Genomic DNA, 57,132 nt, shown 5'->3' with positions numbered 1-57,132 from the left:
GTTGCAGAGGACTACAGAGGGAAAAACATCGGTAACCAATTGATGCAAGTGAGTTTCGATGCCACAAGAAAGATCTACCCGACCGACAGTATTTTTATATCCGCACAAGCACACTTGAAAGACTACTACGGCAAGTTCGGCTTCGATGTTGTCACCGATAGCTACTTGGAAGATGGGTGCTCTATGTTGGGTCTTAGATACATTCCGAAAGTTGTCTGCTCAGCCTAAAAAACCATTCATCACCCTATACGTTCACTTAGAACGCTATTAGGCGTTTTATCTCAAAGCCAAAACCGTCATCACTTTGCTCTGTATCGTGTATTGAAACAAAGCAAAGGAGAAAGGCAATGAGCGGACAGTTAGTAAGATTGGTTTTAAGATGGATGCATATATTGTGTGCGCTGTTGGTGGGTGCAGCGCTTTATTCACCGCTGAAGGCAAATGAAATGTTCATGACGTTAACGTTATTTGTACTTGTTCCCGTCGTTGCTATCACAGGCGTTATGATGTGGAAGCAAGGGAAAGTCATGAAGTACCTTCACCGCAAACCCAGTTAAACCATCTCAACGGCGATAGAGATCATCTATACCAATGTCTCAACCATGCCTTCACAGCGGGCATGGTTCTACTTCTTAGCGTTTTTTAAGCGAAACCATACATTTCTTAAAGTCATCATTACACTTCCATACGCTCTGCTGATAGAGGGTTACAATTTTATTTTGTACAGTGTTCAAAACCAAACAACTGGGACAGAACAATGAACAAAACAATTATTGCATTATTAACGTTGACGGCTGCAGGCACGGCAACAGCGGGTGATACTTACATTCGTAACGGTAACATCTACAACAACGAAGGTGGCTGGATGGTCGAAGCTGGCGTAGTACAAGCGAGCGATCTTTTCAAAGACCAAAAACACAACACTGCGCCAGTTCTAAACGGTGGCTACCATGGTGAAGACTTCAACGCTGATTTAGGCGGTATTAACTACCGTTTCCTAGGTGACAACGATGAACTACTTAACATGAGTGCTTACGTGGTAGGTAGCGGTGTACCTCGTGATAGCGATGTAGCGAAAAGCCTAAAAGGTACGAAACGACGTGATATCGCGATCGATCTAGGTTTGAACGCAGATTTCAGACTTGATCCAAACAACGTGATCTCAACTTACCTACAACATGATGTATCAGGTGCTTACAAAGGCTTCCAAGGTGGTGCTACTTACTTCCATATCATGAATATCGGTAATGTTGATTTCGTACCATTTGCGAGCGTGTCTTACCAAAGCAAAGATTACGTTGATTACTACTTCGGTGTAACAGACAAAGAAGCACGTGCAAACCGCAAAGCATACAAAGGCGATGCAACCGTAAACTACGGTTTAGGTTACAAACTGGTAGTGCCAATCACTGAGCACTGGCAAATCAGCCAAGTATCACAATACACTCGTCTAGGTAGTGGCATCAGCGATTCTTCTATCGTAGACAGTGCAAACCAATGGGCAGTAGGCGCGACAGTTTCTTACAACTTCTAAGCACTACCCCTATTTAGACACACACTCCATTTAATTAAAAAGCCATCATTACGATGGCTTTTTTTATTTGGTTTTGCTCATTTAGCTTTAGGCGCTTGGCGTTTCGGCCTGCCTTGAAACTGCTTAATGCTCTTTTTGGCATTGGTTCGGCGATTGGCTTTTTTATCACGTGGAGCACGCTTGCTTTCGCCTGTTGATGGCTTATCCGTTACAGGGAAACCTTCAAGGTCTTGCGTTGGCAATTCACGTTGCGTCAAGTTACGGATCGCTGTAAGCGCTTCGGTTTCTCCATGGCAGACCAGCGACATTGCAACACCTTGCTCGCCCGCACGGGCTGTGCGCCCAACTCGGTGAACGTAAGTCTCAGCGTGCATTGGCAACTCAAAGTTAATCACTACTGGTAGTTGCTCGATGTGAATACCGCGAGCTAATAGATCGGTAGCGATCAACACCTGTGTTTGCCCGGACTTAAACTGCGCCAGCGCTTCTTCTCGCTCTGCTTGGCTCTTATTGCCGTGCAGCGCATTGGTTGTGATTCCAGCTTTGTTCAATTTCTTCGCCAAACCATCAGCGTTCTCTTTCGCACCAATAAATACCAATACCTGCACCCATGCATTTTGCTTGATCAGTTCAATCAACGCTTTGGTTTTGCTGCCTTTGTTGACGAGATACAGCGTTTCGGCAATATCTCGATTGGTGCTGTTTTCTTGATGCGCTGCTACCTGTTTTGGTGCGTGCATGAGTTGCTTGGCTTTGCCCTTCAACTCATCAGAAAACGTTGCTGAGAACATCGCGGTTTGACGCTGGTTTGAAATCTGCCCTGCAATATTTTGCACGTCTGACCAAAAGCCCATATCCAGCAAACGATCCGCTTCATCCAACACTAGATAATGGATATTACTCAGAACCAAACCGTTGTTCACCAGATCAACTAAACGACCGGTTGTCGCCACAAGAATGTGGGGATTTGACGCAAGTGCTTGTAGTTGCTGCTCTTTATCAACACCACCACACAAACACACTGCGTTGAGACCAATAGATTGACCAACTTGGTTAATCGCCTCGCTCACTTGTATCGCCAGTTCACGTGTAGGTACTAGAATCAGCGCTTTTTGCTCTGGATTTACACTTAGCTTTTCCAACAAAGGCAAACCATACGCAAGGGTTTTACCACTGCCTGTATTTGCCAATGCCAACACATCTTTACCACTGAGTAGCTCAGGAATAGCCAAAGCCTGAATATCAGTTGGCTTCTTAAAGTCTTTTGGCAGTGCGTGAATCAGCTCAGAACTCAAAGAGAGAGTAGAAAATGGCATTAGCTTAACCTTGTGCTTTTGATTGAAGAGGCAGTAAAAGATGCGGTAAATCGCAGGCGCGGACTTTACCACAATCTAGGAGACGAACAATCCAATTTTAGAAGAGGAAGTCTGCGAACGTCGTTGGTTTTTAATGCCTCAAACCAAAACAGTGATTAGATTGCCGCTTGGTAGGTACCACGAATAGGGTAATCATTTTCTGGGTTACGGATAAACGCCAACCCTGAGAGCAAGACTTCTAGGTCAGGTCGAGCGAATGGACCGTTGGAAATATCGACTAACTGAACTTGTCCTTTACTGTTCACCACAAACAAACCTGGCTCTGCAAAGAGATGGTCTGTCTCTTTTTCTGAGCGAGGCTCCGAGATATACAAACCTAGCGTTTGCATCTGCTCTACTGTCAAACCATAAGCCACTGGGAACGTGACGATCAGTTGCTCCTTATGCTGCTCTAGCTGTGCTTGGCTATCTGCGGACACCGCTACGATATCCATCCCGAGTTGTAAGAATCGCGCTTTTAGTGTCTCTAGTTGGTTGAGATAGCGAGTACACAAAGGGCAATGTTTGCCACGGTAAACCACCACTAAACGCCAATCGACATTCTCTGAAGGCTTACCTAGCACGATTGTATCGCCATTTAACGTTGGTAGAGTGATAGAGGGAAACAAATCACCTGCGGTAAATTTCGTCGTTGTCATTATTCAGTCCTATTTACTTCACATTGTTCACGGTAAAGCGGGCGCGACACAGGTTGGAGTGGAGGGCATTGCTGCCCTCACATGTCGCGCCCTAATCAAGAGACCGGAGTTATCATCGAATGTATTCGTAACTTTCGTCAGATTTATTGCGTTTACCTACGTACTTATCTTCAAAGTTTGGGGACCACACTGCGCTCGCATCTTGGTTTTGGTTCCAATCAAAAGCGGTAAAGCGGTGCACCATTTTCCAAACACCATCACGACGTTCAAAACGGTACAGGTGGCGACCACCTAAAATGCCTTCTTTGTCCACGCCATCTTCTTCATGCACGTGGTACGCCCACACATAGCTCTCTGCAGTCGCTGTATCACCATCCACTTCGATGAGAACGTTACTGATGCGGTGCTGTGTAATTTTGATAGCTTCAAATCCTTTCATTGCTGGTTCAACAAAAGCGTGGGCATTGTCGTTATAGAAAAACAAATCTGGAAAGATTGGATCTTGATGGTCTTCAATGGCATCTTCCCAGTAAGTGGACTTCATCAGCTCTGCGTCCATACGATCTAAAGAGCGAGCATGGCGGAAAATCACTTCAGTAATATCTTGTTTATCAAGTAGTAGTTGCAGTTTTTGTTGCATGTCCATAAGCGCCTCCATTGGCGAATCAATCTTGGTTAATCTTTCTTACCGATTTGTCTTTCGGCTTGGGATGTATCTTAGAACCAACCAATACCGACTAAAACTGAGCTACAATGACTAGCATCTATGCTTATTTGGAATAATTGAGAACACTAATGGACCAACTAAGTGCAATGCGCGCATTTGTTCGAGTGGTACAAACGGGCAGCTTTTCTGCCACGGGCCGTGAGATGAATACCTCACAAACGACGATCAGTAAAAAAGTGGCAGCGTTAGAAAAGAAAATCGGCGTAAAACTCCTCGCTCGAAGCAGTCGCGATCATGCTTTAACGCCTGCGGGCGCGAAGTATTATCAAACTTGCGTGGATATTTTAGGTGAACTGGATGAAGCCGAAGCTGAGGCAAGATCGGAGGTGGCTTCTCCCCAAGGGACGATTCGTATCTCAGCACCAGTGGCGTTTGGTCGCATTCTACTTGCCCCTATCATGGCAGAGTTTTTCCAACGTTATCCTGATATCAACGTGGATTTACAGCTCAGTGACCAGCACACCGACTTGATCAGTGATGGGATAGATGTCGCAATTCGAGCTAAACAACTGGAAGACTCGACGTTGATTGCGCGCCATTTGTTTGATAACCCAATGCTCGTTTTAGCGGCGCCGAGTTATTTACAACAGCACGGTGCACCCAAAACTCTTGAAGACTTAAAACAACACAATTGTTTGGTTTATTCGCGGATGAAAGACATTAATGTATGGAGCTTTACCAAGCAAAATCAGAAACATGCCGTGGCGGTAAATGGTAATTTTCAAAGCGACAATGGGGATGTATTACTAGAGGTTGCATTAACTGGAATGGGGATAGTCACTCTTCCGATTTGGATGGTTGAACATCACTTAAAAGAAGGGCGACTTACGCAGTTGATGAACGACTACACAGGGCAAAATTTACCGTTCAATGCTGTGTACTTACAAAGCCGTTATACACCTCTTAAGGTTCGTTGCTTGATTGATTTTCTCAAAGAAAAGCTTCCCAACAGCGAGTAGAAACAAAAAAACGCAGAACCAAAACTCTGCGCTTTTACATTGTAAATCGAGCGGATATTTTAGCTTTATGCCACTTCAGCACTATACATTTGAGCCATGTGAAGGCACTGCGGTTCTGGTGAGAAATCAACGATACCTCCTCGCCCAGCTTCAACATTACAGTACTCAACTAACAAGGCTTTGAGCTTAACTCGACCGCGCTGAATTCGGCTTTTAGTCGCAGAAAGCGAAAGCCCCAACTGATCCGCTACCATTTGTTGAGGCAAACCATCGAGTTCAGACAAAGTCATGGCTTGGCGATATTTCTCTGGTAGGCACTCAAACATTGGACGCAAACAATGCCCCATGGTTTGTAGATTCTCCAGCTCTATCGGCATTTCCTCTTCAATCTGATTGTCTATCAGCTCTTCATAACTTTGCTGCGTACGATAGTGATCCATGATCGCGTTGTGCGTGATGCGATATAACCAACTTTTAATTTTGCTTCGCGCTTCTAACTGGTCGATCTTTTGACTCGCCTTGATATACACCTCTTGCAAAATGTCATCGGCTAAATCTGGATCACTGGTCTGTTTGACAATGTAGTTTTTGAGCTGCTCTTTGTGCGTCAACCACTCTGCTAACATACGACGGTCTCTATACATAAAAAGATAATTCGATATTAATCGAAATATAAACCGTATGGCAAGTATGACATAGACCGCTAAGACTCAGACTCAACCGCGCCATCTGCTAGCGCTTTGATACCTTTAGTGATGGTTTGTGTCATCGTTTTATTCTCCTACCACTTCACTTATTTACGTTTATCGACAGCGGCTTTAAGCAACTCAAACGAGGTTTGAATTTGCTCTAAAGAACAAGCGAAGTTCATGCGGTAGTAGTTTTCATTGGGTTCACCAAACCAAGTACCTGGCGTTAGCGCCATTTTGGCTTCTTCTGTCAGCAAGGTTTTTAACTGAGAAGATTCCAGTTCTAAACCAGAAAAATCCAACCAAATTTGGTTGGTTCCTTGTGGCAGGAACGCTTTCACCTGTGGCAAGTTGTGCTCAATAAACTCAATAATCCAGTTACGATTGTTTTGCGTGTAGGCATGAAAACCTTCAAACCACTCTTTACCTTGTTGGTAAGCCGCAATCGTCGCGTAAGTGGTAAACGCATTGCCATGATCGATAGACAGTGAAGCCGACGTCGCTTTGATTTTCTCGAAAAGTGCTTGGTTGTCGCTGTAAATATAACCGTTAGAGATGCTGTTCAAACCAAAATTTTTCGCCGGCGAGCCAATGATCGTCAGGCTGTTTTCATAACATAATGAAGTCATACTGGTAAAGTTGGAACCTTCAAACACAATGTCGGCATGCACTTCATCGCTGATGATCATCACCTTGTATTTCTCAGCTAACGCCACCATGCGCTCTAGTTCTGCTTTGGTCCAAACACGCCCCACTGGGTTATGAGGGTTGCACAGCAAAATCATTTGCACTTCACCACTTTTCAACTGATTTTCAAGCAGCTCAAAGTCCATCACGTAGTAGTCGTTTTCAATTTTCATTGTGTTGCCCACAACAGTACGACCCGCAGATTCAATTAAACGTCGGAATTGATGATAAACCGGTGTCTGGATCAGAACGCCCTCACCTTCTTTGGTGAACTCGCGAATCAGTAGCGCAATCGCACTCAGTACGCCCGGCACTTGAACAAAGTTATCAGTGCTAAGCTCAAGACCATGCAAATCCTTATTCCAATCAGCAATGGATTGAAAGACCATCTTACTATCAAACTCGTATGAGAAGGTTTCACGGCTGACAAGTTGCTGCATCGCTTGCGAAATAGGTGATGCAATAGGAAAGTCCATATCGGCAATCCAATACGGTACGACTTGGTCTGTTCCGTACACTTGGTTGAGCATTTGGCTATCGTGCTTGATGAATTTATCTTTAATGTCTGAACGCGTTGGTTGCGGCTTGAACATGGAATTCTCCGGTCAAAATAGTTGTGTCTAATAAGACGACATCGCAAAGAAAAAGACGCAGATTATTTGCAACTCTTCATTATAAAAGTGACTTTCGATCACTTTTTACGCCAAGAATCATAGTGTTAAAGAGCAAAAATTCACAATAAATAACTGTGGTTAATCAAAATCCCATGAGAAGCCAACACTAACATCGCCATCGTCGTTCGACTGCATGCGGGTTTTAATGTTGCTGTTTGGAAAATGCGTGATGTAGCACTCGACGTTTTTCTTTTTGTTCGCATCGGCAAGAGATGTGAATTGCTCTTCTGTCCCTCTCGTACATTTATCATCGGTAAACGCGTCATGTTTTGGCGTTGTATCCAGCGCGTATGGAGAACTCTCCCATGTATTGCTCTCTTCAAGATTGTAGTCTTTTGCCAAATCATCCAAAAAAATACCCTCAGCTAAGCTAGGAGCAGATACCGTTAGCAACGTCGTTGTAAAAAAAATCGCCTTATTCATTCCCCGTACCTTTATTCATCAATTTTATAAATCCACTTGGCAACATTAAATACTCGCATTAAGAAAAGCAATAAAAACTTATCGTAAAACGATAAGTTTTTATTGCGATATTATTTTTAACTGATTAGGATGAGCGAAAATTAAATCTGATATGAGGTTTGTCATGTCTCAACATTCCATAAGCAACTTTAGTCGTAAGCTACTTATCCTATTTTGGTTTTCTATGATCTTCACAGTTGTGCTCAATACCGTCTTTTGGTTTGGGGCAACTATGTTTGATGCGGAGTGGTTTCACGCCACCTTTCCTATTGAAGTGGCGCTCCCTCTTTCCGTTACGCGTTCTATAATTGGCTACTTCCCAAGCATGATCTCAACACTACTGACAGTGGCCTTACTGTGGCAGCTCATCGTCCTTTTCCGTTTGTATGAGAAAGGGCATATTTTTGAACGCCAAAATACGGAGTGTTTCAAGAAACTCAGCTACTTACTGATCGCAACACCGTTTATTGAAGTCACGATGGACGTGCTTCTTAGCTTGGCTTTGTCGTACAATGACGGGAATTGGAATGTGTCAGCGGAAGTAGACGACAGCGACATTACTATGATGGTCATCGGTTTTATTGTCCGAGTCATCGCTGTAGTGATGGATAGAGCAGTCGAGCTACAAGAAGAAAGTGAGCTGACAATTTAAGTGAATGGTATATGGCGATTGTAATCAACTTGGATGTAATGCTGGCAAAACGGAAGATGCGCTCTAATGAACTAGCGAAGCTCATTGGTATTACTGAACAAAACTTATCGGTACTCAAAAATGGTCGTGCTAAGGCGGTTAAGTTAGCCACTTTGGAAGCCATATGTACACATTTAAATTGCCAACCAGGTGATATTTTAGAGTTTGTGCCGGATGACGACGATTAACACCCTTCATCCCTAATCAGCTTAAATAAAAACCGAAGCATTACGCTTCGGTTTTTTGCTTTTATTAATATGGTTTGATGACACTCTCTGGTGTGCTTAATAAATTCAATTACTTAGTGTAGAAAGCGCGTTTTAGTGCCATCTCTAGACCACGCACTTCCGCAAGACCTTTCAAGCGACCGATGGCTGAGTAGCCTGGGTTGGTCTTCTTCTTCAAATCATCCAGCATTTGGTGACCATGGTCAGGACGCATAGGAATTAAACGGTGATCGCCCACTTCTGCGCGGCGTTGTTCTTCATCCAAAATTGCCATCACCACATTGTACATATCCACATCGCCATCAAGATGCGCCGCTTCGTGGAATGTCATCGGGTTGCTTTCTTCACGTTTGGTTGAACGCAAGTGAGTGAAGTAAACACGGTCACCGTGCTTTTTAATCATTTTCACTAGGTCGTTGTCACCACGAACACCGTAAGAACCGGTACACATGGTTAAACCATTCATTTTGCTTGGTACTTTTTCAGTCAACCAATCAATATCTTCGATGGTTGACACAATTCGTGGCAGGCCAAGAATTGGGCGCGGTGGATCGTCTGGGTGTACCGCCAATTTCAAACCATGCGCTTCACACACTGGCATGAGTTCTGCCAAGAAGTGCGCCATGTGCTCACGGAGTTTGTCTTTGCTGATGCCCGAGTAACGGTCCAATTGTGCTTGGAACTCTTCTAGCGTGTAACCTTCTTCTGCGCCCGGCAAACCAGCAATGATGTTGCTTGTCAGTTGTTGAATTTGATCCGCCGTCATGTTGTTGAAGTATTCAAGGGCTTGCGCTTGCTCAGCTTCGGTATAATCCGCTTCTGCGCCCGGACGCTTAAGAATATGCAGCTCAAATGCCGCAAATGCGATTTGGTCAAAGCGTAGCGCTTTAGAGCCATCCGGCATTTCAAATTCAAGGTCAGTACGTGTCCAGTCGAGTACTGGCATAAAGTTGTAGCAGACCGTATCTACGCCGCACTCAGCAAGATTACGCAGCGTTTGTTTGTAGTTGTCGATCCATTGTTGGAAGTTGCCCGTCTGAGTTTTGATTTCTTCGTGAACAGGAACACTTTCAACCACCGACCACGTTAAGCCTTTCTCTTCGATGATGGCTTTACGTTTTAAAATCTCTTCTTTAGACCACACTTCACCATTTGGAATGTGATGCAAGGCATTCACAATGCCTGTTGCGCCTGCTTGACGAATATCGTCTAGCGACACAGGGTCATTCGGACCGTACCAACGCCAAGTTTGTTCCATGACACTCACCTTTTTTAAGACGCACTCAGCCCGCTCGAATTTATCAAGCTAAGTGCACAACGACTTCTTAATATGCAGCCACGATAATGCAGCTGCGCTGACTAGAGCCGACCGAAGCCGGCAATGTGGTTAACCGTTTTCAGCGCCCTGCAGAACAACAGGGTTGGAACTGAATAAGTAACCATCAAAATTCGGGTCATCGATGTCAGACAGCTCCAACAGGCGCTGTTTAACGTTTTCAAGGTGTTGCCACATGGCATTTTTTGCAGCGATTGGATCTTTACGCTGCAATGCGGCAAGGATTTTGGCGTGATCGTCTAACCACTCTTCACGGTAGTCTTGACCAGCAATGTGAGAATGAAGTTTATTCCACATTGGGCTGCTCTCACGTCGCTCCCAAGATTGCTTCAGCATGTCCACCAGCACAGAGTTTTGAGTTGCCTCTGCAATGCACATATGAAACTTCTCATCACCGTTACAATCTGCGGTACCGCTGGCGAGTTCTTCTCGTTCTAACTCAAGGGCTGCACGCATTTTCACGATGTCGCCTGGCGTTACTTGCATCGCTGCAAATTCCGCAATGTTACTTTCAAGTAACTGGCGAGCTTGGAGCATTTCAAACGGACCGGCATCATCGCTGATCACGTTCTCACGGGAGTTCGGTTGAGATGGAATATTGATAACATACACCCCAGAACCTTTCTTCACTTCGACAAGGTTTTCCAGCTCCAGCATGATGATCGCTTCACGCACTACTGTGCGGCTAACGTCGAGACGTTCTGCGATATCGCGCTCAGGCGGCAGCCTATCTCCGACCACGTAACGGCCATTGATAAGTTCTTGTCTAAGGACTAAACCGATCTCTTGATACGGTCTTTTCGGTTCAAAAGGCATCATGATGATATTATCACTATATTCCATCTAACTTCTCACGCCATCATAACGACCAATAACAATTGGTCAACCTCTATGTACCAGAATGTGGTAACACCTTGTTTTCGATTGTTTATTACTAATTACTTTGTGAATTACTTAACTGCTTTGATCTTCTCAACCAGTTCATTTAATTCAGGATTTGTCTTTTCTAAGTCCGCGTACATTGGTTGAACCGCTTCAACGAATGCTGCTTTATTTGGTTCAACAAAAGTTACGCCCATCTTTTCAGCTTTTGTACGCTCTTTTGCTTCTGACTCAGCCCACAATTTCTTCATGTATTCAGAAGAGTCTGCTGCTGCTTTCATCAGTGCTTTTTGCTGCTCAGGTGTTAGCTTGTCGTACGTTTTAGTCGAAATAACCAATACGTCTGGCACCATTGTGTGCTCGTCTAGGCTGAAGTATTTCGATACCTCACTGTGACGGCTCAAGCTAAATGATGGGATGTTGTTTTCCGCAGCATCCACCACGCCTTGTTGTAATGCTGTGTATAGCTCACCGTATGCCAATGGTGTTGGGTTACCACCTAACGCTTTTACCATCGCAATCGCAGATGGGCTCGGCTGTACACGCACTTTCAGACCTTTTAGATCTTCAGGCGTATTGATTGGCTTGTTGGTGTAAAAGCTACGAGCACCAGCATCGTAGTAAGTCACACCAATAAAGCCGCTGTCTGCTGAAGAATTCAGGATTTCACGACCTACTTCACCGTCGGTCACTTTGTAGTAGTGGTCTTTATCGCGGAACAAGTAAGGCATGTTGAATGCCGCATAAGCTGGGGAGAAAGCTTCCAATTCTGCCGCGTTACTCTTCACCATATCCAGAGCACCGTTTTGCATTAGCTCCATCGATTCACGCTGAGTGCCTAGCTGCGCATCAGGGTAGATACGGATACGAACTTCACCGTCTGTCATTTCACGAACTTCTTTTGCCATAAAGTCCATTGCTTTATGTACTGCATGGTCACGAGGGTGGTTGTGACTTAGCTTCAAAGTGGTCGCAGCATGAGCAGAAGCAGTGGCGCCGAAGGTCATTGCAGCACCTACTACAGCGCTTAAAAGAGTCTTACGCGTCATCATTGTTCTATTCTCCTTGGATTGGTTGTCCAATATGTAGGGTAGTTTTAATTTTTCACGGTATTTCTTGTTTCGAGGTCATTATTGGCGATCGAAAAACCTATCGTCAAAACAAAAAAGCAAATTGATTGACCAAAATCACAATAAGAACCCTTAAATTGGTCAACCAATCCATTTGTGAACCTGCTCACGTGACAACCAAATCGGCTAACTTATAATCCGACCAGAAAGATTAGCGTATGTTACTGCCCTACACAGAAACACATTCTTACATTGGTAAACCAATTGTTATGAGATACGCGTATTTACTGAAAGGAAACTAAAATGAATAAATTGGTCAAATACATAAATAGAGGGTTGGCCGCCTTTACCATCTCTCTGTCGACCTTCCTCGTTTTTTGCGTGGTCTGGCAAGTGCTATCTCGTTACGTTATTGGTAGACCAAGTACCGTGACCGATGAACTTGCTCGTTATCTCTTTATGTGGGTAGCCCTTATTGGTGCCGCATACACCACTGGTCTGAAACGTCACCTTGCTATCGACTTGCTGACAATGAAGCTGCAAGGCAAACGCAAACTCATCAATGAAATCGTCATCCAAATTGCCATTGCCCTGTTCTCTTACGTGGTATTGGTTCACGGCGGTACTCAACTGGCGATGAAAACACTGGCTACGGGTCAGTTAACGCCAGCACTAGGCTTGGAAATGGGCTACATCTACTTCTGCCTTCCAATTAGTGGCGCACTGATGATCTTCTACTCGGCGGTATTTGCTTTTGACCGCATCAAACAATTGACGTCTGGTGAAGCCCTACTCACCGACACCCAACTTGATCAATAGAGGGTTCCACAATGGAATGGCAATTAATTCTTACCCTATTCGGTAGCTTCGCAGTCCTGCTTGCGATTGGTGTACCGGTCTCTTTTGCTATCGGCTTGTCGTCGTTAGCGACCATTTTAATGAGCTTACCGTTAGAGCCTGCTATCGCCGTTGTGGCGCAGCGTATGGCGGCGGGTCTTGATAACTTCGCCCTATTGGCAATCCCGTTCTTTATCTTGGCGGGCAACATCATGAACCAAGGCGGTATCGCACTTCGCCTGATTAACTTTGCTAAAGTTTTAGGTGGCCGTCTTCCTGGTTCTCTAGCACACGTAAACGTGATGGCGAACATGATGTTTGGCTCTATTTCTGGCTCAGCGGTTGCGTCTGCTGCAGCGGTTGGCGGTACTATGTCTCCACTGCAAAAGAAAGACGGTTACGATGAAAACTTCTCTGCCGCAGTAAACATTACGTCTTGTCCTTCTGGTTTGTTGATCCCACCAAGTAACACACTGATCGTGTTCTCATTAGTGTCTGGTGGTACGTCTATCGCAGCATTGTTCCTAGCGGGTTACATTCCTGGCATCTTGATGGGTCTGAGCATCATGGTAGTGGCAGGCATTATTGCGAAACGTCGTGGTTACCCAATCGCAGCACGCCCTTCTCTTGCAATGGTTTGGGATACGTTCTTAAAAGCAGCGCCATCTCTGGCACTGATTGTGATCATCATGGGTGGCATTATCGGCGGTATCTTCACCGCAACAGAAGCCTCAGCTATCGCGGTGGTGTACACCTTCGCCCTTGCAGTACTGATTTACCGTGAAGTGAAATGGCGAGACCTTCCTAAGATCATCCTAGAATCTGCAGTCACCACCTCTATCGTATTGCTGTTGGTTGGCGCATCTATGGGTATGTCTTGGGCAATGGCAAACGCTGATATTCCTTACATGATCGCAGACGCTCTACTGGCTATTTCAGATAACCCACTGATGATTCTTCTGATCATCAACATCATTCTGCTGATTGTTGGTATCTTCATGGATATGACACCAGCGGTACTGATCTTTACGCCAATTTTCCTACCAATCGCGCTGGATATGGGCATCGACCCAGTGCACTTCGGCATCATGATGACGTTCAACTTGGCTATCGGTATCTGTACCCCACCAGTAGGTAGCGCGTTGTTCATCGGTTGTTCTGTGGCGAACGTTGCCATCGACAAAGTGATTAAGCCTCTACTTCCATTCTACGTTGCACTGATTGCGGCACTAATGGCAGTGACCTTTATTCCTGAACTAAGCCTGTTCTTGCCTAACCTTGTTCTTGGCTACTAAGCGCTTAGTGACAAGCTCTAGAGTTACGATCTCTAGATTCGAATGATTAAAATAAACCATCCCGCAGGTTCGCCTGCGGGAAAAGGGATACCAAAATGAAGACTATTTCGAATTCCACTCTGAATGACCACGTTCTGCTTCCGGACTACGACCGCTCAACGCTTAAAAGCCGTATTGTTCACCTTGGTTTTGGTGCATTCCACCGAGCGCACCAAGCTCTATTCACCAATGAAATGCTAAGCAAAACAGGCTCGGATTGGGGCATTTGCGAAATCAACCTATTTGGTGGTGAAGAGTTAATTCAATCGCTGCGCGCACAAGACCACCTCTATACAGTGGCAGAGAAAGGCGCAGGATCGACAGAGGTAAAAGTGATTGGATCAGTGACCGAATCACTCCACCCAAGCCTCGACAGCATTCAAGCGGTGTTAGAAAAAATGACAGAGCCACAAGTGGCGATCGTTTCAATGACGATTACCGAGAAAGGCTACTGCGCTGACCCAGCGACGGGCACGCTTGATAAAAACAATCCGCTAGTCATTGCTGACCTTGCCAACCCAACTGAGCCAAAATCAGCATTGGGTTACATCGTGCAAGCACTGAAGATGCGCCGTGAACGCGGTCTGACGCCATTTACCGTGATGTCTTGCGATAACGTGCAAGAGAACGGTCACGTAGCAAAAGCAGCGGTACTTGAGTTCGCTCAACTGCTCGACCCAGAATTGTGTGACTGGATTGAAACCAACGTTACCTTCCCTTGCACCATGGTTGACCGCATTGTGCCAGCAGCAACCGAAGAGACACTGACCGAAATCGCTGAGCTACTTGGCTGTGAAGACCCGTGTGGCATCGCTTGTGAACCATTCCGCCAATGGGTTATCGAGGATAACTTCGTGGCAGGTCGCCCGGATTGGAACGTGGCTGGCGCAGAATTTGTTGCCGACGTTGTGCCTTACGAAGAAATGAAGCTGCGCATGCTAAATGGTAGCCACTCGTTCCTAGCCTACCTAGGTTACCTTGGCGGTTACGCGCACATCTCTGACACCATGACAGATGAAGGCTACCGCAAAGCGGCATTCGACATGATGATGCAAGCGCAAGCCCCTTCGCTGACCATGCCAGAAGGCACCGATTTAGAAGGCTACGCCAAGCTGCTTATCGAGCGCTTCACTAACCCAAGCTTGAAACACAAAACATGGCAAATCGCGATGGATGGCAGCCAGAAGATCCCACAACGTATGGGCGGCAGCTTACGATTCCATCTTGCTCAAGGTTCTAACTTCTCTTGGTTGGCAACAGCAATTGCAGGTTGGATGCGCTACGTATCCGGCGTGGATGAGCAAGGCAACGACATTGATGTTCGCGATCCAATGGCAGAGACACTACGTCAGATCTGCGACCAACACAGCTTGAACGTTTCTGTTGTGCCTGCGTTGCTCGCTGTTGAAGCCATCTTCCCTGCAGAGCTTGGTCAAAACCCACAAGTGATTGATGCGGTGAGCAGTGCTTACCAATCTCTAATCGATAACGGTGCTCGTGCCACTGTCGCTGCGTTGTAATAGGAGTTAACGATGAAGAATTTCTTGTGTGAAGACTTTTTACTCTCAAACGAAACTGCACGCCGCTTGTACCATGAGCATGCGTTCCACCAGCCAATTTATGATTACCACTGCCACCTAAACCCAGCGGAAGTGGCGCAAAATCGTCAGTTCGATAACTTGGGTCAAATCTGGCTTGAAGGCGATCACTACAAATGGCGTGGTATGCGCTCGGCAGGCATTGAAGAGCGTTTGATTACGGGTGATGCGAGCGATTACGACAAATACATGGCGTGGGCGAAGACGGTTCCTCAAACCTTGGGCAACCCGCTTTACCACTGGACGCACTTAGAACTGCGTCGCCCATTCGGCATTACCAATACGCTGTTTAGCCCAGACACCGCTGACCAAATTTGGCATCAATGTAATGAGCTGCTTGCGACACCTGAGTTCACAGCTCGCGGCATCATGCAGCAAATGAACGTCGTAATGGCGGGCACAACCGATGATCCTATTGATTCACTAGAACACCACAAAGCGATCGCAGAAGACGGCACCTTTAACGTCAAAGTGCTGCCGAGTTGGCGTCCAGATAAAGCGTTCAAGATTGAATTGGACATGTTTGCGGATTACATGCACAAACTGGGCGAAGTAGCAGACATTGAAATTCGCCGCTTTGATGATTTATTGAGTGCGCTTGATAAACGTTTGGCACACTTCGATGCACATGGCTGTCGTGCGGCAGACCACGGCATTGAGATCGTCCGTTACGCGCCAATTCCAAGCGAAGCTGATTTAGATGCGTTGCTTGTCCGTCGTTTGAGTGGCGAAGTATTGTCAGAGCTTGAATGTGCGCAATTCTCTACCGCAGTTCAAGTTTGGCTCGGCAAACGCTACGCACAATTGGGTTGGGTAATGCAGCTTCATATTGGCGCGCAGCGCAACAACAGCACACGCATGTTCCAACTGTTAGGTGCCGACGCTGGATTTGACTCGATTGGCGATCGCCCATTTGCTTTTGAACTGGCACATCTACTGGATGAAATGGACCAAACCAACGAACTGCCTCGTACCATTCTTTACTGTTTGAACCCTCGTGATAACGAAATGATGGCGACCATGATTGGTAACTTCCAAGGTGGCGGCATCTCGGGCAAAGTGCAGTTTGGCTCAGGTTGGTGGTTCAACGATCAGAAAGACGGCATGCAACGCCAAATGGAACAGCTTTCTCAACTTGGTTTGCTCAGCCAATTCGTCGGCATGTTAACGGACTCGCGCAGCTTCTTGTCTTACACTCGTCACGAATACTTCCGTCGCATCTTGTGTGACATGGTCGGTCGTTGGGCAGAGAACGGCGAAGTTCCAAATGACCTATCGTTGCTTGGTCCTATGGTCGAAGACATCTGTTTTGGTAACGCAAAACGCTACTTTGAAGAGAGGGCGTAACCAATGAAGCACATCGCCATTATTGGTGAATGTATGATTGAGCTGAATGGCAAACCGTTCGGCTCAATGCATCAAACATTTGGTGGGGATACGCTCAACGCTGCGGTTTATTTGAGCCGCGGCTGCGAAGCCAATAGCAAACCTGATGAAGTTAAAATCTCTTACGTTACGGCGCTTGGCAATGATCCGATCAGTACAGGCATGCTGACTCGCTGGGAAGACGAAGGCATCTCAACAGACTTAGTGCTGCGCGATGAGATTCGCACGCCGGGTTTGTATTTGATTCAGCTTGATGACCAAGGCGAGCGTACGTTTCTATATTGGCGCAATCAATCAGCAGCACGTTACTTACTTCAACATCCTAACTTTGGCCTGGTTAAGCAAGCATTAACTCAAGTGGATGCGGTGTTTCTCAGCGGTATCTCTTTAGCCATCTTGCCAGAAGAAGACCGAATTTCACTGCTCAACTTATTGGTCGAACTTAAAGCCCAAGGTGTTGAAATCGCGTTTGATAGTAACTTCCGCTCAGCACTATGGCCTCAAGACAATAATCAAACCGTCAAAAACGTTTACCAAGCCATGTATCAACTGACGGACGTTGCCTTGGTGACTTTTGATGATGAGCAATTGATCTGGGGTGACGAAACACCAGAGCAAACCATTGAACGCCTTACCTCTCTTGGCGTGGGCAAATGCATCGTCAAGCTCGGCGCAGATGGCTGCTTAGTTCAAGACTCAACAAATCAGGGTTCGAGCGCGGCTTTGGCTCCACAAGCCGTGCCAACCCAACCTGTCGCTCAAGTGGTGGACACCACATCGGCGGGCGACTCATTCAATGGTGGCTTTTTATCAGCATACCTTGCTGGCGCCGATCTCGCGACCTCATGTCAAAGAGGTAACGCACTGGCAGGTGCTGTGATTCAACATCGCGGTGCCATCATTCCCAAAGCATTCACACAACCGGCGCTTGGCGTCGTTTAAGGAACACTCATGTCTAGTATTAAAGAACAATTGAAAGCTCTGAAAGTCATCCCTGTTATCGCCATAGATAAAGCAGAAGACATTATCCCACTGGGTAAAGTACTGGCAGAAAACGGACTACCAGCTGCTGAAATCACCTTCCGTTCAGCAGCGGCTGCAGAAGCGATTCGCCTATTGCGTGAAACCCAGCCAGACATGCTGATTGGTGCAGGTACGGTGCTGAACCGCGAGCAAGCAATTGCAGCAAAAGAAGCAGGCGCAACCTTTATCGTATCGCCTGGCTTTAACCCAAATACCGTTAAAGCGTGCCAAGAAATCGGGATTGATATCGTACCGGGTGTGAACAACCCAAGCACAGTTGAAGCCGCACTGGAAATGGGATTAACCACCTTGAAGTTCTTCCCTGCCGAAGCCTCTGGCGGTATCAACATGGTGAAATCACTGCTTGCGCCATACACCGACATCGAACTGATGCCTACTGGTGGCATTAACCCTGCGAACATCAAAGATTACTTAGCTATCCCACGCGTATTAGCATGTGGCGGTACGTGGATGGTAGATAAGAAACTGATCGAAGCGGGCAACTGGGAAGAGCTTGCTCGCCTAACTCGCGAAGCAGTAGCGCTTGTGAATGAGTAATGATTGGTAAGTAATCTCAAGGCTCTTGGGTAACCCCTTAGCGATTTAGATAAAGTGCCCAGCCCTCCCTTTGTGGAGGGCTGATTCATTCAAAGCATGGCTCAATTGATTGGGTTATCGCGATAAGTAGATTCCTGATCTCGCCTAGGCTCGTCGGAATGACGATATGACAAATATCTCCCTATTCGTCATCCTGAAAAGCGAGGCACGAGCGTGATTCAGGATCGACTCACAGAGTGAATCAAACTCTATAAGGGCGGCAACTTTGAAGGATGCTCATTCGTTTACTCACTTAATGGAAGTAACTCAAAGAACAACACTCTAGGGAAATAAATGGAAAACTGGTTAGCACAAGGCATTGGTGGCATCGCGTTTATGGTTGGCGTGATGGCATTCTGGCAGAAAGACGACATGCGCTTTCGCTATCAGATGATGGCGTTTTGTTTCATCATGGGTATTCACTTTACCCTAATGGGCGCAACCGTCGCTGCCATTGGCGTGATCATTAATGGCATTCGCAGTTTCGCCTCAATCAAAACCCAATCACGCAAAGTGATGTGGTTCTTCATTGCTCTTATGTGGCTGATGACCCTACCAAACATCACCCACTTTTTTGAGCTACTTACAGTAATAGGGTCGTCCGTCGCCACTTGGGCACTCTTTTCCAAACAAGGCATCACTCTACGTAGCTTAATTTTGTTTAATTCCTTCTGCTGGGTAAGCCACAATATTTGGCTTGGCTCTATCGGTGGTTCATTGGTCGAGAGTACATTTATCATCACCAACTTACTGACCATATATCGCTTGTATCAAACTAAGACGAATCAGAATGAAACTTGTTAAATATGCTAATTCACAAGAGCTAACCAACTTACGCCGAATGAAAATTGACCTTCTGACAAATTGGGGGGATGTAGAGTTGAAGATAGGACTCAGACAGGCGAAGGGCTTCTTTTGCCAGTTCTGGGGTGATGTAGCCATATTTGCGGTAAGAGAGAGAATAGATTTTGTCGGCAACTTGCAGGGATATAGCAAAAATATTAATCGGTTGAGGTAGCTGAGGAATATCGAAGAACTGGCGATAAATCATCTCAACTTGATGTCCTAACTCAAGATCATGCTCTGTATCTGCATGACCTAACTCTGCAAACGTGTGGCGTCCCAATATCAACTTTTTGGCAATTGGATTGTTATTGTAATAATTCACATAAGCGGTTTCTATCATTCGATTAATATCGGTCCAATGTAGAACTTGTTCTTCATCAATACATTGCTTTAATAGTAAGTCAAAATCGACAAAAACATTCTCCAATAAGCTATGAAATAAGTTTTCTATATTCGGATAATGATGATAAACCGTTGAAGTTGCCATTCCGCACTCTTTAGCAACGTCGTACATCGAAATATCTGTCGCTTCTCGCCTTTCCATCAAGCGGACAACTGCTTTGTTAATTTTCAACAATTTTGTTTCCGTACTAACTTTTCGCATCGTGATGTTGTCCTTCCAAATTTTAATTGAAACCTAATATATAAGGTCACACTATCAATGTCCGCCAAAAGCGACCGTAACTTTGACATGCGACCTTATTGATTTGTGAATTAACGTATTTGCATATTATGGCTGTATATGTGTACCAGACTTCCCTTCAATGATTTCTAACGCAAAAGATAAATCGCCAATATGACCACTTTGTCCTGTTTTTTCAACAAACTGGCAGCATGCATCGACTTTCGGTCCCATCGATCCTGCTGGGAAAGAATATTGCTTCATTTGCTCAATAGTCACATTCTCTAGCTTTTGCTCTTGTGGTGTTCCCCAGTTAAGACAAACGTGGGTGCCATCAGTCAGAATCAGTAAATGCTCCGCCCCAATTTGTTCTGCAATTAATGCGGCTGTCATGTCCTTATCAATAACCGCTTCAAAACCGACATATGCCCCGTCTTTTTCGATCACTGGAGCACCCCCACCGCCACCACAAATAATCAGGTGTTCTTTCTCAAGTAAGTCTTTGATTGCTTTGATTTCTAAAATCTCTTGTGGTTTAGGAGAAGGGACGACACGGCGCCAATGCGAGCCATCAGGTTTCACAACCCAATGATTTGCCTCAGCAAGTTGTTTCGCTTGCTCCTCGGTATAAACTGGACCAATGAACTTAGAAGGGTCAGCAACGGCAGGATCGTTTTCATCGACGACAATTCGCGTCAGTATTGTCGTGGTATAGCGGTCTTCAATCGCAGCATTAAGACCTTGTTGAATCAAATACCCAATCATGCCTTGCGTCTCTGCTCCAAGAACATCGAAAGGATAAGGAGGACAATCTTTGTAAGCGTTATTTTGCAAAGAAAGCAGACCGACTTGAGGGCCATTGCCATGCACAATGACTAAACGGTAGTTTTTACTCAGCTCAGCCAATGAGGTCGCGGTTTGCGCGATACTTTTCTGTTGGTTTTCACAACTCATCACCTCTCCACGTTGCAATAGAGCATTACCCCCAACAGCTACAACAATAATAGGTTTTGACATATCTAAATCTCCAAATAAGTGACGTCAGAATAGACTCAATTCACTGTATTGAATTCACAGCAAAGGATTGGAGATAAAAATCACAATTCGATTCCTATCCAAATTTTGGCTTAGAAAACCTTATTGATATCACGAACTCATTATTACTAGCGCACTGAAACTCGATATGTGATCTCGTATATATTTTTGTGCTTAGCTAAGTAAGAAAAATCTGAATTTCATAAATTGATCAAGAACAAGTATTTCGATAATTACGTTTTTTTTCCCTAAAAATGCCTAACTTCTTTTAATTTACAACGCAATTAACCTCTCCAAAGCCGATATTAAATTCACATCAAGGTTCGTTACATAAATTTCACTTTTAATAATTGCCATATTCGGTAGTTAAGGAGCGAAACAATGAGCAACGAAACTCAAGGAAAAATGGGGGTCATGAGTATTGCACTATTTACTTTATGTGCAGTACTTGTGGTCGACACACTCACGGCATCCGCCAGTATAGGGGTCAGCTCAATCGGGTGGTGGGTTGTAATGCTGATCTTTTTTGTCATTCCCTATGGATTCATCACCTCGGAACTAAGCACTACCTACCCTGGTGACGGCGGTATTTATGACTGGGTAAAAGAGGCGTTCAATTTTAAATGGGCAGTTCGTACCACTTGGTTCTATTGGATCAACGTCGGTCTCTGGATGCCAGCGGTATACATCATGTTCGCAGGTATGTTCGCCGAGCTGTTTATGCCCGGCCTTTCATTGTGGGGACAAATTGCGATTTGTATTGCGCTCACATGGCTTACCGTTTGGATCTGTAACGTCTCAGCAGACATTGGGGTTTGGGTCACCAACATCGGTGCAATTCTAAAAATCTTGGTGATTGGCACATTGGGTGTAGGCGGTTTTATCTATGCGATGAAACACGGCGTGGCGAATGAATTCACGCTTGCAGCAATGGTTCCTACGCTTGATTCAGCAGTGGCATTTCTTCCTGCCATTGTATTCAACCTAATGGGATTCGAATTGGTTGCAACTATGACCAAAGAGATGAAAGACGTACGCGATATGCCAAAAGCCGTATTCCTTTCTATTGGTATCACTGCATTCCTCTACATCTTCGGCACCATTGGCATTCTGATGGCGTTACCTGTTGAGAGCATCGGCTTGGTTGCAGGCTTAATCGATACCTTCAAAACCCTGTTTGGTGATGGTTCGCTGGGCAATGCCATGGTGTATTTCTTTGGTGTCTGCGCTCTATTAACGCTCATCGGCAACATGGTGAGTTGGACAATGGGCGCAAGCCGTGCCGCCGCAGAAGCAGCGCAAGAAGGCGAACTACCGGCAGTTGTTGCAAAGGTATCGGATAAAGGCTCTCCAGTAGGTGCAAACAATATTACTGGCACGGTTTCTACCGTGGTGATCTTGTCTTACGCCCTATTTGCTCAAGGTAATGACGACTTGTTTTGGTCCATCTTTGCCTTTTCAAGCTGCATTTTCTTATTGCCTTATCTGTTTATGTTCCCTGCTTATCTGAAACTGCGCTTGGTAGATGGTGAACGCGAACGCCCATTTAAAGTCCCTGGCGGCATGGGGTTGCAGTTTGTGATGTCCATTGTGTGCTTCTTCGTGATTTTACAAGCGGTGGTGCTTTTCATCTTCCCAGAAGCACTTGACCTAACCGTTGCCGATTGGAACTACACAGCTCCGGTATTAATCGGCGTCATCACCACGATATTAATTGGCGAGTGGATCTTACTCGGTGCCTTGAAACGCAAAAATCAACAAGTGGAACAAAAAGCTGAGGCTTAGTTCAGGAGATAGACAATGAAAAAGCTATTAGAAACCACACCAAAACAAGACGGGTTCAGAATGCCTGGTGAGCACGAACCCCAAAGTGAAATTTGGATGGCTTGGCCAGAGCGCACGGATAACTGGCGTAACGGTGCGAAGCCCGCCCAAAAAGTGTTTGCCGAAGTAGCCAAGCAAATCAACAAAACCACACCTGTCACCATGTTGGTAAGCGCAGAGCAATATGATAATGCCGTATCACGCTTACCTGATGATATTCGCGTTTTGGAAGTGTCGACCGATGACTCTTGGATGCGGGATATCGGCGCAAGCTACGTCGTAAATGACAACGGTGAGCGTCGCGGTGTCGACTGGGAGTTTAATGCTTGGGGTGGGTTTGTTGATGGTCTGTATTGGCCATGGAAGCGCGATGATCAAGTGGCTCAGAAGATGTGTGAAATTACGGCTGATTCACGTTACAGAGCACCGATAATTCTTGAAGGCGGCTCAATTCACATCGATGGTGAAGGCACCTTGTACACCACAGAAGAATGCCTACTGGACGAGAGCCGTAACCCAGATCTAAGTAAGGAAGAACTGAGCAAAATTCTCCGTGAGCACCTTAATGTGGAGAAAATAGTTTGGTTGCCTCGTGGCTTATACAACGATGAAACCAATGGTCACGTCGATAACATTCTCCACATCGTCAAACCCGGAGAAGTGGTTTTGACTTGGTGTGATGACCCGAATGACCCTCAGTACGAAATCAGTCGCGAAGCCTACGACTGCCTAACAAATCAAAGGGATGCGAAAGACCGGAAAATCAAGGTCCATAAGCTACCAATGCCGGGACCTTTGTACATGGCAAAAGAGGAAGCGGCAGGGATTGATATTGCAGAAGGGATGGAGCGTGAAGCCGGTGAGCGTCTAGCCGCCTCGTACGCGAACTATCTCATCACGAACAACCAGATTGTTCTACCTCTACTCGATAAGCGATACGACGCAGAGGTGATTGCGCTCCTAGAGGAACTCTACCCAGGCTATGAAGTAAACGGTGTTCCTGCTCGTGAGATTTTGCTCGGTGGCGGCAATATCCACTGCATTACTCAACAAGTACCTCAAGTTTAAATCCATACGAATCCAACGACTCAAAATAAAAGGGGCGAGCTTAAGTAAGCCCCAAATGAAAATAGGAAAATGATTATGAAATTACCTTCTTCAAGTGCAACTGACCTACACAAAGCAAACATTGAGCATATGGTGTCTATGAAAGATTTCTCAGTCCGAGAAATGGACAACATGATGGAGTTGATGAGCTACCTAAAACAAGCGCGAAAAGACAATGCTGTCCCACAGCTGTTCAAAGGAAAGTCAGTAGGGATGATTTTCGAAGCCGGCTCGACTCGCACACGCGTTTCATTTGAAGTTGCCGCAACGCTACTTGGTGGTCACGCTTTGTTCCTATCGCCAAAAGACATCCATCTTGGCGGCAAAGAATCGATTGATGATACCTCACGTGTTTTGTCACGCATGTGTGATGTGATCATGGCTCGCACTAACAGCCCTGAAACGCTAGATGGTTTGTTAAACATGTCTACCGTACCGGTAATCAACGGCCTAGATACCCGTTTCCATCCAACGCAAATGCTGGCTGACTTATTTACCATTCGCGAGCACATCACTGATGGTCGTCAGCTTAATGAACTGACTTTGGCATTCATGGGTGACGCTACCGATGTATGCCGTTCATTGATGCTAACTTGTGCGAAATACGGCATGGGCTTTAAACAAATTGGGCCAGTTAAATACCACATGGAACCAGAATGGGTCGAGCTTGCAGAATCGTTCTGCAAAGAGTCTGGCGGTCATATTGAGATCACCGATGACGTAGAGCGAATCAGTGATTGTGATGTGGTCTACGGCGACAGCTTCTACTGGGTCACTCAAATGGATGAGAAAGAAGAGCGCTTAGCTGCCTTCATGCCTGATTACGTGATCACGGAAGAACTTATGGTAAAAGCGAAGCCAGGTGCAATGCTTCTGCACTGCTTACCAGCAAACGACAAAGAGGAAGTCACTCGCGGTGCGCTAGAAAGTGAATACTCTGTGGCATTCGACGAAGCAGAGAACCGTCTAACGGCGCAAATGGCCATCTTGGTTTACTTCACTCATAAAGATGCCATCACACCAAACGAAGAAACCATCAAGCGTCACGAAGACAAAATCCTGACCTTCCTCAGCACCCTATAACGATCTCATTCACTAACTAACGTTTTTATTCGGCACACATAGCCAGACTTGCCTCTGTTTTGAGCGGTTGGTCTGGCTATCTATTGCCAATAGGAATGCACCCATAGCGGTCCTATAGCAGCCAGAATTGGAGAACATTCGAAATGCACGGCGAAATCATCAAAGTATCTAGAAATACAGAAAAAGCACCAATCAACGACGGCTCAACTCAATCGGTGGCTTTCTCCCATTACAACAATATCTCAGCGCAACTGCCGATTGACCCAGAAAGCCAAAAGTTAGTGGAAGGGGGCATCAAAGAGCAAACTAAGCAATGCTTAAGCAATATTAGATCAATCGTGGATAGCATCGAGCACAGCTTAAATGACGTCGTTAAAATCACGATTTATCTTAAATCTATGACCGATCTAGATGCTGTCGATGAAGTTTATAAACAATACTTCATCAGCCACCTTCCAACTCGAACCGTAATTGCCGTTGCTGCACTGCCTTTGGAAGGCGCTTTAGTTCAAATCGACGCGCTCATTTCGAACGGTGAAGGAACACACCCTCAAGAACCTTGCGAGCTGATCAAGCTGGTAAGAAACACAGCAAAAGCCCCTGCCAGTTTGCTGTCGAGCCAAAGTGTTTCGTTCTCACATTACAACCACATTTCAGCCCAACTGCCGATTGAACCAGAAACAGGCAATATTGCTGAAGGCGGGATCAAAGCGCAAACTCGACAATGTTTAAAAAACATCAAGAGCATACTGAACAGTATTGATGTCCCTTTTGATGACATTGTTAAACTCAATATCCATCTGAGAAGTCTCGACGACGCCTTTGCTGTCAATCAAGTCTACAGCACATTTTTTCCAGACTCGGCGATAGCAAGAAGCGTAGCCTACGTGCCCGCTCGTACTATCATCAAAGCTGATGGGTTACCAATGGACGCCTTAGTGCAAATAGACGCGACGGTTTCTCATGGAGACGGAACGCCACCACAAGCCGTTGAAGATCGACATGGGATTGTGATTCGCGCCCACAACACAGAGGCGGCACCAATCAGCAAGTTCTCAACTCAAACTGTCGCTTTCTCGCATTACAATAACGTTTCTGCACAACTGCCAATCCATCCGTCGAGTGGCGAAGTCATTGCTAATGACGTAGGCGAGCAAACCATGCAATGCTTAGACAACATCAAAGCCATCATCAAAAGCGTACACCATATAATGGACGACATCGTGAAGCTGAATATTCAGCTAAAAGATATCAACGACTTGCAAGTCGTGGAGGATATTTTAGCAAGCTACTTTGATAAAGAGCTTCCAGCGTGCACTGTTATCGGTGTATCAGAAATCTTTATGGACGCTTCTATCCAAATAGACGCGATCGTTTCTAATGGTGAAGGCACATTTCCAAAAGAAGAGCTTAGCTACTGAGCCTCATAAAATTATCCAGAAAAAAGGTCAGCTCTACAGCTGACCTTAAGTTTATCAAAGCCTTATTTGGCTCTAATCAAAGATCGACTTACCCAAAGGAACAGGGTTTTGCTGCCCAAAATTGGTTCCGTTTTGTAATCCACGACAAAACGAGCAATGGATGGTGCTGTATTTGATGTCATTATCTTGGAGCAATTTGAGAGCTTCAAATAAGGTTGGTGGAGTGCCGCAGCTACGGTTACGAATGGTCAATACATCCATTTGAACGGTGCCTTTGTGCTGCATCAGAAATTGTTCAACGACCTCATCGTTCAGCTTTAACACGTCACGATAATACGATTCAAGGTCATGCATGCCTTGCGCAATGTAAGCGTAAGTTTCCGCCTCGTCCGCACTTTGATACTTGGTCAGGTCATAATCTTTATCCAGATCAGTGCTGGTAATAATTTGCCTTGGCTTCACATAACCCGAAGCGAGCCTGCGAATATCCATGCTGCCGCCTTGCGTGTATCCATGTTCACAGTAGAACTGGAGATTCTCATTGGCGGCTAATTTGATTGGGCTCTTACTAGAGGTGCGTCCATGGGCACTAATGATCAAATGTTCCGAGGTTGGCTTTCCCTTCTCTTTTGACCATAAGTAAAGGTGATTACCAATACCGTGTTTCTTAAATGTCGCGTTTTTAGGTACCTTCATTGGCATATTATTATCTCCATATTCACTAGTTCAACCAACGGATTGAAGCTTAAGTATAAGCAGCGAAAATAACCCAACTGGTTGGTTCAGAACGAGGATAATTATGTTTGTGATATGGCTTCTAAAAGTCACTGCAAAAATAGAGCGGCATACAGCCAAGCATCAAGTATATAAGCATAGTTCAAATTGCCTTTTCTCTTTTGAAATCAGAATCCTGGTCAAAAAATGAAAATTTACCTTACGCAGCACTCTGTCAGAGTGCTGTCAGGACAGCGAATACTCTCTCATCCGCACACAAAACCTTCACATCACGGTCATAATCTAGGGTCTAAAATTACTCTTGTACTCGTGTCTACGGACGAAATTTTCAATCGTTAGTTGTGGGAGGTTGCTATGGAAAAGTACTGTCCAATATGTCAAACAGAGCTCATTGGTCGAAGCCAATATTCTGTGTGTCCGAGAAACAATATCGGTGAATGCGCTTATGATGGTTATGATGGTTATGAGGAACACCACACCCATTGCTGTCATGATCAACGAAATAGTGCACATGATGCCGAGGCAGTCACACTGGAATAAGTACCTCAAGAATACCCGTTAAAGAGTGCCACTCAACATCGAGTGGCATTTTTGATTGTTTTCAACATCGAAAGGACAGCAAAGGTTAGATCAATTCAAGCAAATGGAGCCCATAGAAAAACGCCGATAAAACTAAAGAAGTGGCAATCACTTTATGCTTTCCCACTTTCCAAATAGTTCCTCTAGTCGCGACGCAAAGACCAGATGCATAGACATAACGGCAAGCTAAACAGGCACAAACCAAAGAAACTGCCAATAACCAAGAAATTGAGCCATGCAATATCTTAGCGATCGACAACACGATCAAAGCCGACACAAACAAAGTGCGCAGCCAAGATAAAACCGTTCTTTCAACTTGCAGGCCGGCATCGCTTTTTAATTGGGTCTCATCCAACAAAGACATCGTGATAGATACTGCTCAGCAAGAAGGTAATCACCACCACCATTAAGATCGGTATTACTTTAATGGCATGAGAATAAGACAGGTTATTATTTAGCCGCATGGCGATTTCATTCCCTCGCCAATTTGCGTAAGCGAAAATTGAGCAAAGAATAGAAATCGTCAATAAAGATAAGCAAATTAGTGGCTTATACAGGGTATCGTTAAGGCTTGTGGCTAGTTGGTCTACGGCAATAGCTGCGGTAAAAAAGCCAAGTGCGGTGCGTACCCAAGCCAAAAACGTTCGCTCATTGGCAAGTGTAAAACGATAGTCGGGGTCTTCCCCCTGTTTTTTCCAAGACATACTCAAAGCATCAGAGAGAGTGAGTACCTCCTCACTCTCTCACTCATTTAGTTATTTATTGTGGTTTCAGCATTTGCATATCGCCACCAGCTGATGGCAGGTAACGGGCGTTATGCAGACGATATGACGACCAGTAGCCAGACCAACGAGGGTCAGATTGCAACAACTGAGCCGCTTGCAACACAATCGCTTCTTTATGGATTTGATACTCATCCAAATCGAACAAGTTGGACTGATCATCTTTATCCAAATAATGCAATTCTTCAAAACCCGTGGTTGCGTTATAACCGTAGAAATAAGGTTTACCTTCTAGCATTACCTGAAAACCGAAGCCGTAATTACACCCGACATGTACACCCGTTTGGTAAACCTGCGTTAATGGACGGCGAGCCTTACCTTGCATCACGTTCAGCAAGTTATCTCCTTCCATTTGTGATGGAATTTCAATACCTGCAAATCCGAGGATAGTTGGCGCAACATCAATCGCAGAAACAGTCTCATCGGATTGCTTCAACATGGTTTGCTGAGATTTAGGTGGCTTAATCATCAATGGAATACGGAAGATATCTGGCTGAAAATACGAGCCTTTATCCGCCATCGCCATACGACCATTCATATCACCATGATCAGCAGAGAACACAATTGCAGTTTCATCCCATAGCCCTTCTTCTTTGAGGAAGCGTGTTAAGTGACCGATAGCGTGATCCACCACCTCAACTTGCAATAAATGACAAGCAATATAGTCCTTCGCCACTTCTGCATCATACATGCCCCAATATTGCTGGTAGAGTGCATAAATTGGGTTGCCCTCTTCTTGCATGGTAAAGCTGTCAGGCAAGGTAATGGCGGCTTTGATTTGCTCGTAACGTGCCTCTAAACCACTTGGCACAGAATAAGGCTGATGAGGGTCGAAGAATTCTAATTGAGTGAAAATTGGCTTAGCTGGCGCTTGGATTTTCGATGCTTTTATTTGCTCCACAGCCAACTTCGCCAAGAACACTGAGTAATGCGCATCTAACGGGAAATCGCTGCCATCTTGCTGTTCAATCCAACCGCCAAATGAATTTGCAGGAGACAACTTATCAATCTGTAAACCACGGAGTTCTTTGCGGTATCTTGGTAACTGTACGCCCATATTCGCGAGGTATGCTAGGTAGCGATCATCGTCTTCTACTGGTGGTCCCCAGCGATCCCAAGCATGCACGTTTTCACCAAAGGTGCGAACGAATTTCTCTACACCAACATGACATTTACCTGAGTGTTTGAGGGAGTAGCCGACACGTTTTAGGTAATCTTGGAAAATGATGTCATCGAGTTCGAGATCCACCTTCATTCCTACCGGCGTACGTTCACCGTTTGAAAGATAGGGAGGGTGCATGCCAGTAAAAATAGCGGCCCTTGCCGGGCCGCATAAAGGGCTGGGAGTAAATGCCGAACTAAATGAAGTACCTTCCGTGGCAATGGACTCGATGTTTGGCGTATTGATCACGCCAGAAAGCGGACGTTGGGGGTGATAACAATCCGCAGAAATCATATCGACAGTAATGAACACGATATTGGGCTGTTGTTGGTCGTTTCTATAGAAAGCGCCCTTTCTTTCTTTTGGGTTTAAGAAATCAGAAATCATCTAGGCCTCAAAAATATGCAAAGGTGATAGAGCTCTATTATTCAAGCCTTATCACGGACTACTGATTCCTAAAGTTAGTCGTGATTGGTACTATAAACCATAGTAAAAATCCCTGTTGAATGTAAAAAGCGAAACAATGAAAAATCAGCCGCTCCTTATCGAACAATCTGCAGATTCATGTGGCATTACGCTGCGCTCAATGTGGGATGTACATGCCGACATGAACTACCACATCAAATGGCCAAGAGACCGTATGTTGCCTATGCTTCCGAATGCTATTGTGGCGGTATACACCATCCAAGGCAGTGGATGCATCAAGATGAAGAGCGGAAAAATTCTCACGGTTTCTGCACCAAGTGTGACCTTCATCGACAGTAGAAACATCGATAGTTACTGGACAAATGGAATCGTTTGGAATCTAAACTGGTTCGAGTTTTTGATGCAGGGCGTAACCCCGATTCCTTTTGAAGAGCCTATCGCATTAAAGAACGACGATTACCCAAGCATTCTTTCGGAAGTGAAAGCGCTTATTGCCTCTAAGTCACCGATAAAACTCAATGCCGCAGTCGCAGGCTTTGGGTTTGTTTTCTATAAATGGCTCACCTTAATTGACCAATCGAAATCTATGACCAGTCAAGAAAAAACGGTCCATGAAATCGTGGCAAAAATGAGTGAAAATATCGGTGAGAATATTGCGATAAAGCAGTTTGCGCAGGAAGCAGGCTATACAGAACAGTACTTAAGAAAACTCTTCCTAAAATACCTCAACGTGACCCCAAAGCAGTACTACCTGAAGCTGAAACTCGACGCGAGCATGATGATGCTCAAACGCTCCGGAACCAATGTAAAACGCGTCGCTTTCGAGCTCGGCTTCAACGACAGTTTCCATTTCAGTCGCGCGTTTAAAAAACAGTTTGGAGTTTGCCCATCAAAAGCAAACGAAGTCTGATGGGCAAAGGTTTTGTGGAGTATTAAGCTCTTAACCGTGGATGACTAGGGGCTATTCGAAAGGTCAACAGACACTAATGGTTTAGTGGCCAGTTTGAGAAATAAATATGATCCGCTTGCCAATCAACGTCTTTGTTGTCTTGGAACAGCTTCGCAGCAACCGTAAAGGCAAACTCAAAGCTCACCCCTAACCCTTTCGCACTGATGAAAGGAGCGTCGACAACCACAGGCTGATCAACATACACGCCATCAGAAAAGTTCTTCTCTAGACCACCACCCGTTGTGTAATGGTGCTGCCCTAGAAGCTTGTTTGCTGCCAATACTTTGGCACCGGATGAACACAGTGCGCAGATCCACTTATCTTCTGCGATATGTATTTTTAGAAACTCAATCACTTTGCTGCTGCACGTTAAATTGTCCGTGCCCATTGGACCACCCGGCATCATCACCGCATCGTACAGCTCTGCACTTTTTTCTGACAGCAAGTAGTCTGCAGAAATCAACGTTTTGAAATAGGAGCTCAGTGGTTTGCGATCGTGTATCGATAATACGTCCACTTCAATTTTGAGTCGGCGCATAATATCAATAAAGACCACCGCTTCTGCCTCTTCAAAACCATCCGCTAATAAAACGGCAACACGTTTAGTCTCCGCCATTACTGCTTCTCCTGTTGATTAACCACCTTCACGGCTTCTCTCGTTAAGCGCCCTATTTCTTCCCAGTCTTGGTTTTCAATTAATGATTGGGGCACCATCCATGTACCACCACATGCCACCGTATTCGGTAACGCTAAGTACTGATTGATATTGCCTTCGTTCACCCCGCCAGTTGGCATGAACTGCACATCTTTATAAGGACCAGAAAGGGCTTTGAGCATGGCGACACCACCTGCAGCCTCTGCAGGAAAAAACTTCATTAAACGAACGCCTTGCTGTCGTGCTTGCTCCAACTCGCTCGGAGTACAAACGCCTGGAATAAATGGAATGCCTTTGGCAGCACACGCTTGCAAAGTATCTGGGTTAAAGCCCGGCGCTACAATAAATGACGCCCCAGCTAGAGTCGCTTGCTCGACTTGCTCTGCATCCAAAACCGTACCAGCACCAATATACATATCAGGCTGAGCAACGCTCAGTAGTGCGATAGCCTCCGCCGCAGCTGGGGTTCTAAACGTGATTTCAATGACGTTCAAGCCATTGTCAGATAAGGCTTTGCCTAACGAGAGCACATCTTCAGCGCGCTCAATCGCGACTACAGGAATTACTTTATAAGACGCAAGTTTTGCACCTAAATTATTCATACAATTTGTCTCTTAATAGATCAGTTATTGGTGACGGTACAATGGCACCTTTATATTGAATGACTTTGCTAGCCAATAAGTTGCCAATTTGACATGACGTGCCGAGCTCTAAACCTTCGCTTATTCCCCAAATAAAGCCTGCATTGAACGAGTCACCAGCTGAGGTGGTATCAATCACTTTTTCCACCGAGCTAGCAAGATGATGGGTCACAGAATTGTTCCAGTTTGCTAAAGATCCGACACTGCAACCGTCCGCTCCTTGCTTGATAACGACGACCGCTTTGCTTTGCTGATTGAGTCGTTGAATGGTGGTCTCAAGGCTTTTATCGCCCCACAGAGCCTGTTCATCATCGCTGGTTAGCAATAAGTAATCGCTGATGTTGACGATGGCTTGATACCAATGTTGAGCATCGAGCCTGCTGCTCCATAAACTCGGACGATAATTGCTATCGAAAATAACTCGAGCCCCTCGGTGACGAGCATCAGTCAAAATCGAGATAAGTTTGGCTCGGTCCTCGTCATCTAAAATGGCAAGAGAGATGCCCGATAGATAAAGAAAATCAAAGGACATAAGCGCTTGTTCAATCTTTGAAAATTGCTCATGCTTGAGTAATTGAGACGCCGCCGATTGATGTCGCCAATAAGCGAAACTGCGCTCTCCAGCATCATCTAATTGGATCATGTAAAGCCCGGTTGGATGTGCTGGGTCAATCAACACATATTGAGTATCAATCCCTTCTACTTGCCATTTTTCTGCCATGTATTGAGAAATCGAATCTTCACCTAGCGCCGTAATATAGGCTGGCTTTAAATCAGGATTTAGGCGACTGAGATAAACCGCAGTATTTAATGTGTCACCACCATAGCTCTGAGTCATTTGCCCAAAAGGCTGCCCACTGAGCTCGATCATACATTCGCCGATCAAGGCTATTTTTTTCATCGAAAACACCGAAAGTAACGTAACAATTCCGAAAGAAGCTCGGGAATAAAATCAGAAAGAAAATGCCTGCGAGTGCAGGCATTTGGGGAGTACGAGATTAGCGAGCGAGCCAGCCACCATCGACAGCTAACGTATAACCGTTCACGTAATCAGACGCTGGTGATGCTAGGAAAATCACAGGACCCGCCAAGTCTTCAGGCAAACCCCAACGTTGTGCAGGGATACGCTCTAAGATGGCTTGATTTCGATCCGCATCGGCGCGCAATGCAGCGGTATTATTGGTCGCCATGTAGCCTGGGGCAATCGCATTCACATTAATGTTGTGTGCTGCCCACTCGTTCGCCATTAAGCGGGTAATCCCCATAACGCCACTTTTCGATGCTGTATAAGAAGGTACTCGAATACCGCCTTGGAAAGAGAGCATAGACGCTACGTTGATGATCTTCCCACCGGTGCCTTGTGCGATAAATTGTTTCGCAACCGCTTGAGACAAGAAGAACACCGACTTAACGTTAATGTCCATTACGTCGTCCCAATCTTGCTCAGAGAATTCCAACGCGTCATTGCGACGAATAATGCCCGCATTGTTAACCAAGATATCGACACGACCAAACTCTGTCACAGCACGATCCACAATCGAGCTAATGTCATCCGTTTTCATCAAGTTCGCTCGGATATCGATGAATCGGCGACCTGTTGTTTGGATTTTTTCGATGGTTTCTGTCGGCTCAACAATATTCACACCAACAATGTCACACCCCGCTTGGGCTAGCCCTAAAGCCATGCCTTGCCCTAAGCCTGTATCGCAACCTGTAACAATCGCGACTTTATCTGTCAGTTTAAATTCCATGTTTTGCTCCTAGCGAAGATCCGTGGTTTTAATGTGGTCCATGTCGTCGAACGTTTGGTTCTCACCAACCATTCCCCAAATAAAGCTGTAGTTTTTGGTCCCCACGCCAGAGTGGATAGACCAACTCGGTGAGATAATCGCTTGCTCGTTGTGAACCAAAATATGGCGAGTCTCTGTTGGTTCACCCATCATATGGAACACAGCTTGCTCCGGCTGGATATCACAATACAAGTACACTTCCATACGGCGTTCATGTGTGTGACAAGGCATGGTGTTCCATAGGCTGCCAGCTTCCAGTTTGGTTAGCCCCATCACTAGCTGACAGGTCTCAACCACATCTGGCACAATGTATTTATAAATGGTTCGTTCGTTACAGCTTTCACTATCTCCTAGCGTTACTGGCATCGCATCTGCTTGAGTGATTTTACGTGTAGGGTACGCAACATGAGCAGGTGCACTGTTGTAGTAAAATTTCGCAGGCTGACTTTCGCTTTCACTGCCAAATGACACCGATTTTGCACCTTTACCAATGTATAACGCTTGTTGGTTTTCTAGCTCGTAAACCTCACCATCAACGTCAACGTAGCCCAAGCCACCGATGTTGATGATGCCCATCTCACGGCGCTCTAGTAAGTAATCCACACCGAAATCTTTACCAATACCATCGAAAGAAACTTTCTCTTGCTGCGGCATCACACCACCAAACAGAATGCGGTCGATATGACTGTACGTCATGGTGTAGCTGTCAGCCTCGAAGATGCTCTCAACAAGGAACTCCTCTCGTAACTGTTGAGTGTCTAGCGTTTTTGCGTGTGCTTTATGAATGCCTTGACGTGTGTTCATATTTCTTTCACCTATCATTGTGTAACACTTGCGATTTTTTGTTTATTTCCAAGGCTTTGAGAGTAAATCAAGCCTCCGACGGTCATGATGAACAGACCACAGATTAAGAAGTAATAAGCATGCTCGTTCGGAACTAAGAAGAATGCAGTGATGACGCCACCAAAGATCAGCGTTAAGCGACCCAAAATTCGACACTGCATCACATCAGACTCTTCCATGCCTGCTGGCGAGACAATTGGTGTCTTTTGATTCGTAAAGAACTGTTCGATCGCACTCTTTCTTTCCCCTTCAGGCGCTTTGTAGAACAAGCCTGTGCAAAGGAAGAAGCCAACCGTGATAATGGCGTGCATAAACTGGGTAATAACCACACCCAAGTCCCCAAGCTCACGTCCTGTTAGCGCTACGCCAATCGTTTCTGATACCCATTGAGCGTTAAAGACATTGTTACTGATTAAGCTAACCACGAAACCGAAACAAACGGTCGCCCAACCTGCCCAATCAGGAACACGTTTGATGAACATGCCAAGAGTTTGAGGGATCATCATCGGAATATTCACAAGACCCGCAAAGATGATCATCATGGAGAACAAACTGATGCCACGTAATTCGTTAAGGAACAGCGCGAAGCCAATGACAATCAACCCCATCACACCAGTCGAAATCTTACTTGCGCGCAACTCTTGCTCTTCCGTCGCATCTTTATTCAACATTGGCTTGTAGATAGATTTCACAAACGATGCAGCAACAAAGTTAATGCGTGAATCCAGTGTCGACATTGTTGCGGCGAACATTGCCGAAACCACTAACCCCACCATACCCGCAGGAAGAAGAACCTGAACTGCTGATAGATAAGCCGCTTGATTCGCTTTTGCACCGAGTTGTGGGTACATCCCCGCAAGATCAAGACCTGCACTTGCAGACCACATTGGAGGGATAAACCACATCACGCTACCAAATGCGAACAACAGTGCGGTAAGGTAAGCCGCTTTTCGAGCTTGAGCCGAGTCCTTCACGCACAAGAAGCGAACTGACTGACCAATGTTGTTCATGTCGATAACACGTTGAATAAAGATAGCGCCAATCCACAGTAGGAAGATTTCTTGGTAGTGGATGCCATTACCCGTCCAAAGCGCAGCCCCCTGCCAGTGATCAGTAATATCGGTAACGCTGTCTACGTTGTTCATCACCGCAATAAAGGTCACAACACTGATGGCAACAATCAATAGCGCCTGTAAGAAGTCACTTGAAACAACAGCCCAAGCCCCACCTGTAATGGTCATGAAAACAACGGCTGCACCTGTGATCACAATAGCCAATTGAATGTTGATACCAATCACCGCAGAGATAAAAATTGAAACTGCATACAGCGTAATTGCCCCCCCCATCAAACCGGTGATCATGTAGATAAACGTGTAGAAACGCTCTGTCTTCGCACCGTAACGCTGACGAATCGCTTCCATCGGTGTAATTACATTAAGCTGTCGAAAACGAGGGGCGAAAATACGCGCACAGATCAGATAGCCGATAATGTTAAAAACAAAAATCCAAACGACTGCAAAACCATCAATGTAAGCTTTACCTGCCGCGCCAGTGAAGGTCCAAGCACTGAACGTAGTCATAAAGGCACTAGAGCCCGCCATCCACCAGACCATCTTGCCGCCTCCACGGAAATAATCGCTGGTATTGGCAACTTGCTTACGGAAAATAAACCCAAGCAAGACCATGAAAATAAAATAAAAAACAATCGCGCTAATATCGTATCCAGAAATCATTATCAGTTTCCTTACCAGAAGTAGCGTTGATGACCGCAGATACGCATCAATGCTTCGAGATAGTAGTAATCACCGTACGGCAGCATGTTGTTTGCCATGTCTTTTGCGACAAACGATGCGCCTTGAGAAAGTAAGCCATGAGCAGAAGGGTCTGCCGTTAGATCGCATTGTTCGATCAATCCTTGAACTAAATGCATGCCCCATTGCTCGAAGAAATCACGCTCTTGCTCGTCCTCACAAAGACTCGCAATCAACAAGAAGCCTGCTGCTGTAATAGCCCCCGCCGAACTGTCTTTGTATGGGTGCTCAGACTCTGGTAAACGGTAATCCCATACAGGAACCGCATCATCTTGCAGGTAAGGCGTGACAAACAGCGCTAGCTTTTTCGCAAGCGCCAAAAACTCAGGATTCTTGGTATAAAGGTAGGTTTGAGCAAAACCATGAATAGCCCACGACTGACCTCGAGCCCAGCAAGAGTCATCTGCATATCCTTGAAAGGTTTCACCTTTGATTGGCGTTTGAGTCAGAGGATCAAAGTTAAAGGTATGAAAAGTAGAGAAATCATCACGAACAATATGCTTAGCCATTGTTTTTGAGTGATTAATTGCTGCATCTTTTAATACATCACTATTGGTTTGATTTGCTGCCCAAAAAAGCAGCGCCGTATTTTGTAGCGAGTCGATAATTGTTTTTCCCTGAGTTTTTTCAGGACCAAGAATGTGAGTTTCATTCCATGCAACAATATATTGACCAAGTCGACGGTAGCGTTGATATAAACTATGAGCAGCTTCTATACCCATTGATTTATATTCTTCATCTTCGGTTAACATATAACCAGCAACGCAACTTAATGAATATTGAAAACCTAAATCATGATCATGCCAATTTGGGTTGATAAGTAATTCTTTAAAATAAGGTTTACGCATATTTGCGCTATTTTTGAACGTCTCATCACCTGTCAGCTGGTAGCAAAGCCACAACTGACCAGTCCAAAATGAAGAAACCCAATCTGAAGGACCACAGTATCGCCATGTACCATCTTCATTGCCGATCTTAGGGTTATTAATGCCAATACGAGGGATATTATTTTTAATTGAAGAAACAGCCTTTGTTAATTGCTCTTCAAAATTAGTGCTTTTATACCTTTTTGAGGGATATGCATGTTCTATCATTGCGACTCGTTCCAGGTTGATTATTTTATTTCACGTATTTTTTATCTGGAGCCAGTTTATGAAGATATGAGAGCTTCATTCAATGTGTAAAAACATGCAAAAATGAAAAAAAAGAAACTACTTCGGTAATTTTCCTTATTTAGGTAACAATTTGTGAATAATGTCACAGAGCCAATAATTGAGGGCGATCACGCTTATAATATATGAATCAATAGAGTTTCATTTTTTGCATCCCTCAGCAATTTTCTTCATTCAAATAAAAAAAATAATCACTTAATTTCTGTTGTGACTTTCGTCTTTGAAAAATAAATAGAACAAGGAAATTAATGTGAACCACTCTACGATCAAAACCTCTCTTCTCATGACATCAATTGCCTTATGCAGCCAAGGTGTTGCTGCGCAAGATATCGATTTTTCTGGATATTTTCGTGCAGGTGCAGGTTCTAGCTCAAGCAATGGTGCGATGGTGTCTTACAACAAACAGAAACTTGGTCGCCTCGGCAACGAAGATGACATTTATCTGGGCTTAGGCTTGGGGACCCAGCTTGCGAAAACCGATCAATACGATGTCTATTTCCAATCTCGTTTTGTTTACCAGTCAGATGGTTCAAACGATTGGGAAGCCATGGATGACAGCGATACTGACTTCATGTTCAAAGAAGTAAACGTAGCGGTGAAAGGACTGATACCTTCTCTACCAGAATCTACTGTATGGGCAGGTAAGCGCTACAACCAACGTCACGATAACCACATCATTGATACCTACTACTGGAATGTGTCTGGTACTGGTGGCGGTATTGATTACATTCCTGTTGGTGACGGTCTGTTGTCTGTCTCTGCCATCCGCTCAGATCGTAAAAGCCAAAACTTTGATGATCCAGGCACGAAGAACAACAAGCTCAACGTCAACATTTTCGACATTCGCTATAAAGGCATCAAACTATGGGAAAACGCTGAGCTGGAAGTCGGTCTTGACTACGGTATGCCAAATGAGTCGGATGAATTTACGTTGCAAACCGAAGATGGTGTGATGGCTACTGGCTTGGTTACCTACGGCGGTAAATGGGGTAAGAACAATACGGTTTTCCAATACGGTACCAACGGCTTCTCCAAAGCGCTGTTTAACGACCATGCAGGTAAAAATTACTTCGCAGAAGTGCAAAAAGATGCGTCCGCTTACCGAGTAATGAACTATGGCTTGTTGAAACTGACCGACGACGTTGTACTTGCTCACTCTCTGTTCTGGACCTCTTCAATTGACGATATCGAGATCAACCAGACCACAACACAAACGACTTTTTCAGCGGTTATTCGCCCTGAATACAGCTGGGACGACAACAATAAAACCGTACTCGAATTAGGTTACTTCGATGCGACGACTGCCGATGACACACCTCAATCAGCTAGCAAGGTAACACTTGCTCAAACTTGGTCGCCATCTAAGAGCTTCTGGGCTCGCCCTGAACTGCGCGTATTCGCGACTTACTTCCAAGACTATGAAGACGATCATGCATTCGGTGATAACAACGACACCGAATTCCAAGTCGGTATTCAAGTTGAAGGCTGGTTCAAATAAGACAAAGCCTGCTCCTTCGGGAGCAGGTCTTTTTCTGTGAAACAACAATAAGTCTAGAAATAAAGGAAACGCGGAATGCAGTCATCTTACCCTTTTCACATCATGGCAAAACCGACCGGATCTACCTGCAATATTCAGTGTGATTATTGCTATTTTCTCGGTCGTGAAGAAACGCTGAAAGAAGTGACTGCGAACCCAATGCCGCTCGAAACCTTAGAGCTTTACATTAAGCAATACATTGAAGCTCAACCCACCGATCAAGTGGTTTTCAGTTGGCAAGGTGGTGAACCAACACTGCTCGGTCTCGACTACTTTGAAACCATCATCAAGCTGCAAAAAACACACAATCCACTTGGTAAAACCATTCATAACGATTTGCAAACCAATGGAATGTTGCTCAACAAGCCGTGGTGTAAGTTTCTTAAAACTCATCGTTTCTTCGTCGGGTTAAGCATCGACGGAACCCAAGAGGTTCATGATCATTATCGCCACACACGCTCAGGTAGAGGCACACATAAAAAGGTGCTCAATGCGGCGGCTTTGCTTCATAAATACCACATCCCTTTTGCGACCCTCACTTGTGTGACTCACCAAAGCACACACTCTGCACTAGAGATTTATCGCTTCCTGCGTGATGAAGTGAAAACCAAACAAATGCAATTTATCCCGATCGTGGATAAAGCCGAGCTAGAAATGCGCTCTTCATGCCTAGTCACTACTCAAGAACCTTATTCTGTTTCCCCACAAGGTTGGGGTGAATTCATGACAACCGTCTTTGATGAATGGCTGAAAAACGATATTGGTCAGGTTTACATTCCAACCGTTGAGGACTGCCTCGCCGTTCTACTGAATCATCCCTCTTCATCCTGTGTGACAAGCCAATATTGTGGTCGTGCTCTTGCGATAATGCAGGAAGGCTCCGTCTACAGTTGCGATCACTACATCGAAGATAGCCACCGCTTAGGTAATGTCAAAAATACACACTTGGCGCAAATGGCATGCGACCCAAAACAACAATCTTTTGGTCTCGATAAGACCCACTCACTTTCTCAACAATGCCAGCAATGCCCATACCTTAAGTTCTGTTTTGGCGGTTGCCCTAAAGACAGGGTGCGTTCAAACAAAGAATCTTCTCCGCAAAATTACCTCTGCTCAGGATTGCGCGCTTTCTACCAGCACGCCATTCCAGCATTAAAACAACGCATAAAAAACGTGTACCCCCAATAACAAGGAAATGATTCCATGAGATACAAAATAGGAACTCTCTCTGTCGCTTTGCTGCTTGTCGCTTGTAATAGCGAATCGAGTGTCGAAAACACCAGCCAATACTGGACGGATTTTGTTGCCAGCCGAGATTCAGCATCAGGTCTGTTGGATACCTCAACAACACTACCCGAAGAGCGCATTCTTCAAGACTACTCCTTTGCTGGTTATAAATTCAGCGATACGCCATTACCGGCACCCGCCCCAACAGAAACGGATGCTCTATACCATGTGTTTAATGTCCAAGATTTTGGGGCAATACCGAATGATTCAATCAGCGATAAAGCTGCGATAAAAGCCACTATTGAAGCGATGAAACAAAGCCGTACGACGAATCCCTCTGAGTCAAAAATCGCTGTGCTTTATTTTCCTGAAGGCACTTACATCATCAATAATGCCGCAGATGATGCCCTCATCGATCCAGATAACGTGGATGATATTAAGAACAAGCAGCCGATTTTCGTCGATCTGGATAATGTTGTGGTGAAAGGCGATGGCGTTGGTAAAACCGTGCTCAAAATGGACACCTATTTGCAGCCAGAAAATCCATCCAAAAAATGGACGACGCCACACATGTTTCAACTCGGAGCAAGAAGCGACACCGAAACCACAGCCGCGCCTATTGAGCTTTCACAAACGCTTGAAGGCGGCTCAAGCTTTTCTGTTCAAGTAGACAGTAGTGAAGGTTTTTCTGTAGGCGACAGTGTTCAAATTTCTGCTTTGATTCAACGCGAGCCAGCAATCAACGACGCAATCTCACCGTACCTAATCGAGTACAAAGCCTCAGCACCAGGCACGCCAGTTTGGGCAAATCTGGTTAAAGGGCTCGATAAACGCGAGAAACATACCATTGCAGCTATTGATGGCAATGTTCTGACATTCTCTACCCCAGTTGCACATACGCTCGAGCAAGCCGACACCTGGCAAGTGAAAAAAGTCACCTCTTATGAAAACGTCGGGATTGAGAACATGACGATTTCTGGCAACTGGCACGAAGAATTTGTCCATCATGAAAGTGCCTTGCACGACAGTGGTTATAGCTTGTTAGCACTTAATCGAGTTCATGACAGTTGGGTAAGAAACATTGAACTACGCGATTTCAACCAAGGAGGCGTGCTATGGAATACCTACAATGTGACGGTTGATGACGTCACGCTGTCCGGAACGCCGGGACACCTTGCTTTCACTATCATGTACGGCAACTACAACTTAATTGAAAACATTACCGACAACTCTCACGCTTGGCATGCGCCTGGCGTATCGAAATACTCGATTGCCAATGTGTACAAAAACAGCCAATACGCCGCTGACTCCTCTATTGATTTGCACGGTGAGCAGTCCATGCACAACCTATTCGATAACATGAAGGGCGGATGGATTTATGGTCGCTGGGGCGCGAGTTCTGGCAACCAACCAAACCATCTAAAAGGGCTCACTTTCTGGAATCCAGTCAACACTGGCGTAAGCGCAAATGAATTTATGTTTATGAAGGATGATGGCATTTACGGTCGTGTGATTATGCCTTACATCATCGGGATGACGGGCTCAGAATTCTCTGTCGCACCACAAGCCAAGTACATCAATACCATGATCGAAAACGGCACTGCGAACTACTCCGAAGTACCCGATGAAAGCCTTAAGCAAGCACATTTGGAGTCTATCGGTACGGCGGTTGAACCAGCATCACTGTTCGATGCACAGTTGAATTTACGCCATGCTAAGTAACCGATGAATTCGAGGTAAAGCCGAAAGGCGATGTCACTTAATAATATCGACAGGAGGCTCAAGTCGAGCCTCCTATAACAACCAGAAGCTGTCCTTATGAAAACCTCCGCAACACTCAATATCCTGCACTTCTTAGAGAAGCTCGACCCTTTTGATAAGCTCCCCACAGAGATCGTTGAGCAGCTCGCCGAACTCGTAGTGGTGCGTTACCTCGCGAAGGGAGAAACTATAGACGAAGAAACTCTAAGTCAGTCGGCGCACTTGTACTTCATTCGCTCAGGTGCAATTGAGCAAAAAGACTCGACAGGAGGTTTATTGGCTCGATTGGGAGAAAATGACCAGTTTGGGTTTACCTTCTTTCAAGATTCTTCCCTTCAATCACAACGTTATCAGGTCTACGCACTAGACAGCACCTTGCTTTACTCCATCCCCTACGAAGCTGTGCGTAAGGTGATGAGCAGCGCAAGCGCAACGACAGATTGCTTTGATCCACAAGCACCAAAACGTCTAAACAGTGCTGTCAATCACTCGCAACACAAGGAAAACAAAAGTTTATTCTTCAGAACTGTAAAAGACATCGCGAGTGAAAACATTACGTCTGTGGACTATCTCACCCCAATCCAAGACGTAGCAGAACGAATGTGTTCTCGTCCTAAAAGCTCTTGTGCCGTCGTAGAAAAAAGCGGTGAATTGGTGGGAGTCATTACCGATCGAGACATGACTATGAAAGTGGTGGCGAAAGGGCTCCAACTCACGACGCCAGTTCACCAAATCATGACCTCTCCTGTAACCGTGATCGATGAAGACGAGCGGATCATTGAAGCCATTTCACTCATGCTAGAGCACAATATCCGGAGCCTGCCTGTCATATCAAAAGGGCAAGTCTGCGGACTGCTTACGACCACCCACTTAGTACACAACCACCGTACCCAATCGTTGTTTTTGATTGAGAAGATTCGCTACGCTGATTCTATCGAAGCTCTTGCCAAGCTGCGCGACGAGAAAGAATCGATTTTTCAGGCGCTGGTTGAAAACGGCACCTCCTCAAACCTACAAGGCAAAATCATGTCGATGATCATGGATGCGTTTACTCGCAGAATCATTGAACTAACGGAAAAGGTACTTGGTCCTGCGCCTTGTAAGTATGCTTGGATGGTGGCAGGTTCTCATGCGCGTAATGAAGTGCATCTCTTATCTGACCAAGACAATGCCATCGTCGTTGAAGATGACAAATTCCAAGAGCACCAACTGTACTTTGCCCACCTTGCGATGCGAGTTTGCAACGCTCTAGCGGCTTGTGGCTACCCACTTTGCGATGGTAAATATATGGCGGCATCTCCTCGGTGGTGTCAGCCTTTGCAACGTTGGAAGCACTATTACAATAAATGGGTTTCTAGCCCGGAGTACAATCAATTATTGAATATCAGTGTGTTCCTAGAGACCCGCGCCATCTATGGCTCTTATGAGTTAGTCGAGGAGTTACAAGATCACCTCAACGATTGTATTCAACACAATTCGAGCTTCTTGCCATGCTTGACGCGAGATGCCATTAACATTTCACCACCACTGAGCATCTTTAATAACTTGGTGGTAGAGAAAGGTGGGGAGCACAGCAATACCTTAAACATCAAAAAGTACGCCTTGAATCTCATCGTAGATTTAGCGCGAATTTTCAGCCTCTCGGTAGGATGCAAGCTTGCTGGCACAGAGGAGCGATTTCGTTATGCTATGACTCATAAAGCCATTTCTGAAGATGCCTGCGAGAGCATTATTGAAGCGCTGCGATTCATCAGCCAAGTTCGCTTCCGCCATCAATTGCATGCTATACAAAACGGGCATATACCCGATAACCACATCGCACCCGATCAATTCAGCAGTTTTGAAAGAAAGCACCTCAAAGAAGCGTTTAAAATCATCGGTAATTTGCAAGACGTCGCAAAGCTTAGGTTTGTAAAAGGGAACCAATAAGCCATGTTGACGAGTCTAAAACACAAGTTCCACTTGGAGAACATCGAGACACTTCGACAACATATCGAAGAGCAAGGTGAATGGATTGGCGGTTGGGGAACCTATCTCAGCACTCCATTACCCTCTGTCACGTCACCACTTCAACAGCTTAAATATGTCGCTATTGACTTCGAGACAAGTGGACTCGATTTTAAACACGACCAGATTTTGTCTATTGGTTTAGTGCCATTCAGTTTTCAACAGATCGAACTGTCGACCGTTGATGAGCTTTTTATTTCACACGGGCAATACATCACCGCTAAAAGTGCCAGCGTGAACCAATTAACCCCCAAGCACCTCAGCCAAGGGCTCACTATCGATGCAGCGATGAATAAACTCTTTGAAGCCTTGGCAGGAAAAGTGGTGTTAGCTCATGGAGCATTCATTGAGAAAGGCTTCCTGTCGCGCTACCTCAGCAAAAAGTTTGGCATCGTTAAACTTCCCTTTTGCTTTATCGATACGATGGAGCTCGAACGACGATTCTTATCATCAAACCTTGCTCATAGCCCTGCCAGCTTTCAGCTTGATGACCTCAGGGAGAACCTTGGATTCCCTGCTTACTACAACCACAGCGCAGCAAGTGATGCGTTAGCATGTGCAGAGCTTTTTATTGCCAGAGTGCATAAAACGACTTCACTCGCCAATGCCGCTCTACACAAGGTAATGTCGTAAATCCGCTGGAGCCCATCAATAAAAAAGCACCACATCTTTCAACATGGTGCTTTTTGGGGGAAATTCAGGGTTGGTTTACAACACGGCTTTGCGGCTTGGTAGGAACACTTCGCCTAACATACAGCGTACAGAGCCACCACCGATCGATTCGATGGTAGAAACGTCAAATGGTAGCAATTTACCGTGTGTCGCTAGTTGATTTCTTTGTGCTGGAGAGAACGCATCGTAAGCCGATTGAGACATAGCAATGACCTTATCGCCGCGTACCGTTTCCAGTTGAAGGATGTTGCCGCAAAACTGGTTCATCTGTTCAAGAGAAATCGAGATCACCTGCTTGTCTTTCGCCAATGATTTAAGCACAAAGCGGCGCTCAAACTCAGGGATCACTTCATCACAAATCACGCAAAACTGCTCACCCACAGCCATCATCACGTTAGTGTGGTAAATCGGAGCACCAGAAGGCAAACGGGTTTGGAAAGAAATCACGCGATCATAACCAATGCGCTTGGCGTAATCTTCTAAAACCAGACGATCGCAACGTTGTGAGAGCGCGGCATAAACGGTTTTGTTGAAGTGATCGAGCACCATCACGCCCGTGCTTTCTAGGTAGGCTTCTTCATCCAGATATTCAATCAGTGAGTCTTGTTGATGCACTTCACGACCTGCGTGCGCTAATGCAGCGACCAACGCATCCGGACGAACTTCATGCTGACGGTTTTCACATGCCATCGGGAAGGTATACAAAGTGCCCTCTGGAGTGGTGCTAAACCAGTTATTAGGGAAAACCGCATCTGGCGTGGCTGTGTCGGATTGAGGGTAATCAAACTCAACGACTTGCACGCCTTCTTTACGCAAGGTTTCAACCATCGCGGAAAATTCAGCCATGGTGTTACGTGAGACTTCTTCTTGAGTTAGCGAAACTTGGTGTTGAAACTCGTTGTCTTGCGCAGTTTCTTCGTTAAAACGAAACTCTTTAGGTGGCACCATCACAACGCAATTTGCGGTATGACGCAGAGCACTTTGCGTGCTTTCTTCTTTTCCATGTGCATTCTGAGGCACTGATTCGTGTAATAGCATCCAATACATTCCTTTTCACTAGAATGATGAGATTGTAAATTTATTGTTAACCGCGGTTTTGCTGTTTTTAATAATAAATCCATCAACCAAAAGTAAATATTTTGGTATGAGACCGGATTAACCCGACTTTTTATTGTCACTTTGTCGATTTACTGTTTTGTGACGCGTGAATGGTCATCTCAAGAATAATGCACTAGCGAATTCTTTATAACCAACTAGTTACATTTAAAAGGCAATCGGTTAGACTATTTTTTCGCCTCTCACACATACGCAAATACGTCTGCTTTTCTGGCTAGCAGACCACAATATGTCTTATCTCCACGTTCAGGATTTCTGCCTCGTCCAAGGCAAGAAGAATTGACGGATTCACCCTCTGACGTGGCAATGCTTTAACTTTAGGATGAGTTATGTTTAAACGATTTGAAGGCTTTACCGAGCCGTTCCCCAAATCACAGCCTGACCAACCCCCAACTGGGATTTACGCCTTCTTGCGCCATTACACGCGCGGCTTTGAGAAACCGCTGATCATCATGTCGATCATGTCGATCATGTCGACGATTGTGGCGATCGTAGAAGTATCTCTGTTTGGTGCCATGGGTCAGTTGGTTGATTGGCTATCCACCAGCAATCCAGAAACCTTTTTACAAGACAACAAAGCAGACCTTATTTTCTACGGCTCTTTATTGCTGATTGTCATGCCGATTTTGGTCGTGGTTTACTCACTGCTGATTCACCAAACCCTGCTGGGTAACTACCCAATGTCGGTACGTTGGCTTGCGCACCGTTACTTGCTAAATCAAAGCCTGAACTTCTATCAGGATGATTTTGCAGGTCGCGTTGCCACTAAGGTGATGCAAACCTCTCTGGCGGTGCGAGAAACCGTCATGAAGACGATGGATGTGTTCGTCTACGTCTTAGTTTACTTCACCAGCATCATCGTGATGTTAGCCGCCGCTGACTGGCGCTTGATGATCCCAATGTTGGTGTGGCTAATGGCGTACATCGCGATTCAGGTCCACTTTGTTCCGAAACTAAAGGCCGTGGCGACTGAGCAAGCCGATGCACGCTCCACCATGACAGGGCGCATTGTCGACAGCTATACCAACATTCAAACCGTGAAGCTGTTCTCGCACAGTAAACGAGAGACCGAGTACGCCGAAGAGGGCATGAAAGGCTTCTTGAATACTGTGTATCGCCAAATGCGCTTGGTGACTGGCTTCGACGTAGCGGTAGAGATCTCCAACTATCTATTGGTGTTCTCGGTGGCTGCGCTATCGATTTATTTGTGGTTGGATAGCGCGATAAGCGTTGGTGCTATTGCAATTGCTATCAGCTTAGCCCTGCGTATCAATGGTATGTCGATGTGGATCATGTGGGAAGTCGGTGCCCTATTCGAAAACTTGGGTACTGTCGTAGATGGAATGAAGACGCTATCTAAACCTATCGACATCAAAGACAAAGCCGATGCGAAAGATCTGCAAGTTTCTCAAGGCGGCATTCACTTCGATAACGTGAGCTTCCATTATGGTGAGAAAAAGGGCGTGATAAACAACCTCGACCTTAATATCAAACCGGGTGAGAAAGTGGGCTTAGTTGGACGATCTGGCGCAGGTAAATCCACCTTAGTGAACTTGCTATTGCGCTTCCACGATGTAGAGGAAGGTTGCATCAAGATTGATGGGCAGGAAATCTCTAGCGTCACGCAAGACTCGCTACGCTCGAATATTGGTATGGTGACGCAAGATACGTCTTTGCTACACCGCTCAATCCGCGACAATATCTTGTATGGCAACCCAGATGCGACTGAAGAAGACCTGATTAAAGCGACTAAGCAAGCGCACGCACACGAGTTTATCGAAACCCTAACCGACCCGTTCGGCAACGTGGGTTACGACGCACAAGTGGGTGAGCGCGGTGTGAAACTGTCTGGTGGTCAACGCCAGCGTATTGCGATTTCACGTGTACTGCTAAAAGACGCACCTTTGCTGGTACTGGATGAAGCGACTTCAGCACTGGATTCAGAAGTTGAAGCCGCCATTCAAGAAAGCTTGAACGAGCTGATGCAAGGCAAAACCGTTATCGCCATCGCGCACCGTTTGTCGACCATTGCGCAAATGGATCGCTTGATTGTGCTTGATAAAGGCAACATCGTCGAACAAGGCACACACAAAGAGCTTATTGCCAACAACGGCATTTACGCTCAGCTTTGGGCGCACCAAACAGGTGGCTTCCTTGGGGAAGAGCTCGAGGGTTAACGTTCTTAAATTGCAGTAAATCACCAAACTAAAACGGCGCAATAAGCGCCGTTTTTTCATTCGATTTTGCTATGTCGAGCCGCTTTCCCAAGAAGACACCCCACACAAATAGTGATGGCGATCACTTACTTTCTCAGATATAAAACAATTTTGTGGATGAAAGTCACACTTTTTCTGGTAGTATGGCGTCCCGTTGCGTAATCGTTAGTAGTGGACACAACGCAGAGTAGCAAGCTGGATTCATTTGTAATTTCACTTTTTGAGAAACAGCTATACTCAATTGATGGCTTAGTTATTAATCTAATAATAAGGTAATTAGCTTATGTGTAAATGTGGTTCAATGCAGATCGTACAAGTAAAACCAAGTTGGGCAGACAAATTATTCGGCTACTCAGAGCGCTGGAAATGCCAACTTTGTTGTAAGGTCTTCCGCTTCTAAAAACACAATAAAAGTACACTTAGAATTTCTAAGAAAAAGCAGTGACCCGGCAGTGAATGTCGGGTTTTGTTTTTTTAGCGCTAACCTATTTCATCCCGCCTAAAAGCAGACCCAATCAAGCTCAACCTAGCATCTCTCTACCAGTTAGGTATAGAATCATGCCCACTTATTACTTCATCAATTCATACATAATCGGTCACTATGAACAAAAGTTTGCTGACTAATATCCTCGCGATCGCCATGATGGGCGCGGGATACCACATTCAAAATGATTACCTTTGGTACGCGGGTCTGTTCGCTTTTTCTGGCGCGATCACCAACTGGCTAGCGATTCACATGCTGTTTGAAAAAGTACCCGGCTTATATGGCTCTGGCGTCATTCCAGCGCGCTTCGAAGAGTTCAAGCTGGCAATCAAAAACCTGATGATGGAGCAATTTTTTACCGAAGCGAACATCGATCGTTTCCTAAACAAGGAAATGGCTGGCGGCGTAAACATCAACCTAGAACCAGTGATCGAGAAAGTCGACTTAAACCCAGCCTTTGATTCTCTAGTGGAAGTCATTGAAGGTTCTCAATTTGGCGGCATGCTCGCAATGTTTGGTGGCGCAGAAGCGCTACAACCAATGCGTCAGTCATTTGTTGAGAAGATGCAAGAGTCCATCATCGAACTGAGCAAGAGCGACAGCATCAAAGAAGCACTCAAAGAGCAGTTAGAGTCACCAGCAATGATGGATGAAATCAAACAGAATATTGAAAGCATCATCGATCAGCGCCTAAGTGAATTGACGCCAGCGCTGGTAAAAGAGATCGTACAGAAGATGATTAAAGAACACCTTGGCTGGCTCGTCGTTTGGGGCGGGGTATTTGGTGGTCTGATCGGCGTACTGACAACCTTCGTCAGTGCCTAAGAGCCATCTAATCACTAATGCTGATTAACTCGCATTAAGAACTCAAAAGGAGCCCCATTGGCTCCTTTTTTGTACCTGTGTTTCGCACACTTTGTGCAATTTAACCAAGCAGCTCGGGATTCACCCCAAAGCCCGTCTTGTGTTCTTCAATGACCACTTCACTACGAGTTTGTATCACACCAGGCAACGTCCCAAGCTTACTCGACATAAACTCTTGGTAAGCCTTCATGTTCTTCACTCGCACTTTGATCATGGTATCGAAGTCACCTGACAGCGAATAGCACTCTTCTATTTCAGGCATTAACTCTACCGCTTTAGCAAACTTCTCAAAAATCGAAAAGCTGGTTTGATCTAAGCGAATATGGATGAAGACCTGCACATCCAACCCAAGCTTCTCCGCATTGAGCTCGGCATGATAACCATTTATGTAGCCTTCTTTCTCTAACCGTTTGACGCGCTCAGAGCATGGTGATGTGGTTAAGTTAACCTGCTTTGCCAGTTCTACGACCGGAATTCGCCCACGAGAATGCAGCACTCTCAAAATTTGCAAATCAATTCTGTCTAATTGATAACTCATTAACCACATCCTTGTAACAACTCAGGAATCATCAGAGTAATAGTAACTATTCAGTTTGCAAATAGTGATATCAACAACGTGTGAAACCTGCATACATTTAACGTTTGCCTAGCACAAAAATTCATCAAATAGTCAAAAAATAAAAACATTCATCTGCATAATTTATAAATCAACACACCAATATTGGCGACTTTATTAATCAGATAATTTTGTTAACAAAATAATGGAATGATGAACTTTGAAGAGAAAAACATGAGCTGCAGAGAAAAGAAATGAGCCAAATGATAAGGCAATAATAGGTAAAAATATTAAGGAGAAAGCAATGTTAACCCTACAACTCGCGTACAAACCATTTGGCGTTGGAGAATGGACGTACACGACCGTCTCACACGAAGTCGCAAAGTCTCTGGCGTCTGAATATGCGTCTTACGGCTGGCCAGTTATGATCGACGGATTGCCATTCGCAACAGAAAAAGATCTTGCTGCGTAAGCGTCAATTACATAATTGCTGATGTCTGTCGCGCTGGATGCTGAACCACTTCACCAATAGCGCGATGGTTACAACAACGGCAGTAGTACTGCGGTTCCATCTCGTAGTAATGCTCACCCGATACAAACTTTGCCATCAACTGAGTAAAACTGACGACTTTGCCAGTTAGCGTGGCGATATGCTCTGGTTCACAACGCTTCATGATCACTTTATGCTGCGTTGATCTTCTACAAACTGAGCAATAAATATCCGGCATTTCTCTTCTCCCTGATTTTCTGTGCTACTGACAATTGACATATTTTGTTCAAAATAATTCCACAATTAAAAAGCCCCTTTAGTTTTTTGTGCCCCACATCCAAAAAATTCCGCACACGTGCCTGAAAACTGAGACCTTGGTCAGACCTCAACTTTTGTATCAAATTATGAACAATAACGCCTATGTATGTAATACTATGAGATACTACGCATAAGTAATTGTCACTGTGTATTTTTTACATTCGGCATTAAAGAGCGTCTTGATTCCGACAGGTGAGAGAGAACGGATACCTCTCTTCCGACTCGTGTAATTTACAGTGTGAATTGTGCACAAAAAAAATCGCACTACCCCTCGCGCAGTTCAATGCGGATTTGATGCGAATAACTAAACCTGAAAGCGTTCCGCAAACTAAAGAAAGCACTGAGTATACGGTGGGACTTGCCTCTTAGATTTGTTGTTCAGCGAAACTAAGCGGCTCTCATCGTGACATTATGATGTGCAAAAGATAACTAGATAGAACATGGAGTCATTGGCATGGAAAGCCTCGCAAAATCTCTCAATCAACAAGGGTTCCGCTGTCATGCGCTAGATCGAAAGGTCAAAGTAGAACTCGGTAGCTTTGGGCAATACGTTTACGTTATTAAGGACTACCAAACTGGTCACTATTTGGTTCAGCGCCATTTAACCATCCAAATCGCGACGTTTATCCTTATGCTGATTACAGGTCTGTATGGCTTAGTAACCAAAGGAAGTGGTATCAGCGCGGTCCTTGCGGCTATCTCCGTTGGTGGGCTAATAAACCTGATTTTAATTGAAGTGAAATCTCAGCCGCTTACACAAGCTCTGCGTAAACTGTCAAACATAAGCAGCGAGGAAATTCGAAGTGATCATTCATGAGACCTCACAAAACTTACCAAAGAACAATCCGTTCTTATTCAGCATTTGGTTTCTATCACTCACCTACTTTGCTTATATAGGCGGTTACCTATGGTTAATAGGGGCAGGATTGGCTGTATTTATTCTATTGCTGTACGTATTACATCTATCTAAGCGTAAGTGGTTTACGCCAAAATCGATCAGCATTGAGCCCGCTTCTAACAGTTTGAAGTACCATCAAGATTCTACAGTGTACTTTCGTATTCCATTGAATGAAATCAGCAAGGTTCAAATTGAGAAAGAACCTTTCAGTAATAACTGCTTGATGCTCTACACCGCCACAGATTCCTATCAGGTTCCAAATTCCAACAACTTCGATAAACTGCAATTAGCGCAATTAATGAAACAGATCGAAGAGAAAATTGATGATAGAGATAGTCAAAGCGCAAACGAATGACATTATCCAAGTGGCGGATTTGGTTTCTAAAGTTACACAGCGCCACATCCTTGAGCACTTTACCGAAGAAGGAAAACGGCGCTTTCTCGCAAGAGTCGGACAAGATGTGACACAAGCAATAACGCATCCAGACTTTTTAGCCTTAGCGGCGTTCCGCGACAATAAAGTGGTTGGCTTTGCCGCTTTAAAAGATGATAACTATCTCACCCACTTATTCGTGGCAACCGAAGCTCAAGGCCATGGTTTGGGTAAACAACTTCTCGATACGATACTGGACTCAACCCATGATAAGCCAAGAAGTTATGTGCGTCTTCGTTCAGCCCCCAACGCAGTTTCGTTTTATCACAAGCACGGTTTTGAACCTACCGATGATCTCTGCGAGAAAGAAGGAATTCGTTATGTGCCAATGCGATTAGCGCTCGTTTCCTCTCTTGAAATACAAAAAAGCCAGCAGTGATGCTGGCTTTTCTCTCTCTTAGTCTTGAGCGACTTTCACGCGAATCTTGCTTTTCGCTACGCTGGTCAAGTTCAGCGCTTCCAGTGCAGAAATCGCTTCTGCTTCATCTGGCATGATCACAAAGCCGAAGCCTTTTGATAAGCCGGTTTCTTGATCAAGAACCAATGTACAAAGCTCTACCTTCCCGTGTGCAGAGAAGAGTGCACGCATGTCTTGCTCAGTCGTTTGACGAGCCAAGTTTCTTACTAAAAGTTTCATAGTGAACCTAGTGGTTTTAATAACCCTACGATTCTCTCAGGTTCTTCAAAACAAACCAAGTGAATAATATTGTATACCCAAATGACTTCATGATGCAGGATTCAGAGCGTTGTCATTGATTCGAGGTCAAGGAAAACAACGCAGCGTAATAGCCAGCTATTTCCAAGTTGTTTGACGCAGCAATCGAGTCAATGACACGCTCCCAAAGGGCGAACTGCCTTGGCTTGTATACTTTGTTGCCGATTCTTGATTTAGACCCACTAGACCTTTAAATCGCCGCCGCGTATACAAACCAAGTCATTCTCGCTGAACCTAGCATCTCGAGGTTATTTGGGTATACGAACAACTAGATCATTCTAAGTACATCTGCTTAAATGATTTTTCTTTCATTTTTCACCCAAAGGAGAGCCGATATGGAAACGAAACGTCTTAAGCTAACCCCTGCTTGTTTAGAACGTGCAGAAGAAGCACACCAAGCAGTACTGCGTAGCCAGAAGACACTCGAAGTGTATCTTCCTTGGGTGCCACATGTGCTCACACTAGAAGCAATGATTGAGGGGACAGAAAAAGCCATCGCCAACTTTGAAAGTTTTGAAGGGGAGTTGCGTTACTTCATTATTGAAAAAGAAAGCGACCGTTTAATTGGTGCAGTAGGCTTAATGATTCGTGATCAAGAAGTGCCGTCGTTTGAAATCGGTTACTGGCTGGATGATGCCGCGGTGGGCAATGGCTACATTTCCGAAGCGGTGCTTGAGCTAGAGCGCTACGCGTTTGAAGACCTCGGTGCAAGACGCATTGCGATTATGGCAGATTCAACCAACCTAAAAAGCCGTGCTGTCGCAGAGCGTTGTGGTTATGACTTTGAAGGTGAGTTGAGACACGACCGCCTCTCTACCTCAGGGGAATTGAGTAACACTGTGGTTTACTCAAAGATCCGTTTCTAAGCAGTTTATGATTAAGTAAGCTGTTATAAAAAATAAGCCTCACGAAGAGGCTTATTTTTATTTAACCGGTTTTTAATGTCCTGCTTAAGCGCTAATTATAGAGCGCGAATGCGCACAATTTCGTCTTGCTCAATCCCCAAAGATTCAAGGAATTTTTGGTGCTCAGCAGGCTCCATCTCTTCAAATTTCTGGTGCCATGTCACCATGTCGTTTTCAGAAAAGCCCGCCGCTTGCATGATTTGTACCCAACGTTCTTTAGTCACAATATTATCCTCTATCAGTTGTGGTTCTTGTAATAGCACCACGATCGCTTTTTGCTGCGCTCGCAGATTTTGAATCTCGCGTTCAAGTTCATTGAAATGGTCTTTCAAGATCTCCGCTTGAGATTTGCCTTTCTGTGCCAACAAAGTGCGTATGCTGGAAATCGGTAACCCATAAGAACGATAAGACGAAATGGTTTTTAAACGCTGCATCTCTTTTTCTCCATACCAGCGATAACCGTTTTCTGAACGATGTGCAGGCGCTAGCAAGCCTTCACGTTCATAGTAAAGAATCGTAGTACGAGAGAGTCCACACTCTCTGGCCAGTTGGGTTACGGTTAGCATAGTGGCTCCTTTTGTCGGTACAGACATAGCATCAGCCCTACACTGATAGACGGGTCAACACGTTTTTTACTATACCTCAGAAATTCTCTAATTGAGGTATTGGTGCGTCATTCAAATTGCTATCGAACAAACACAAAAAAGCCCGCGATGGTCACGGGCTTTGTTTTTAATTGAGAGGAATTAGTCTAGCTCAACCAATTTCTTCTCGTATTCTTTGTGTTGCTCAAGTACTTCTTGCGCTGCACCACCAGTCAACTTACTTACAACAATGATCGCAATCGTTGAGAAGATGATGCCCGGTACGATTTCGTACACATCGAACCAACCGCCTGTTAGCTGTTTCCAAACCACGATAGTCACGCCACCGATTAGGATACCTGCTAGTGCGCCGTTACGGTTCATGCCGCTCCAGTAAAGGCTAAGCACAACTGCTGGACCAAACGCAGCACCAAAGCCTGCCCAAGCGTAAGATACAAGACCGAGAACAGAGCTGTCTGGCGTCATTGCTAGGAATAGCGCGATAAGAGAAATCACGATAACGCCCACACGACCAATCATTACCACTTCTTCAGACGTTGCATCTGGCTTAATCACTTGCTTGTAGAAGTCTTCTGCTAGAGCAGATGACGATACTAGAAGTTGTGAATCCGCAGTACTCATTACCGCCGCTAGGATTGCCGCCAATAGGATACCGGCAATCACTGGGTGGAATACCGTGTTCACCAATAGCATGAAGATTTTCTCACCATCTTCTAGTTGCGTACCAGGGTGACCTGTTACCCACACTAGACCAACGAGACCAACTAGCATTGCGCCCGCCATAGAAAGCGCAGTCCAACCTACAGCGATACGACGCGCTGTTGTTAGGTCTTTGTTCGAACGAGAAGCTTTAAAACGCGCTAGGATGTGTGGCTGACCGAAGTAACCTAGACCCCATGCCACCAACGAGATGATCGCGATAGCTGATAGAGGCTCGCCTTTCGTATCGTTCCATAGCGTTAGTAGCTCTGGGTTAATGTTGTGCATGTCCGTCGCCAATTGACCTAGACCACCATCCATCACAGCAACTGGCACGATCATTAGTGCAGCTGCCATCAATAGACCTTGCACCAAGTCCGTCCAAGATACCGCTAAGAAACCACCGAATAGCGTGTAAGAAACCACACACACCGTGCCAATGATAACGGCAATGCTGTAATCCAAGCCGAATACGGTCTCAAACAGTTTGCCCCCTGCTACCAAGCCTGAGCTGGTGTAGAAAAGGAAGAATAGAAGAATGAAGAACGCAGAGATTGTCTGAATCAGTTTCGACTTATCGTTAAAGCGACGCGACAGGAATTCAGGCAGCGTTAGCGCATCAGTTTGAATGCTGTACGTACGTAGACGTTTTGCACTGATTAACCAGTTTAGCCATGTCCCCACAAGCAGACCACCTGCTAGCCAGAACGCTTCAATACCTGCTGCATATGCATACCCCGGAAGACCAAGTAGCAACCAGCCACTCATGTCTGATGCGCCTGCAGAAAGTGCCGCTGGCCATGGACCAAGGCTACGACCACCTAGGAAGTAGTCTGATGAATTGGAAGTCCTCTTATACGCGTAAACGCCAATGGCAACCATAATTAGTAAGTACGCCACAAAAGTGGTCGTGATAGCAAAGCTATTTTCTATCATTTGATAGTCCTCGTTATAATTATTTCCTTCCTTGCCTGCTTTGATATTTTGCCATCGCAGCAATACATCAAAGTAAGAGATACCAACCCGAGTAAGCTCTCAGGCTCTTTTGGTTCAGATTGGTATCACAAGTCAGGTTAGTGGGAGTCGCTTCCCAACTCGAGTAGAGTCGCGTTACCGCCCACCGCTGTAATATTTATCGTTCGAGTACGCTCGGTAATGAAGCGCAACGACAGATGAGGATCATGAGTCAATGTCGGTGACTCTAAATCCGTTTCAGAAACTAAGCCGACGATGGCACCGTCACGCTTAGCCAGTTGCAGGTTAAGCGCATGCTCAACCTGTGAATGCCCAACATAACCCACACTACGTACGTCGCTGTCTAACAACGGGGAAGACGCATCGTACGCAACCACTTGGACTAAGTTAGATGGGAAGTTTGCTGACGCCACAGCATGCTTAACCAATTGAGTAAGCTCTGTA

At 45.3% G+C, this 57,132-nt stretch carries 59 protein-coding genes (2 of these 59 running past the window's edge); 30 read left to right on the top strand and 29 right to left on the bottom strand.

The features are described from left to right. The 3 genes from OH459_RS01565 to ompV form a co-directional block, all read left to right on the top strand. On the top strand, positions 1–228 hold the 3' end of the coding sequence (locus OH459_RS01565; RefSeq protein WP_017818270.1) for a GNAT family N-acetyltransferase. The gene continues 279 nt to the left of window position 1, outside the view; 228 of the gene's 507 nt are visible here — the last part of the coding sequence; its start codon lies off the left edge, out of view; its stop codon occupies positions 226–228. Positions 229–347: 119 nt separating this feature from the next. Continuing rightward, positions 348–557 (top strand): hypothetical protein, encoded by a 210-nt coding sequence (locus OH459_RS01560; RefSeq protein WP_005449994.1) that lies wholly within the window; start codon positions 348–350, stop codon positions 555–557. Between the two features lie 200 nt (positions 558–757). After that, positions 758–1,534 carry an outer membrane protein OmpV gene (gene ompV / locus OH459_RS01555; RefSeq protein WP_009695852.1) on the top strand — a complete coding sequence of 259 codons (777 nt, stop codon included), beginning with the start codon at positions 758–760 and terminating at the stop codon, positions 1,532–1,534. A 77-nt stretch (positions 1,535–1,611) separates the two neighbouring features. Here ompV and OH459_RS01550 read toward each other — a convergent pair whose 3' ends face one another. The 3 genes from OH459_RS01550 to OH459_RS01540 form a co-directional block, all read right to left on the bottom strand. Beyond that, the gene (locus OH459_RS01550; RefSeq protein ID WP_269984823.1) at positions 1,612–2,850 is read right to left on the bottom strand and encodes a DEAD/DEAH box helicase; all 1,239 of its coding nucleotides are present in this window, start codon (positions 2,848–2,850) and stop codon (positions 1,612–1,614) included. Positions 2,851–3,005: 155 nt separating this feature from the next. Further along, complete coding sequence (locus OH459_RS01545) at positions 3,006–3,548, bottom strand: peroxiredoxin-like family protein (protein ID WP_053052252.1); 543 nt, start codon at positions 3,546–3,548, stop codon at positions 3,006–3,008. Positions 3,549–3,660: 112 nt separating this feature from the next. After that, positions 3,661–4,194, bottom strand: a complete 534-nt coding sequence (locus OH459_RS01540) for a nuclear transport factor 2 family protein (protein ID WP_172581264.1) — start codon at positions 4,192–4,194, stop codon at positions 3,661–3,663. Positions 4,195–4,343: 149 nt separating this feature from the next. Here OH459_RS01540 and OH459_RS01535 point away from each other — a divergent pair, with 149 nt between their 5' ends. Next, entirely contained in the window at positions 4,344–5,234 is an 891-nt protein-coding gene (locus OH459_RS01535) for a LysR family transcriptional regulator (protein ID WP_269984818.1), read from the top strand. Between the two features lie 65 nt (positions 5,235–5,299). Here the strand turns inward: OH459_RS01535 and sigZ are convergent, their stop codons facing one another. The 3 genes from sigZ to OH459_RS01520 all read right to left on the bottom strand — a co-directional run bounded on the left by sigZ (position 5,300) and on the right by OH459_RS01520 (position 7,707). After that, the gene (gene sigZ / locus OH459_RS01530) at positions 5,300–5,860 is read right to left on the bottom strand and encodes an RNA polymerase sigma factor SigZ (RefSeq protein ID WP_005449981.1); all 561 of its coding nucleotides are present in this window, start codon (positions 5,858–5,860) and stop codon (positions 5,300–5,302) included. A 167-nt stretch (positions 5,861–6,027) separates the two neighbouring features. Then, entirely contained in the window at positions 6,028–7,203 is a 1,176-nt protein-coding gene (locus OH459_RS01525; protein ID WP_269984815.1) for a MalY/PatB family protein, read from the bottom strand. A gap of 159 nt (positions 7,204–7,362) precedes the next feature. Beyond that, complete coding sequence (locus OH459_RS01520; protein ID WP_005449978.1) at positions 7,363–7,707, bottom strand: hypothetical protein; 345 nt, start codon at positions 7,705–7,707, stop codon at positions 7,363–7,365. A gap of 163 nt (positions 7,708–7,870) precedes the next feature. On the opposite strand from OH459_RS01520, the gene OH459_RS01515 reads away from it, so the two are divergent. Both OH459_RS01515 and OH459_RS01510 read left to right on the top strand, forming a co-directional pair. Continuing rightward, positions 7,871–8,398 (top strand): DUF2975 domain-containing protein, encoded by a 528-nt coding sequence (locus tag OH459_RS01515; protein ID WP_269984812.1) that lies wholly within the window; start codon positions 7,871–7,873, stop codon positions 8,396–8,398. 11 nt (positions 8,399–8,409) lie between these two features. Continuing rightward, on the top strand, positions 8,410–8,625 hold the full coding sequence (locus tag OH459_RS01510) for a helix-turn-helix domain-containing protein (protein ID WP_005429033.1): 216 nt from the start codon (positions 8,410–8,412) through the stop codon (positions 8,623–8,625). Between the two features lie 109 nt (positions 8,626–8,734). On the opposite strand, the gene uxuA is transcribed toward OH459_RS01510, so the two are convergent. The 3 genes from uxuA to OH459_RS01495 form a co-directional block, all read right to left on the bottom strand. Next, entirely contained in the window at positions 8,735–9,922 is a 1,188-nt protein-coding gene (gene uxuA / locus OH459_RS01505; RefSeq protein ID WP_005449973.1) for a mannonate dehydratase, read from the bottom strand. Positions 9,923–10,051: 129 nt separating this feature from the next. Beyond that, the gene (locus tag OH459_RS01500) at positions 10,052–10,843 is read right to left on the bottom strand and encodes an FCD domain-containing protein (RefSeq protein WP_005449971.1); all 792 of its coding nucleotides are present in this window, start codon (positions 10,841–10,843) and stop codon (positions 10,052–10,054) included. A gap of 107 nt (positions 10,844–10,950) precedes the next feature. Continuing rightward, complete coding sequence (locus tag OH459_RS01495; RefSeq protein ID WP_269984806.1) at positions 10,951–11,934, bottom strand: TRAP transporter substrate-binding protein; 984 nt, start codon at positions 11,932–11,934, stop codon at positions 10,951–10,953. Positions 11,935–12,255: 321 nt separating this feature from the next. On the opposite strand from OH459_RS01495, the gene OH459_RS01490 reads away from it, so the two are divergent. From OH459_RS01490 to OH459_RS01460, 7 genes are all read left to right on the top strand, one after another. Next, positions 12,256–12,771, top strand: a complete 516-nt coding sequence (locus OH459_RS01490) for a TRAP transporter small permease (RefSeq protein ID WP_005449960.1) — start codon at positions 12,256–12,258, stop codon at positions 12,769–12,771. Between the two features lie 11 nt (positions 12,772–12,782). Beyond that, positions 12,783–14,084, top strand: a complete 1,302-nt coding sequence (locus OH459_RS01485) for a TRAP transporter large permease (protein WP_005449959.1) — start codon at positions 12,783–12,785, stop codon at positions 14,082–14,084. Positions 14,085–14,179: 95 nt separating this feature from the next. Next, positions 14,180–15,643 (top strand): mannitol dehydrogenase family protein, encoded by a 1,464-nt coding sequence (locus OH459_RS01480; RefSeq protein ID WP_269984800.1) that lies wholly within the window; start codon positions 14,180–14,182, stop codon positions 15,641–15,643. A gap of 12 nt (positions 15,644–15,655) precedes the next feature. Then, positions 15,656–17,068 carry a glucuronate isomerase gene (gene uxaC / locus OH459_RS01475; protein WP_269984798.1) on the top strand — a complete coding sequence of 471 codons (1,413 nt, stop codon included), beginning with the start codon at positions 15,656–15,658 and terminating at the stop codon, positions 17,066–17,068. Positions 17,069–17,071: 3 nt separating this feature from the next. Beyond that, positions 17,072–18,049: a sugar kinase gene (locus OH459_RS01470; protein ID WP_047514685.1), complete on the top strand. Its 978-nt coding sequence runs from the start codon at positions 17,072–17,074 to the stop codon at positions 18,047–18,049. A 9-nt stretch (positions 18,050–18,058) separates the two neighbouring features. Then, on the top strand, positions 18,059–18,688 hold the full coding sequence (locus tag OH459_RS01465; protein ID WP_005429019.1) for a bifunctional 4-hydroxy-2-oxoglutarate aldolase/2-dehydro-3-deoxy-phosphogluconate aldolase: 630 nt from the start codon (positions 18,059–18,061) through the stop codon (positions 18,686–18,688). 333 nt (positions 18,689–19,021) lie between these two features. Then, entirely contained in the window at positions 19,022–19,531 is a 510-nt protein-coding gene (locus tag OH459_RS01460) for a YgjV family protein (RefSeq protein WP_101905708.1), read from the top strand. A gap of 28 nt (positions 19,532–19,559) precedes the next feature. Here the strand turns inward: OH459_RS01460 and OH459_RS01455 are convergent, their stop codons facing one another. Together OH459_RS01455 and arcC are read right to left on the bottom strand one after the other, a co-directional pair. Further along, the gene (locus OH459_RS01455; RefSeq protein ID WP_029788392.1) at positions 19,560–20,177 is read right to left on the bottom strand and encodes a TetR/AcrR family transcriptional regulator; all 618 of its coding nucleotides are present in this window, start codon (positions 20,175–20,177) and stop codon (positions 19,560–19,562) included. Between the two features lie 126 nt (positions 20,178–20,303). Beyond that, complete coding sequence (arcC, locus tag OH459_RS01450) at positions 20,304–21,212, bottom strand: carbamate kinase (RefSeq protein ID WP_005449950.1); 909 nt, start codon at positions 21,210–21,212, stop codon at positions 20,304–20,306. A 399-nt stretch (positions 21,213–21,611) separates the two neighbouring features. Between arcC and OH459_RS01445 the strand changes: the two genes are divergently transcribed. The 4 genes from OH459_RS01445 (at position 21,612) to OH459_RS01430 (ending at position 26,665) form a co-directional block, all read left to right on the top strand. Beyond that, entirely contained in the window at positions 21,612–23,015 is a 1,404-nt protein-coding gene (locus tag OH459_RS01445) for an APC family permease (protein ID WP_005449948.1), read from the top strand. Positions 23,016–23,030: 15 nt separating this feature from the next. Next, positions 23,031–24,122, top strand: coding sequence for an agmatine deiminase (gene aguA / locus OH459_RS01440; protein WP_005449946.1), 1,092 nt, complete (start codon positions 23,031–23,033; stop codon positions 24,120–24,122). A 75-nt stretch (positions 24,123–24,197) separates the two neighbouring features. After that, a complete protein-coding gene (argF, locus tag OH459_RS01435) occupies positions 24,198–25,244 on the top strand; it encodes an ornithine carbamoyltransferase (protein WP_005449944.1) in 1,047 nt (348 codons plus the stop codon). 143 nt (positions 25,245–25,387) lie between these two features. Then, positions 25,388–26,665 carry a RidA family protein gene (locus tag OH459_RS01430; protein ID WP_005449942.1) on the top strand — a complete coding sequence of 426 codons (1,278 nt, stop codon included), beginning with the start codon at positions 25,388–25,390 and terminating at the stop codon, positions 26,663–26,665. A gap of 72 nt (positions 26,666–26,737) precedes the next feature. On the opposite strand, the gene OH459_RS01425 is transcribed toward OH459_RS01430, so the two are convergent. The 4 genes from OH459_RS01425 to OH459_RS01410 all read right to left on the bottom strand — a co-directional run bounded on the left by OH459_RS01425 (position 26,738) and on the right by OH459_RS01410 (position 30,310). Further along, positions 26,738–27,367: a putative adhesin gene (locus OH459_RS01425; RefSeq protein WP_005449940.1), complete on the bottom strand. Its 630-nt coding sequence runs from the start codon at positions 27,365–27,367 to the stop codon at positions 26,738–26,740. Positions 27,368–28,025: 658 nt separating this feature from the next. Beyond that, on the bottom strand, positions 28,026–28,343 hold the full coding sequence (locus OH459_RS01420) for a DUF202 domain-containing protein (protein ID WP_269984775.1): 318 nt from the start codon (positions 28,341–28,343) through the stop codon (positions 28,026–28,028). After that, positions 28,327–28,683, bottom strand: coding sequence for a YidH family protein (locus OH459_RS01415; RefSeq protein WP_005449936.1), 357 nt, complete (start codon positions 28,681–28,683; stop codon positions 28,327–28,329). The genes OH459_RS01420 and OH459_RS01415 overlap by 17 nt, the downstream gene beginning before the upstream one ends. Before the next feature lie 55 nt (positions 28,684–28,738). Then, positions 28,739–30,310, bottom strand: a complete 1,572-nt coding sequence (locus OH459_RS01410) for a sulfatase-like hydrolase/transferase (protein WP_269984773.1) — start codon at positions 30,308–30,310, stop codon at positions 28,739–28,741. A gap of 136 nt (positions 30,311–30,446) precedes the next feature. On the opposite strand from OH459_RS01410, the gene OH459_RS01405 reads away from it, so the two are divergent. Continuing rightward, entirely contained in the window at positions 30,447–31,259 is an 813-nt protein-coding gene (locus OH459_RS01405) for an AraC family transcriptional regulator (RefSeq protein WP_005449931.1), read from the top strand. 73 nt (positions 31,260–31,332) lie between these two features. On the opposite strand, the gene OH459_RS01400 is transcribed toward OH459_RS01405, so the two are convergent. The 7 genes from OH459_RS01400 to OH459_RS01370 all read right to left on the bottom strand — a co-directional run bounded on the left by OH459_RS01400 (position 31,333) and on the right by OH459_RS01370 (position 38,132). Next, on the bottom strand, positions 31,333–31,914 hold the full coding sequence (locus OH459_RS01400) for a DJ-1/PfpI family protein (RefSeq protein ID WP_005449929.1): 582 nt from the start codon (positions 31,912–31,914) through the stop codon (positions 31,333–31,335). Continuing rightward, on the bottom strand, positions 31,914–32,555 hold the full coding sequence (locus OH459_RS01395) for a bifunctional 4-hydroxy-2-oxoglutarate aldolase/2-dehydro-3-deoxy-phosphogluconate aldolase (RefSeq protein ID WP_005449927.1): 642 nt from the start codon (positions 32,553–32,555) through the stop codon (positions 31,914–31,916). The genes OH459_RS01400 and OH459_RS01395 overlap by 1 nt, the downstream gene beginning before the upstream one ends. Then, entirely contained in the window at positions 32,548–33,495 is a 948-nt protein-coding gene (locus OH459_RS01390) for a sugar kinase (RefSeq protein WP_269984769.1), read from the bottom strand. The genes OH459_RS01395 and OH459_RS01390 overlap by 8 nt, the downstream gene beginning before the upstream one ends. Positions 33,496–33,592: 97 nt before the next feature. Continuing rightward, positions 33,593–34,345, bottom strand: coding sequence for a 2-dehydro-3-deoxy-D-gluconate 5-dehydrogenase KduD (kduD, locus tag OH459_RS01385; protein WP_017448220.1), 753 nt, complete (start codon positions 34,343–34,345; stop codon positions 33,593–33,595). Between the two features lie 9 nt (positions 34,346–34,354). Next, positions 34,355–35,188 (bottom strand): 5-dehydro-4-deoxy-D-glucuronate isomerase, encoded by an 834-nt coding sequence (gene kduI / locus OH459_RS01380; protein ID WP_005449922.1) that lies wholly within the window; start codon positions 35,186–35,188, stop codon positions 34,355–34,357. A 14-nt stretch (positions 35,189–35,202) separates the two neighbouring features. After that, positions 35,203–36,960: a sodium:solute symporter family transporter gene (locus tag OH459_RS01375; protein ID WP_005449920.1), complete on the bottom strand. Its 1,758-nt coding sequence runs from the start codon at positions 36,958–36,960 to the stop codon at positions 35,203–35,205. Between the two features lie 11 nt (positions 36,961–36,971). Further along, the gene (locus OH459_RS01370; RefSeq protein ID WP_005449918.1) at positions 36,972–38,132 is read right to left on the bottom strand and encodes a glycoside hydrolase family 88 protein; all 1,161 of its coding nucleotides are present in this window, start codon (positions 38,130–38,132) and stop codon (positions 36,972–36,974) included. Between the two features lie 328 nt (positions 38,133–38,460). Between OH459_RS01370 and OH459_RS01365 the strand changes: the two genes are divergently transcribed. The 5 genes from OH459_RS01365 (at position 38,461) to OH459_RS01345 (ending at position 45,375) form a co-directional block, all read left to right on the top strand. Further along, positions 38,461–39,708: a carbohydrate porin gene (locus OH459_RS01365; RefSeq protein ID WP_009696492.1), complete on the top strand. Its 1,248-nt coding sequence runs from the start codon at positions 38,461–38,463 to the stop codon at positions 39,706–39,708. A 75-nt stretch (positions 39,709–39,783) separates the two neighbouring features. Then, entirely contained in the window at positions 39,784–40,935 is a 1,152-nt protein-coding gene (locus OH459_RS01360; RefSeq protein WP_269984759.1) for an anaerobic sulfatase maturase, read from the top strand. A 15-nt stretch (positions 40,936–40,950) separates the two neighbouring features. Continuing rightward, positions 40,951–42,696, top strand: a complete 1,746-nt coding sequence (locus OH459_RS01355) for a DUF4955 domain-containing protein (protein ID WP_269984757.1) — start codon at positions 40,951–40,953, stop codon at positions 42,694–42,696. Between the two features lie 96 nt (positions 42,697–42,792). Continuing rightward, positions 42,793–44,664, top strand: a complete 1,872-nt coding sequence (locus OH459_RS01350; protein WP_017189824.1) for a DUF294 nucleotidyltransferase-like domain-containing protein — start codon at positions 42,793–42,795, stop codon at positions 44,662–44,664. A gap of 3 nt (positions 44,665–44,667) precedes the next feature. Then, positions 44,668–45,375, top strand: coding sequence for an exonuclease domain-containing protein (locus tag OH459_RS01345; protein ID WP_269984754.1), 708 nt, complete (start codon positions 44,668–44,670; stop codon positions 45,373–45,375). Positions 45,376–45,450: 75 nt separating this feature from the next. Here OH459_RS01345 and OH459_RS01340 read toward each other — a convergent pair whose 3' ends face one another. Next, positions 45,451–46,452 (bottom strand): arginine deiminase-related protein, encoded by a 1,002-nt coding sequence (locus tag OH459_RS01340; protein ID WP_269984752.1) that lies wholly within the window; start codon positions 46,450–46,452, stop codon positions 45,451–45,453. Positions 46,453–46,859: 407 nt separating this feature from the next. Here OH459_RS01340 and OH459_RS01335 point away from each other — a divergent pair, with 407 nt between their 5' ends. Next, on the top strand, positions 46,860–48,707 hold the full coding sequence (locus OH459_RS01335; RefSeq protein ID WP_269984750.1) for an ABC transporter ATP-binding protein: 1,848 nt from the start codon (positions 46,860–46,862) through the stop codon (positions 48,705–48,707). 640 nt (positions 48,708–49,347) lie between these two features. Then, a complete protein-coding gene (locus tag OH459_RS01330) occupies positions 49,348–50,055 on the top strand; it encodes a DUF445 domain-containing protein (RefSeq protein ID WP_269984748.1) in 708 nt (235 codons plus the stop codon). A gap of 100 nt (positions 50,056–50,155) precedes the next feature. On the opposite strand, the gene OH459_RS01325 is transcribed toward OH459_RS01330, so the two are convergent. After that, positions 50,156–50,632, bottom strand: a complete 477-nt coding sequence (locus OH459_RS01325) for an Lrp/AsnC family transcriptional regulator (protein ID WP_005449899.1) — start codon at positions 50,630–50,632, stop codon at positions 50,156–50,158. Positions 50,633–50,954: 322 nt separating this feature from the next. On the opposite strand from OH459_RS01325, the gene OH459_RS01320 reads away from it, so the two are divergent. Further along, on the top strand, positions 50,955–51,122 hold the full coding sequence (locus tag OH459_RS01320) for a hypothetical protein (protein WP_005449897.1): 168 nt from the start codon (positions 50,955–50,957) through the stop codon (positions 51,120–51,122). 7 nt (positions 51,123–51,129) lie between these two features. Here the strand turns inward: OH459_RS01320 and OH459_RS01315 are convergent, their stop codons facing one another. Then, on the bottom strand, positions 51,130–51,378 hold the full coding sequence (locus OH459_RS01315; RefSeq protein WP_005449896.1) for a hypothetical protein: 249 nt from the start codon (positions 51,376–51,378) through the stop codon (positions 51,130–51,132). Positions 51,379–51,912: 534 nt separating this feature from the next. Here OH459_RS01315 and OH459_RS01310 point away from each other — a divergent pair. From OH459_RS01310 to OH459_RS01300, 3 genes are read left to right on the top strand one after another with little or no spacing between them, the layout of a single operon-like run. Next, positions 51,913–52,275 (top strand): hypothetical protein, encoded by a 363-nt coding sequence (locus tag OH459_RS01310; protein WP_005449894.1) that lies wholly within the window; start codon positions 51,913–51,915, stop codon positions 52,273–52,275. Continuing rightward, the gene (locus OH459_RS01305; protein ID WP_009696503.1) at positions 52,262–52,711 is read left to right on the top strand and encodes a hypothetical protein; all 450 of its coding nucleotides are present in this window, start codon (positions 52,262–52,264) and stop codon (positions 52,709–52,711) included. Before OH459_RS01310 ends, OH459_RS01305 begins: the two co-directional genes overlap by 14 nt. Next, positions 52,680–53,168, top strand: a complete 489-nt coding sequence (locus OH459_RS01300; protein ID WP_269984742.1) for a GNAT family N-acetyltransferase — start codon at positions 52,680–52,682, stop codon at positions 53,166–53,168. The genes OH459_RS01305 and OH459_RS01300 overlap by 32 nt, the downstream gene beginning before the upstream one ends. 18 nt (positions 53,169–53,186) lie before the next feature. Here the strand turns inward: OH459_RS01300 and OH459_RS01295 are convergent, their stop codons facing one another. Then, positions 53,187–53,426: an RNA recognition motif domain-containing protein gene (locus tag OH459_RS01295; protein ID WP_005449890.1), complete on the bottom strand. Its 240-nt coding sequence runs from the start codon at positions 53,424–53,426 to the stop codon at positions 53,187–53,189. A gap of 413 nt (positions 53,427–53,839) precedes the next feature. On the opposite strand from OH459_RS01295, the gene OH459_RS01290 reads away from it, so the two are divergent. Further along, positions 53,840–54,370 carry a GNAT family N-acetyltransferase gene (locus OH459_RS01290; RefSeq protein ID WP_050935680.1) on the top strand — a complete coding sequence of 177 codons (531 nt, stop codon included), beginning with the start codon at positions 53,840–53,842 and terminating at the stop codon, positions 54,368–54,370. Positions 54,371–54,465: 95 nt separating this feature from the next. Here the strand turns inward: OH459_RS01290 and OH459_RS01285 are convergent, their stop codons facing one another. From OH459_RS01285 to OH459_RS01275, 3 genes are all read right to left on the bottom strand, one after another. Then, entirely contained in the window at positions 54,466–54,975 is a 510-nt protein-coding gene (locus tag OH459_RS01285) for a MerR family transcriptional regulator (protein WP_009706661.1), read from the bottom strand. 180 nt (positions 54,976–55,155) lie between these two features. Next, positions 55,156–56,649: a sodium/proline symporter PutP gene (gene putP, locus OH459_RS01280; RefSeq protein ID WP_005449887.1), complete on the bottom strand. Its 1,494-nt coding sequence runs from the start codon at positions 56,647–56,649 to the stop codon at positions 55,156–55,158. Between the two features lie 137 nt (positions 56,650–56,786). Beyond that, positions 56,787–57,132, bottom strand: the 3' portion of a protein-coding gene (locus OH459_RS01275; RefSeq protein WP_005449886.1) for a 1-pyrroline-5-carboxylate dehydrogenase. It continues 362 nt past the right edge of the window; the window shows 346 of its 708 coding nt (coding positions 363–708); the start codon falls outside the window, past its right edge — the gene reads right to left on this strand; the stop codon is at positions 56,787–56,789.

It is taken from the genome of Vibrio sp. MM46 (assembly GCF_027587135.1).
Lineage (GTDB): Bacteria > Pseudomonadota > Gammaproteobacteria > Enterobacterales > Vibrionaceae > Vibrio > Vibrio harveyi.
This window is presented reverse-complemented; position numbering and strand designations above follow the sequence as displayed.

Excerpts from the sequence above, each read along its gene's own strand:
- OH459_RS01560 (WP_005449994.1), top strand. The coding sequence starts at position 348 with ATGAGCGGACAGTTAGTAAGATTGGTTTTAAGATGGATGCATATATTG.
- ompV (WP_009695852.1), top strand. The coding sequence starts at position 758 with ATGAACAAAACAATTATTGCATTATTAACGTTGACGGCTGCAGGCACG.
- OH459_RS01550 (WP_269984823.1), bottom strand. The coding sequence starts at position 2,850 with ATGCCATTTTCTACTCTCTCTTTGAGTTCTGAGCTGATTCACGCACTG.
- OH459_RS01545 (WP_053052252.1), bottom strand. The coding sequence starts at position 3,548 with ATGACAACGACGAAATTTACCGCAGGTGATTTGTTTCCCTCTATCACT.
- OH459_RS01540 (WP_172581264.1), bottom strand. The coding sequence starts at position 4,194 with ATGGACATGCAACAAAAACTGCAACTACTACTTGATAAACAAGATATT.
- OH459_RS01535 (WP_269984818.1), top strand. The coding sequence starts at position 4,344 with ATGGACCAACTAAGTGCAATGCGCGCATTTGTTCGAGTGGTACAAACG.
- sigZ (WP_005449981.1), bottom strand. The coding sequence starts at position 5,860 with ATGTTAGCAGAGTGGTTGACGCACAAAGAGCAGCTCAAAAACTACATT.
- OH459_RS01525 (WP_269984815.1), bottom strand. The coding sequence starts at position 7,203 with ATGTTCAAGCCGCAACCAACGCGTTCAGACATTAAAGATAAATTCATC.
- OH459_RS01520 (WP_005449978.1), bottom strand. The coding sequence starts at position 7,707 with ATGAATAAGGCGATTTTTTTTACAACGACGTTGCTAACGGTATCTGCT.
- OH459_RS01515 (WP_269984812.1), top strand. The coding sequence starts at position 7,871 with ATGTCTCAACATTCCATAAGCAACTTTAGTCGTAAGCTACTTATCCTA.
- OH459_RS01510 (WP_005429033.1), top strand. The coding sequence starts at position 8,410 with ATGGCGATTGTAATCAACTTGGATGTAATGCTGGCAAAACGGAAGATG.
- uxuA (WP_005449973.1), bottom strand. The coding sequence starts at position 9,922 with ATGGAACAAACTTGGCGTTGGTACGGTCCGAATGACCCTGTGTCGCTA.
- OH459_RS01500 (WP_005449971.1), bottom strand. The coding sequence starts at position 10,843 with ATGGAATATAGTGATAATATCATCATGATGCCTTTTGAACCGAAAAGA.
- OH459_RS01495 (WP_269984806.1), bottom strand. The coding sequence starts at position 11,934 with ATGATGACGCGTAAGACTCTTTTAAGCGCTGTAGTAGGTGCTGCAATG.
- OH459_RS01490 (WP_005449960.1), top strand. The coding sequence starts at position 12,256 with ATGAATAAATTGGTCAAATACATAAATAGAGGGTTGGCCGCCTTTACC.
- OH459_RS01485 (WP_005449959.1), top strand. The coding sequence starts at position 12,783 with ATGGAATGGCAATTAATTCTTACCCTATTCGGTAGCTTCGCAGTCCTG.
- OH459_RS01480 (WP_269984800.1), top strand. The coding sequence starts at position 14,180 with ATGAAGACTATTTCGAATTCCACTCTGAATGACCACGTTCTGCTTCCG.
- uxaC (WP_269984798.1), top strand. The coding sequence starts at position 15,656 with ATGAAGAATTTCTTGTGTGAAGACTTTTTACTCTCAAACGAAACTGCA.
- OH459_RS01470 (WP_047514685.1), top strand. The coding sequence starts at position 17,072 with ATGAAGCACATCGCCATTATTGGTGAATGTATGATTGAGCTGAATGGC.
- OH459_RS01465 (WP_005429019.1), top strand. The coding sequence starts at position 18,059 with ATGTCTAGTATTAAAGAACAATTGAAAGCTCTGAAAGTCATCCCTGTT.
- OH459_RS01460 (WP_101905708.1), top strand. The coding sequence starts at position 19,022 with ATGGAAAACTGGTTAGCACAAGGCATTGGTGGCATCGCGTTTATGGTT.
- OH459_RS01455 (WP_029788392.1), bottom strand. The coding sequence starts at position 20,177 with ATGCGAAAAGTTAGTACGGAAACAAAATTGTTGAAAATTAACAAAGCA.
- arcC (WP_005449950.1), bottom strand. The coding sequence starts at position 21,212 with ATGTCAAAACCTATTATTGTTGTAGCTGTTGGGGGTAATGCTCTATTG.
- OH459_RS01445 (WP_005449948.1), top strand. The coding sequence starts at position 21,612 with ATGAGCAACGAAACTCAAGGAAAAATGGGGGTCATGAGTATTGCACTA.
- aguA (WP_005449946.1), top strand. The coding sequence starts at position 23,031 with ATGAAAAAGCTATTAGAAACCACACCAAAACAAGACGGGTTCAGAATG.
- argF (WP_005449944.1), top strand. The coding sequence starts at position 24,198 with ATGAAATTACCTTCTTCAAGTGCAACTGACCTACACAAAGCAAACATT.
- OH459_RS01430 (WP_005449942.1), top strand. The coding sequence starts at position 25,388 with ATGCACGGCGAAATCATCAAAGTATCTAGAAATACAGAAAAAGCACCA.
- OH459_RS01425 (WP_005449940.1), bottom strand. The coding sequence starts at position 27,367 with ATGCCAATGAAGGTACCTAAAAACGCGACATTTAAGAAACACGGTATT.
- OH459_RS01420 (WP_269984775.1), bottom strand. The coding sequence starts at position 28,343 with ATGTCTTTGTTGGATGAGACCCAATTAAAAAGCGATGCCGGCCTGCAA.
- OH459_RS01415 (WP_005449936.1), bottom strand. The coding sequence starts at position 28,683 with ATGTCTTGGAAAAAACAGGGGGAAGACCCCGACTATCGTTTTACACTT.
- OH459_RS01410 (WP_269984773.1), bottom strand. The coding sequence starts at position 30,310 with ATGATTTCTGATTTCTTAAACCCAAAAGAAAGAAAGGGCGCTTTCTAT.
- OH459_RS01405 (WP_005449931.1), top strand. The coding sequence starts at position 30,447 with ATGAAAAATCAGCCGCTCCTTATCGAACAATCTGCAGATTCATGTGGC.
- OH459_RS01400 (WP_005449929.1), bottom strand. The coding sequence starts at position 31,914 with ATGGCGGAGACTAAACGTGTTGCCGTTTTATTAGCGGATGGTTTTGAA.
- OH459_RS01395 (WP_005449927.1), bottom strand. The coding sequence starts at position 32,555 with ATGAATAATTTAGGTGCAAAACTTGCGTCTTATAAAGTAATTCCTGTA.
- OH459_RS01390 (WP_269984769.1), bottom strand. The coding sequence starts at position 33,495 with ATGAAAAAAATAGCCTTGATCGGCGAATGTATGATCGAGCTCAGTGGG.
- kduD (WP_017448220.1), bottom strand. The coding sequence starts at position 34,345 with ATGGAATTTAAACTGACAGATAAAGTCGCGATTGTTACAGGTTGCGAT.
- kduI (WP_005449922.1), bottom strand. The coding sequence starts at position 35,188 with ATGAACACACGTCAAGGCATTCATAAAGCACACGCAAAAACGCTAGAC.
- OH459_RS01375 (WP_005449920.1), bottom strand. The coding sequence starts at position 36,960 with ATGATTTCTGGATACGATATTAGCGCGATTGTTTTTTATTTTATTTTC.
- OH459_RS01370 (WP_005449918.1), bottom strand. The coding sequence starts at position 38,132 with ATGATAGAACATGCATATCCCTCAAAAAGGTATAAAAGCACTAATTTT.
- OH459_RS01360 (WP_269984759.1), top strand. The coding sequence starts at position 39,784 with ATGCAGTCATCTTACCCTTTTCACATCATGGCAAAACCGACCGGATCT.
- OH459_RS01355 (WP_269984757.1), top strand. The coding sequence starts at position 40,951 with ATGAGATACAAAATAGGAACTCTCTCTGTCGCTTTGCTGCTTGTCGCT.
- OH459_RS01350 (WP_017189824.1), top strand. The coding sequence starts at position 42,793 with ATGAAAACCTCCGCAACACTCAATATCCTGCACTTCTTAGAGAAGCTC.
- OH459_RS01345 (WP_269984754.1), top strand. The coding sequence starts at position 44,668 with ATGTTGACGAGTCTAAAACACAAGTTCCACTTGGAGAACATCGAGACA.
- OH459_RS01340 (WP_269984752.1), bottom strand. The coding sequence starts at position 46,452 with ATGCTATTACACGAATCAGTGCCTCAGAATGCACATGGAAAAGAAGAA.
- OH459_RS01335 (WP_269984750.1), top strand. The coding sequence starts at position 46,860 with ATGTTTAAACGATTTGAAGGCTTTACCGAGCCGTTCCCCAAATCACAG.
- OH459_RS01330 (WP_269984748.1), top strand. The coding sequence starts at position 49,348 with ATGAACAAAAGTTTGCTGACTAATATCCTCGCGATCGCCATGATGGGC.
- OH459_RS01325 (WP_005449899.1), bottom strand. The coding sequence starts at position 50,632 with ATGAGTTATCAATTAGACAGAATTGATTTGCAAATTTTGAGAGTGCTG.
- OH459_RS01320 (WP_005449897.1), top strand. The coding sequence starts at position 50,955 with ATGTTAACCCTACAACTCGCGTACAAACCATTTGGCGTTGGAGAATGG.
- OH459_RS01315 (WP_005449896.1), bottom strand. The coding sequence starts at position 51,378 with ATGCCGGATATTTATTGCTCAGTTTGTAGAAGATCAACGCAGCATAAA.
- OH459_RS01310 (WP_005449894.1), top strand. The coding sequence starts at position 51,913 with ATGGAAAGCCTCGCAAAATCTCTCAATCAACAAGGGTTCCGCTGTCAT.
- OH459_RS01300 (WP_269984742.1), top strand. The coding sequence starts at position 52,680 with ATGATAGAGATAGTCAAAGCGCAAACGAATGACATTATCCAAGTGGCG.
- OH459_RS01295 (WP_005449890.1), bottom strand. The coding sequence starts at position 53,426 with ATGAAACTTTTAGTAAGAAACTTGGCTCGTCAAACGACTGAGCAAGAC.
- OH459_RS01290 (WP_050935680.1), top strand. The coding sequence starts at position 53,840 with ATGGAAACGAAACGTCTTAAGCTAACCCCTGCTTGTTTAGAACGTGCA.
- OH459_RS01285 (WP_009706661.1), bottom strand. The coding sequence starts at position 54,975 with ATGCTAACCGTAACCCAACTGGCCAGAGAGTGTGGACTCTCTCGTACT.
- putP (WP_005449887.1), bottom strand. The coding sequence starts at position 56,649 with ATGATAGAAAATAGCTTTGCTATCACGACCACTTTTGTGGCGTACTTA.